The 56241-nt window shown below is 60.9% G+C and carries 54 protein-coding genes and 1 tRNA gene (2 of these 55 running past the window's edge); 19 read left to right on the forward strand and 36 right to left on the reverse strand.

The genetic code is table 11. From position 1 onward, the window contains the following. Positions 1-7, reverse strand: the 5' portion of a protein-coding gene (gene guaB / locus Q8L50_RS00405; protein WP_305346666.1) for an IMP dehydrogenase. Its footprint begins 1463 nt before the window's first position; the window shows 7 of its 1470 coding nt (coding positions 1-7); its start codon is at positions 5-7; the stop codon falls past the left edge of the window. Between the two features lie 145 nt (positions 8-152). Between guaB and Q8L50_RS00410 the strand changes: the two genes are divergently transcribed. Next, the gene (locus Q8L50_RS00410) at positions 153-710 is read left to right on the forward strand and encodes a DUF4124 domain-containing protein (protein WP_305346667.1); all 558 of its coding nucleotides are present in this window, start codon (positions 153-155) and stop codon (positions 708-710) included. Between the two features lie 54 nt (positions 711-764). On the opposite strand, the gene Q8L50_RS00415 is transcribed toward Q8L50_RS00410, so the two are convergent. After that, positions 765-1094 (reverse strand): RnfH family protein, encoded by a 330-nt coding sequence (locus Q8L50_RS00415; protein ID WP_305346668.1) that lies wholly within the window; start codon positions 1092-1094, stop codon positions 765-767. Positions 1095-1107: 13 nt separating this feature from the next. After that, on the reverse strand, positions 1108-1560 hold the full coding sequence (locus Q8L50_RS00420; protein ID WP_305346669.1) for a type II toxin-antitoxin system RatA family toxin: 453 nt from the start codon (positions 1558-1560) through the stop codon (positions 1108-1110). A gap of 56 nt (positions 1561-1616) precedes the next feature. Here Q8L50_RS00420 and smpB point away from each other — a divergent pair, with 56 nt between their 5' ends. Next, entirely contained in the window at positions 1617-2171 is a 555-nt protein-coding gene (smpB, locus tag Q8L50_RS00425; RefSeq protein WP_305346670.1) for an SsrA-binding protein SmpB, read from the forward strand. A 9-nt stretch (positions 2172-2180) separates the two neighbouring features. Here the strand turns inward: smpB and Q8L50_RS00430 are convergent, their stop codons facing one another. The 12 genes from Q8L50_RS00430 to Q8L50_RS00485 all read right to left on the reverse strand — a co-directional run bounded on the left by Q8L50_RS00430 (position 2181) and on the right by Q8L50_RS00485 (position 18500). Further along, the gene (locus tag Q8L50_RS00430; RefSeq protein WP_305346671.1) at positions 2181-3323 is read right to left on the reverse strand and encodes an enoyl-CoA hydratase/isomerase family protein; all 1143 of its coding nucleotides are present in this window, start codon (positions 3321-3323) and stop codon (positions 2181-2183) included. After that, complete coding sequence (locus Q8L50_RS00435) at positions 3320-4198, reverse strand: DMT family transporter (RefSeq protein WP_305346672.1); 879 nt, start codon at positions 4196-4198, stop codon at positions 3320-3322. The genes Q8L50_RS00430 and Q8L50_RS00435 overlap by 4 nt, the downstream gene beginning before the upstream one ends. 153 nt (positions 4199-4351) lie before the next feature. Next, positions 4352-6175 carry a translational GTPase TypA gene (typA, locus tag Q8L50_RS00440; RefSeq protein ID WP_305346673.1) on the reverse strand — a complete coding sequence of 608 codons (1824 nt, stop codon included), beginning with the start codon at positions 6173-6175 and terminating at the stop codon, positions 4352-4354. Between the two features lie 33 nt (positions 6176-6208). Next, on the reverse strand, positions 6209-7231 hold the full coding sequence (gene truB, locus Q8L50_RS00445) for a tRNA pseudouridine(55) synthase TruB (RefSeq protein WP_305346674.1): 1023 nt from the start codon (positions 7229-7231) through the stop codon (positions 6209-6211). Between the two features lie 89 nt (positions 7232-7320). Next, positions 7321-7689, reverse strand: coding sequence for a 30S ribosome-binding factor RbfA (gene rbfA / locus Q8L50_RS00450; protein ID WP_305346675.1), 369 nt, complete (start codon positions 7687-7689; stop codon positions 7321-7323). 59 nt (positions 7690-7748) lie between these two features. After that, positions 7749-10652, reverse strand: a complete 2904-nt coding sequence (gene infB, locus Q8L50_RS00455; RefSeq protein WP_305346676.1) for a translation initiation factor IF-2 — start codon at positions 10650-10652, stop codon at positions 7749-7751. 27 nt (positions 10653-10679) lie between these two features. Further along, a complete protein-coding gene (nusA, locus tag Q8L50_RS00460) occupies positions 10680-12221 on the reverse strand; it encodes a transcription termination factor NusA (protein WP_305346677.1) in 1542 nt (513 codons plus the stop codon). A gap of 23 nt (positions 12222-12244) precedes the next feature. Beyond that, entirely contained in the window at positions 12245-12835 is a 591-nt protein-coding gene (rimP, locus tag Q8L50_RS00465) for a ribosome maturation factor RimP (RefSeq protein ID WP_305346678.1), read from the reverse strand. A 168-nt stretch (positions 12836-13003) separates the two neighbouring features. Continuing rightward, entirely contained in the window at positions 13004-14605 is a 1602-nt protein-coding gene (locus Q8L50_RS00470) for an ABC transporter ATP-binding protein (RefSeq protein ID WP_305346679.1), read from the reverse strand. After that, the gene (locus tag Q8L50_RS00475; RefSeq protein ID WP_305346680.1) at positions 14602-15648 is read right to left on the reverse strand and encodes an ABC transporter permease; all 1047 of its coding nucleotides are present in this window, start codon (positions 15646-15648) and stop codon (positions 14602-14604) included. The genes Q8L50_RS00470 and Q8L50_RS00475 overlap by 4 nt, the downstream gene beginning before the upstream one ends. Before the next feature lie 3 nt (positions 15649-15651). Then, entirely contained in the window at positions 15652-16686 is a 1035-nt protein-coding gene (locus tag Q8L50_RS00480; RefSeq protein ID WP_305346681.1) for a microcin C ABC transporter permease YejB, read from the reverse strand. After that, positions 16686-18500, reverse strand: a complete 1815-nt coding sequence (locus tag Q8L50_RS00485; RefSeq protein WP_305346682.1) for an extracellular solute-binding protein — start codon at positions 18498-18500, stop codon at positions 16686-16688. Before Q8L50_RS00485 ends, Q8L50_RS00480 begins: the two co-directional genes overlap by 1 nt. A 95-nt stretch (positions 18501-18595) precedes the next feature. Here Q8L50_RS00485 and fabI point away from each other — a divergent pair, with 95 nt between their 5' ends. After that, complete coding sequence (gene fabI, locus Q8L50_RS00490) at positions 18596-19411, forward strand: enoyl-ACP reductase FabI (protein ID WP_305346683.1); 816 nt, start codon at positions 18596-18598, stop codon at positions 19409-19411. A gap of 223 nt (positions 19412-19634) precedes the next feature. Here the strand turns inward: fabI and Q8L50_RS00495 are convergent, their stop codons facing one another. Beyond that, positions 19635-20375 carry a GNAT family N-acetyltransferase gene (locus Q8L50_RS00495; RefSeq protein ID WP_305346684.1) on the reverse strand — a complete coding sequence of 247 codons (741 nt, stop codon included), beginning with the start codon at positions 20373-20375 and terminating at the stop codon, positions 19635-19637. 14 nt (positions 20376-20389) lie between these two features. Further along, on the reverse strand, positions 20390-22666 hold the full coding sequence (locus tag Q8L50_RS00500) for an arginine/lysine/ornithine decarboxylase (RefSeq protein ID WP_305346685.1): 2277 nt from the start codon (positions 22664-22666) through the stop codon (positions 20390-20392). A 166-nt stretch (positions 22667-22832) separates the two neighbouring features. On the opposite strand from Q8L50_RS00500, the gene Q8L50_RS00505 reads away from it, so the two are divergent. From Q8L50_RS00505 to Q8L50_RS00520, 4 genes are all read left to right on the forward strand, one after another. Next, a complete protein-coding gene (locus Q8L50_RS00505; RefSeq protein ID WP_305346686.1) occupies positions 22833-23261 on the forward strand; it encodes an NfeD family protein in 429 nt (142 codons plus the stop codon). 63 nt (positions 23262-23324) lie between these two features. Then, positions 23325-24239 carry an SPFH domain-containing protein gene (locus Q8L50_RS00510; protein ID WP_305346687.1) on the forward strand — a complete coding sequence of 305 codons (915 nt, stop codon included), beginning with the start codon at positions 23325-23327 and terminating at the stop codon, positions 24237-24239. 19 nt (positions 24240-24258) lie between these two features. Then, the gene (locus Q8L50_RS00515) at positions 24259-24633 is read left to right on the forward strand and encodes a DUF2237 family protein (protein WP_305346688.1); all 375 of its coding nucleotides are present in this window, start codon (positions 24259-24261) and stop codon (positions 24631-24633) included. Positions 24634-24678: 45 nt separating this feature from the next. Continuing rightward, a tRNA-Ser gene (locus Q8L50_RS00520) sits at positions 24679-24768 on the forward strand. A 342-nt stretch (positions 24769-25110) separates the two neighbouring features. On the opposite strand, the gene Q8L50_RS00525 is transcribed toward Q8L50_RS00520, so the two are convergent. From Q8L50_RS00525 to Q8L50_RS00540, 4 genes are all read right to left on the reverse strand, one after another. Beyond that, entirely contained in the window at positions 25111-26268 is a 1158-nt protein-coding gene (locus Q8L50_RS00525; protein ID WP_370869703.1) for a branched-chain amino acid ABC transporter substrate-binding protein, read from the reverse strand. 240 nt (positions 26269-26508) lie between these two features. Next, the gene (locus Q8L50_RS00530) at positions 26509-26841 is read right to left on the reverse strand and encodes a hypothetical protein (RefSeq protein ID WP_305346690.1); all 333 of its coding nucleotides are present in this window, start codon (positions 26839-26841) and stop codon (positions 26509-26511) included. Then, the gene (locus Q8L50_RS00535; protein WP_305346691.1) at positions 26838-27263 is read right to left on the reverse strand and encodes a DNA polymerase III subunit chi; all 426 of its coding nucleotides are present in this window, start codon (positions 27261-27263) and stop codon (positions 26838-26840) included. The genes Q8L50_RS00530 and Q8L50_RS00535 overlap by 4 nt, the downstream gene beginning before the upstream one ends. Continuing rightward, complete coding sequence (locus Q8L50_RS00540) at positions 27260-28774, reverse strand: leucyl aminopeptidase (RefSeq protein ID WP_305346692.1); 1515 nt, start codon at positions 28772-28774, stop codon at positions 27260-27262. Before Q8L50_RS00540 ends, Q8L50_RS00535 begins: the two co-directional genes overlap by 4 nt. Positions 28775-28857: 83 nt before the next feature. Here Q8L50_RS00540 and lptF point away from each other — a divergent pair, with 83 nt between their 5' ends. The 6 genes from lptF (at position 28858) to Q8L50_RS00570 (ending at position 34361) form a co-directional block, all read left to right on the forward strand. After that, a complete protein-coding gene (gene lptF / locus Q8L50_RS00545; protein ID WP_305346693.1) occupies positions 28858-29985 on the forward strand; it encodes an LPS export ABC transporter permease LptF in 1128 nt (375 codons plus the stop codon). Further along, complete coding sequence (gene lptG, locus Q8L50_RS00550; protein WP_305346694.1) at positions 29982-31142, forward strand: LPS export ABC transporter permease LptG; 1161 nt, start codon at positions 29982-29984, stop codon at positions 31140-31142. Before lptF ends, lptG begins: the two co-directional genes overlap by 4 nt. Positions 31143-31144: 2 nt before the next feature. Further along, entirely contained in the window at positions 31145-31504 is a 360-nt protein-coding gene (locus tag Q8L50_RS00555) for a sirohydrochlorin chelatase (RefSeq protein ID WP_305346695.1), read from the forward strand. A 91-nt stretch (positions 31505-31595) separates the two neighbouring features. Beyond that, entirely contained in the window at positions 31596-32540 is a 945-nt protein-coding gene (locus Q8L50_RS00560; RefSeq protein ID WP_305346696.1) for a CysB family HTH-type transcriptional regulator, read from the forward strand. 5 nt (positions 32541-32545) lie between these two features. Further along, entirely contained in the window at positions 32546-33739 is a 1194-nt protein-coding gene (locus tag Q8L50_RS00565; protein WP_305346697.1) for a pyridoxal phosphate-dependent aminotransferase, read from the forward strand. Positions 33740-33839: 100 nt separating this feature from the next. Continuing rightward, complete coding sequence (locus tag Q8L50_RS00570) at positions 33840-34361, forward strand: DUF1499 domain-containing protein (protein ID WP_305346698.1); 522 nt, start codon at positions 33840-33842, stop codon at positions 34359-34361. A gap of 14 nt (positions 34362-34375) precedes the next feature. Here Q8L50_RS00570 and Q8L50_RS00575 read toward each other — a convergent pair whose 3' ends face one another. After that, positions 34376-35533 carry a PHB depolymerase family esterase gene (locus Q8L50_RS00575; RefSeq protein ID WP_305346699.1) on the reverse strand — a complete coding sequence of 386 codons (1158 nt, stop codon included), beginning with the start codon at positions 35531-35533 and terminating at the stop codon, positions 34376-34378. Between the two features lie 229 nt (positions 35534-35762). On the opposite strand from Q8L50_RS00575, the gene Q8L50_RS00580 reads away from it, so the two are divergent. Both Q8L50_RS00580 and Q8L50_RS00585 read left to right on the forward strand, forming a co-directional pair. Next, on the forward strand, positions 35763-36737 hold the full coding sequence (locus Q8L50_RS00580; protein WP_305346700.1) for a rhodanese-related sulfurtransferase: 975 nt from the start codon (positions 35763-35765) through the stop codon (positions 36735-36737). Beyond that, a complete protein-coding gene (locus Q8L50_RS00585; protein ID WP_305346701.1) occupies positions 36737-37375 on the forward strand; it encodes a glutathione S-transferase in 639 nt (212 codons plus the stop codon). Before Q8L50_RS00580 ends, Q8L50_RS00585 begins: the two co-directional genes overlap by 1 nt. 7 nt (positions 37376-37382) lie before the next feature. On the opposite strand, the gene fdx is transcribed toward Q8L50_RS00585, so the two are convergent. The 8 genes from fdx to uvrB all read right to left on the reverse strand — a co-directional run bounded on the left by fdx (position 37383) and on the right by uvrB (position 45274). Continuing rightward, positions 37383-37721, reverse strand: a complete 339-nt coding sequence (fdx, locus tag Q8L50_RS00590) for an ISC system 2Fe-2S type ferredoxin (RefSeq protein ID WP_305346702.1) — start codon at positions 37719-37721, stop codon at positions 37383-37385. 14 nt (positions 37722-37735) lie between these two features. Further along, positions 37736-39610 carry a Fe-S protein assembly chaperone HscA gene (gene hscA / locus Q8L50_RS00595; protein ID WP_305346703.1) on the reverse strand — a complete coding sequence of 625 codons (1875 nt, stop codon included), beginning with the start codon at positions 39608-39610 and terminating at the stop codon, positions 37736-37738. A 36-nt stretch (positions 39611-39646) separates the two neighbouring features. Continuing rightward, positions 39647-40168 (reverse strand): Fe-S protein assembly co-chaperone HscB, encoded by a 522-nt coding sequence (gene hscB, locus Q8L50_RS00600; protein ID WP_305346704.1) that lies wholly within the window; start codon positions 40166-40168, stop codon positions 39647-39649. Positions 40169-40307: 139 nt separating this feature from the next. Continuing rightward, positions 40308-40631, reverse strand: a complete 324-nt coding sequence (gene iscA / locus Q8L50_RS00605) for an iron-sulfur cluster assembly protein IscA (protein WP_305346705.1) — start codon at positions 40629-40631, stop codon at positions 40308-40310. A 25-nt stretch (positions 40632-40656) separates the two neighbouring features. Then, a complete protein-coding gene (gene iscU, locus Q8L50_RS00610; protein ID WP_293592264.1) occupies positions 40657-41043 on the reverse strand; it encodes a Fe-S cluster assembly scaffold IscU in 387 nt (128 codons plus the stop codon). Between the two features lie 43 nt (positions 41044-41086). After that, complete coding sequence (locus tag Q8L50_RS00615) at positions 41087-42304, reverse strand: IscS subfamily cysteine desulfurase (protein ID WP_305346706.1); 1218 nt, start codon at positions 42302-42304, stop codon at positions 41087-41089. Positions 42305-42395: 91 nt separating this feature from the next. Further along, complete coding sequence (iscR, locus tag Q8L50_RS00620) at positions 42396-42932, reverse strand: Fe-S cluster assembly transcriptional regulator IscR (protein WP_305346707.1); 537 nt, start codon at positions 42930-42932, stop codon at positions 42396-42398. Between the two features lie 239 nt (positions 42933-43171). Next, positions 43172-45274: an excinuclease ABC subunit UvrB gene (uvrB, locus tag Q8L50_RS00625; protein WP_305346708.1), complete on the reverse strand. Its 2103-nt coding sequence runs from the start codon at positions 45272-45274 to the stop codon at positions 43172-43174. A 445-nt stretch (positions 45275-45719) separates the two neighbouring features. Between uvrB and Q8L50_RS00630 the strand changes: the two genes are divergently transcribed. Next, entirely contained in the window at positions 45720-46916 is a 1197-nt protein-coding gene (locus Q8L50_RS00630; protein WP_305346709.1) for an amino acid aminotransferase, read from the forward strand. 8 nt (positions 46917-46924) lie between these two features. Further along, positions 46925-47527, forward strand: coding sequence for a nucleotidyltransferase family protein (locus tag Q8L50_RS00635; protein WP_305346710.1), 603 nt, complete (start codon positions 46925-46927; stop codon positions 47525-47527). A gap of 65 nt (positions 47528-47592) precedes the next feature. Here the strand turns inward: Q8L50_RS00635 and Q8L50_RS00640 are convergent, their stop codons facing one another. Beyond that, on the reverse strand, positions 47593-47961 hold the full coding sequence (locus Q8L50_RS00640) for a nuclear transport factor 2 family protein (RefSeq protein ID WP_305346711.1): 369 nt from the start codon (positions 47959-47961) through the stop codon (positions 47593-47595). Positions 47962-47983: 22 nt separating this feature from the next. Beyond that, positions 47984-48838 carry a 4,5-DOPA dioxygenase extradiol gene (gene ygiD / locus Q8L50_RS00645; RefSeq protein WP_305346712.1) on the reverse strand — a complete coding sequence of 285 codons (855 nt, stop codon included), beginning with the start codon at positions 48836-48838 and terminating at the stop codon, positions 47984-47986. Between the two features lie 126 nt (positions 48839-48964). Between ygiD and Q8L50_RS00650 the strand changes: the two genes are divergently transcribed. Continuing rightward, positions 48965-50347 carry a polyhydroxyalkanoate depolymerase gene (locus tag Q8L50_RS00650; protein WP_305346713.1) on the forward strand — a complete coding sequence of 461 codons (1383 nt, stop codon included), beginning with the start codon at positions 48965-48967 and terminating at the stop codon, positions 50345-50347. Positions 50348-50380: 33 nt separating this feature from the next. Next, on the forward strand, positions 50381-51043 hold the full coding sequence (rsxB, locus tag Q8L50_RS00655; protein WP_305346714.1) for an electron transport complex subunit RsxB: 663 nt from the start codon (positions 50381-50383) through the stop codon (positions 51041-51043). A 19-nt stretch (positions 51044-51062) separates the two neighbouring features. On the opposite strand, the gene Q8L50_RS00660 is transcribed toward rsxB, so the two are convergent. From Q8L50_RS00660 to Q8L50_RS00675, 4 genes are all read right to left on the reverse strand, one after another. Further along, positions 51063-51503, reverse strand: coding sequence for a cyclic nucleotide-binding/CBS domain-containing protein (locus tag Q8L50_RS00660; RefSeq protein ID WP_305346715.1), 441 nt, complete (start codon positions 51501-51503; stop codon positions 51063-51065). 62 nt (positions 51504-51565) lie between these two features. Then, positions 51566-52621: a 2-oxoacid:ferredoxin oxidoreductase subunit beta gene (locus tag Q8L50_RS00665; RefSeq protein WP_305346716.1), complete on the reverse strand. Its 1056-nt coding sequence runs from the start codon at positions 52619-52621 to the stop codon at positions 51566-51568. Beyond that, on the reverse strand, positions 52618-54465 hold the full coding sequence (locus tag Q8L50_RS00670; protein ID WP_305346717.1) for a 2-oxoacid:acceptor oxidoreductase subunit alpha: 1848 nt from the start codon (positions 54463-54465) through the stop codon (positions 52618-52620). Before Q8L50_RS00670 ends, Q8L50_RS00665 begins: the two co-directional genes overlap by 4 nt. Next, positions 54462-56241 carry the 3' portion of an FAD-dependent oxidoreductase gene (locus Q8L50_RS00675; RefSeq protein ID WP_305346718.1) on the reverse strand. It continues 59 nt past the right edge of the window, so the window shows 1780 of its 1839 coding nt (coding positions 60-1839); its start codon lies off the right edge, out of view; the stop codon is at positions 54462-54464. The genes Q8L50_RS00670 and Q8L50_RS00675 overlap by 4 nt, the downstream gene beginning before the upstream one ends.

The raw sequence follows: 56241 nt of genomic DNA on the forward strand, positions 1-56241 counted from the left end.
GGCGCATAGGGATAGCTCCAAAAACACGATTGTACCCGCGCCGCTCGGTACAAACCCTTGCGCCGGCCTGCGTGCTGCCGCGTTACAAAATAGCCGACGGGACCATGTGCCGGACATGATCTTCACCGGCACAGACCGCTACACTTCAATCCATGGACTTGACCCTCACCCCCAAATCGCTGTTGCTCTTGCTTGCGGCCTGGACTTTGTCCCTGTCAGCAGCGGCGCAGTGGCAGTGGATAGACAAGGACGGACGCAAGGTTTTCAGTGATCGCCCGCCGGCTGCCGATATCAAGGAAAAAGACATCCTGAAGCAGCCCGGCGGCAAGGGCCGTGCGGCTGTCGTGGTGGTACCGGCAGAAGCCAACGAGGCGGGCGCAGCAACCAGTGCGGCGGCCAGCGCTGCGACAGCGGCTACAGCGGCGGCAAAAGCCAATGCGCCCAAGCTGTCCGGCAAAGATGCCGAACTGCAAGCAAAAAAGAAAAAACTGGAACAGGAAGAAGCCGACCAAAAGAAGGCTGAAGCGGAAAAAGTGTCCTCCATCAAGGCAGAGAATTGCGAGCGAGCCAAAAAGGGCCTGGCATCCTTTCAATCAGGCGTGCGGGTTTCAACGGTGAATGCCAAAGGCGAGCGCGAGATCATGGACGACAACACCCGCGCGGCTGAAAGCAAACGCCTGCAGGCCATTATTGACAGCGAATGCAAATAGCTTGACGCGCAGGAGCCCGTGCGCGGCAGGATTCGCCCAGCGCCCGTGACAGCGTCAGTACCCGGCCTTGGCCCCCGCCCTTTTTTTGGCAAACAAACCGGACTTTTTGACACCCTGGGTGTTGAAGCGCTCGCGCCGCGCCACCTTGGGGTCCACCCGCAGCGGCCGGTAGATCTCCACACGATCCTGGTCACTGAGCACCTGCCCCAACCCGGCTTTTTTCCCCCATACCCCCAGCGCCAGACGCCTTGCGGCGAGTTCAGGAAATTCCGCCATCACCCCACTGGCGGCCAGCGCCTGCCCAGCGGTGCTGCCGGATGGCAGCTCCAGGGACCATTCGCGCACCTGCCGGGGTGCCGGTGAATAAGCCAGTGTGATCTTCATTCGCCCGCCCGCATCAGGCCTCGGCTTCGCCATACACCTGGGCCGCGCGTTTGACAAAAGCATCCACCAGGCTTCCCGCGATCTTGTCAAACACCGGGCCGACCAAAGCCGCCAGGGCGGGGTTGTCAAAGTCATAACGCAAGGTGAAATTGACCTTGCAGGCGCGCTGGCTGCCATCGCCCAGCGGGGTGAAGTCCCAGTGACCGTCCAGCTTCGAGAAAGGCCCATCGACCAGTTTGAGGGAGACCTTGCGGTCCTTGACGTGGGTGTTGCGGGTGGTAAAACTCTGGCCGATGCCTGCAAACGCGATGCCGACCTTGGCCGTCATGCCCTGGGCGTCTTCAGAGCTGACTTCAGCATGATCGCACCAGGGTAAAAATTGCGGGTAACTGGCTACGTCGGTGACCAGGGCAAACATTTCGGCGGCGCTGTACCAGATGAGAACGGACTTGTGAACGGTTTTCATACAATCATGGGCTGCGCCCGATTGTATTAGCCGGCGCCGCCCCTACCTTTTCCTACATGGCCACCAAAGAAGCATCCTCCAAAAAACCGGCCGCAGCCTCTTCCGGAAAACCAACTGGCAAGCCCGCTGCCAATCTCACGCCCAAGGCCGCCGCTGCGGCGGTGCGGATTGCAGACAACAAAAAGGCCACTTTCAATTACCACATTGAAGAGCGTTTTGAGGCCGGCATGGTGCTGGAAGGCTGGGAGGTGAAGTCGCTGCGCGAGGGCAAGGTGCAGTTGACCGACGGTTATGTGGTGATCCGCAATGGCGAACTTTTCATCATCGGCTGCCAGATCAATCCACTGGGTACCGCCTCGACCCACATCCGGCCGGACTCGGTGCGCACCAAAAAGCTGCTGATGCACAAGGAAGAGATCCGGCGGCTGATTGGCAAGATCGAGCAAAAAGGCTACACGCTGGTGCCACTGAACCTGCACTGGAAAGCCGGCAAGGTCAAATGCGAAGTGGGTCTGGCCAAGGGTAAGGGGGAACACGACAAGCGCGACACCATCAAGGACCGCGAAGGCAAGCGCGAGGTGGAGCGGGCCATGAAGTCCCGCAGCCGCTGAGCTGCAGGCTCAGGTCAGGGCGCGCAGTGGATGCGCATCGGCTGCCCAGGGGCTGGCAAAAAAGGCCTGCACCATCTGCGGCTTGACGTCTTCAATGCGCGCCGGGCTCCACTTGGGCGCATAGTCCTTGTCCACCGCCAGTGCACGTATGCCCTCCACCGTTTCGCTGGCCGCACCCGGCTTGAGGTAAAAGCAGTGGTGCACCATGTCGCGCTCCATGCGCAGGTCGTCCGCCAGGCTCATGGTTCTGGCGCGGCGAATCTGCTCCAGGGTCACATGCAGCATCAGTGGCGAGCGTTTGCGCAGCACGGCAGCGGTCTTTTGCGCCCACTCGTTGTCTGTGGTGGCCTCCAGCGCATCGACCATGTGTTTCACCCGTGCCAGTGAAAAGAAGGCATCCAATTGGCCTGTAGCCCTTTCCGGAATTGCGTGGTCAGCTATTAAATTGGTAGCGACCCATTGCGCAGCATCAGCGCCGCTGGCAAAAGACTGATCCCCCAACTGCTGCCACAGCGAAGGCAGGCTGGCAGCCGGTCGCAGTACATCGGCCAGGCCGTACGCCAGCGCCTCTTCACCGCTGATCACCACGCCGGTCAGCGCCAGGTACTCACCCACGCTGCCCGGGCAGCGGCTCAGGAAGTGGCCGCCACCGACATCTGGAAACAGGCCGATGTTGGTTTCTGGCATGGCCAGCTTGCTGTGTTCGGTCACGATACGCACCCGGGCACCTTGCGACAGGCCCATGCCACCGCCCATGACGACGCCGTCCATGAAGGCGATGTAGGGCTTGGGGTAGTTGTGGATCAGGTGATTGAGGCTGTATTCCTCGGTAAAAAATGCGTCCAGGTCCGCGTCCCCCGCCAACGCGGCCTGGTGGAAGAAGCGGATATCTCCCCCTGCGCAAAATCCGCCGAACAGGCTCTCTGGCGTGCCGGGTCGGCCCACCTTGTTGGTCCCGCGTATGGCTACCGCCAACACCGCCGGGTCACCCTGCCAGGCCGTCAGCGCAGCGCTCAGGTCCCGCACCATCTGCAGCGACAGGGCGTTGAGCGCTTTGGGCCGGTTCAGGGTGATGAAGCCCACCCGCCCGCGCACCTCGGTCAGGACATCGCTGTGGCTGGCGCCGGAATTTGAATCGGTAATAGCGTTCATGCGCGTTGTCTCCATCCCAGCAGTTCATTGGCGACCAGCGCGCCTATCACCAGCGTGCCGCCGGTCAGCACACTGGCAGCGGGCACCTCCCCCGCCCCTACCCAGGCCAGCAGAATGCCAAAAATAATCTCGAGCAGCGCCAGCAGCGATATTTCCGGCGCTTTCAGCACACGCGCACAGATCACCGACAGCACACAGGGGATGGCCAGCTGCACCAGACCGAGCAAGGCCAGTAAACCAAGGTCATGCGCCGTCGCTGCGAATGGAAAAGCCAGCGGCAGCGTCGTCAAGGCAGAAATAAAGGCGCCGACCAGCACGGCGGGTACGAGGTCTATTTTTTCACCGTGCGCCTGACTGCGCTGAACCACCGTCCAGTTGACGGCTGCGGCCAGTGGCACCAGAAACGCCACCAACGTACCTGCCAGCTGGCCCGCTCCGGCGCCCACCTGGCTGCCATGCATCCAGACGATGCCCGCACCAGCCACCGCAATCGCGACCCAGGTACGTACGGGAATGCGATGCCCGATAAATACCCGCGCCAGCAAGGCAGTGATGAAAGGCCCGGCCGCCATGGTGACCAGCACGTTGGCCACGCTGGTCATAGTCATGGCCACCATGAACGCGGTGAACATGATGCTCCAGCAGACGCCGGAGATCCACAGGTAGCGGCCGGCATGGCGAATCTTCGTGAACACGACACGCCCCTGGAACAGCGGAAGGATCACCAGCAGCGACAGCAAGGTGAAAAAACTGCGCCAGAAAGTGACCTCGAAGCTCCTTGCCGACTCAAGATGGCGCGTCACCACGCCCGCGATGGACCACATCAGCGTGATCGCGATCATCAGCAAAACGGCTTTGGAGTGTGTGAGTTTCATGAAGGAAATGTCAGGTTCAAGCGTTCAAGCCTGTCACCGCCCTCCCCGACTTCATTCCAGCAGGGGCCGCGGGACTGGCTTTGCCAGACCGCAGGCGCAGCGGCCCCCTAGTGGGGCGGGGAGCTACACGCAGTGAGTGACCGTGGGGGCCAATTACCTTCCCGCGCGCTTGCGCTCGCTTTCCGTCAGGTGGCGTTTGCGCAGACGCACCGACTTGGGCGTGATTTCAACCAGCTCGTCTTCCTCGATGAATTCCACGCCGTATTCCAGCGTCAGCTCGATGGGCGGCGTGATCTTGATCGCGTCTTCCTTGCCGGACACACGGAAGTTGGTCAGCTGCTTGGTACGCGTGGCGTTGACCACCAGATCGTTGTCGCGGCTGTGGATACCCACAATCATGCCTTCGTACACCGGGTCGTTGGCGCGCACAAACATGCGGCCACGGTCGTCCAGCTTGCCCAGGGCGTAGGTGAATATTTCACCAGCGTCCATGGAGATCAGCACGCCTTGCTTGCGGCCGCCGATGTCACCCTTGTGTGCTTCGTAGCTGTCGAAGATGTTGGAGATCAGGCCGGAACCGCGCGTCAGGTTCAGGAATTCATTGGTGAAACCAATCAGGCCGCGTGCCGGAATGCGGTACTCGAGGCGTACACGCCCACGACCATCAGATTCCATGTTGACCAAATCGCCCTTGCGCTCACCCAGGGCCTGCATGACGCCGCCTTGATGGGTTTCCTCGATGTCGGCAGTGACCAGCTCGATCGGCTCGTGTTTCTCGCCGTTGACTTCCTTCATCACAACCCGCGGCTTGGACACAGCCAGCTCAAAACCTTCGCGGCGCATGTTCTCCAGCAGGATGGTCAGGTGCAGCTCGCCCCGGCCCATGACTTCAAAAATGCCTTCCTCATCGGTTTCCTTGACGCGCAGTGCCACGTTGTGTTGCAGCTCTTTCTGCAGCCGGTCCCAGATCTGGCGGCTGGTGACGTATTTGCCTTCACGGCCGGCCAGCGGGCTGGTGTTGACGCAGAAGTTCATGGTCAGCGTCGGCTCATCGACCTTGAGCATGGGCAGCGGCATCGGAGTGACCGGATCGGTCAGGGTCACGCCAATGCCGATTTCATCAATGCCGTTGATCAGCACAATCTCGCCGGGTCCAGCTTCCGTGGTCTGCACACGCTCCAGGCCCTGGAAAGTCAGCACCTGGTTGATCCGGCCCTTGATGGCCTTGCCGTCCGGGCCTTCCATGACCACGACGTCCATCATGGGTTTGATGGTGCCCTGGCTGATGCGGCCCACGCCGATACGGCCCACGAAGGTCGAAAAGTCGAGCGCAGAAATCTGCAGTTGCAGCGGCGCGGCCGGGTCACCTTCCTGATGTGGCACATGCTGGAGGATGGTATTGAACAGGGCCGACATGTCGGGGCCCCACTGCTCGTTGGGCGGGCCCTCTTCCAGCGAGGACCAGCCGTTGATGCCGGAGGCGTAGACCACCGGGAAATCGAGCTGCTCATCGGTAGCACCGAGCTTGTCAAACAGGTCGAAAGCGGCGTTGACCACATAGTCAGGGCGCGCACCGGGCTTGTCCACCTTGTTGACCACCAGGATAGGCTTGAGGCCCAGGGCCAGCGCCTTCTTGGTCACAAAACGGGTCTGGGGCATGGGGCCTTCCTGCGCGTCGATCAGTAGCACCACACCGTCAACCATGGACAGCGCACGCTCCACCTCGCCGCCGAAGTCGGCGTGGCCGGGTGTGTCGACGATGTTGATGTGAGTACCTTCCCAGGTCACGGCGCAGTTTTTGGCCAGGATGGTGATGCCACGCTCTTTTTCGATGGCGTTGTTGTCCATCACGGTGTCGACCACTTTCTCGTGCTGGGCAAAGGTGCCGGACTGACGCAGCAGCTGATCGACCATGGTGGTTTTGCCGTGGTCAACGTGGGCGATGATGGCGATGTTGCGGATTTGTTTATGACTCATGGTTCGCTTTCTAAAAACTTCAAATCGGTGGTACTAAGCCATAGCGGCGCTGGCCGCTGGGCTGGAGGAAACAGGTGAAACAGGACGGCGGGCGGCCAGCATGTCCTGAATTTCAATCGGGCTGAGCAGGCGGCCCGGAATCAGTTCGTCAGCGGTCACATGGGCTGAGCCGAGGAAAGCCGCAGGATCTGTGCCGAAGACCTGTACCAGCGCGGCATCGGGCCCCCATTGACCGGCATTGCCACGGCGACGCAGACCGCTGAGGAAACGCCCTGCATCATCGGCGCCCAATGTGACAGCCGGATACGCTGCCACCAGTGACTGCACAGGCAACAGGCAAGCCTCGCGTTCGGCCTCGCTCATGGCTTCGAGAGAAGGCAGGCTGACGCATTGGCCGTCGGTGTAGCCACCGGTCTCCAGCCGCCGCAGCGAGCCCAGGTGGGCGCCGCAGCCGATGGCCTCGCCAATGTCTTCGCCCAGGGTGCGGATGTAAGTGCCTTTGCTGCAGGAAACTACTATTTTGATAGCTGCTTGCGCCCGTGGGTCATGGGCTGGAGCCATATTCAACTTGTAAATATTGATGTGGCGGGCTTCCCGTTCGACTTCCTCGCCTTTGCGCGCATATTCGTACAGCGCCTTGCCGTCTTTCTTCAGGGCCGAATACATGGGCGGAACCTGCGCCAGCGGGCCGGTGAAACGACGCGTCATTTCTGCGAGCAGTTCGGGCGTGATAGTTGGCACCGGACGCGTCTCAATCACCTCGCCTTCGGCATCGGCGGTGCTGGTTTTCTGGCCCAGCAGCAGCACCGCTTCATAGGTTTTGTCGGCGTCAAGCTGGAGCTGGCTGAACTTGGTGGCGGCACCAAAACACAACGGCAACACGCCAGTGGCCAGCGGATCCAGCGTACCGGTATGGCCGGCTTTGTCCGCGCGCAGCAACCACTTCGCCTTTTGCAGCGCCTGGTTGCTCGACAGGCCCAACGGCTTGTCGAGCAGCAACACGCCATGCACGGGACGTCGCTGTATCTTTTGGCGATGAGGAGAAGTTTGCGTCATAAATTCCGACAGGCTCAACGCACGGGCAAGCCCGGCGTGGCGTTGGCACCGTTGTCCCTGAACCTGTCATCAAGGGAAACGGCGCGAACTCAGTCGTCCTGGGCGCGGGAGGAAACCGCCTTGGCAATCAGGGCGTTCATGTCGGCCGCGCGCTCGGTCGTGCGGTCAAACTGGAAATGAAGCGTGGGAACCGTGTGAATCATCAGCTTTTTAAACAGGCCGTTGCGCAGAAAACCCGCCGCCTGGTTCAGGGCGGTTTCGCACTCGGTCGGATCGCCGATCAAGACGCTGAAAAACACCTTGGCATGTGCGTAGTCCGGCGTCACCTCGACCGCCTGGATCGTCACCATCCCCACCCGCGGATCTTTCAACTCGCGCGCGATCAGCTCCGTCAGATCGCGCTGGATCTGGTCGGCAACGCGAAAACCGCGGTTCGGGGTGGATGATTTTTTACGCATAACTCAGTGAGCCTGCCGGTTGGCGGGTTGCCCTTTCGGCACAACCGGCCTCGCGGCGATCAGACCTCCAGTGTCCTGGCCACTTCCCGGATTTCAAAGAACTCCAGCATGTCGCCGACCTGGATGTCGTTGTAGCCCTTGACGTTCAAGCCGCACTCGAAACCTTCCTTGACTTCCTTGGCATCGTCCTTGAAACGCTTGAGCGAGTCGAGTTCGCCGGTGAAGATGACCACGTTTTCACGCAGCAGGCGCAAGCGCGCAGAGCGGCGGACCACACCGGCGGTGACCATACAGCCGGCAATCGAGCCGATCTTGCTGACCTTGAACACCTGGCGGATCTCGGCGGTACCAATGACTTCTTCCTTCTTGTCCGGCGTCAGCATGCCAGACATCGCGGCGCGCAGCTCGTCCACAGCGTCATAAATGATGTTGTAGTAACGAAGATCGACGCCGTTGTTTTCTGCCTGCTTGCGGGCCTGGGCATCGGCGCGGGTGTTGAAGCCGATCACCACTGCCTTGGACGCAATCGCCAGGTTGACGTCGGACTCGGAAATACCACCCACACCGGAGTACACCAGTTGCACCTTGACCTCGTCGGTCGAGAGCTTGAGCAGCGACTGGGCCAGCGCTTCCTGCGAACCCTGTACGTCGGCCTTGATGATGATGGGCAACATCTTGACCTCGCCGGCGCCGATGTCGGAGAACATGTTCTCCAGCTTGGACGCCTGCTGCTTGGCCAGCTTGGTGTTGCGGAACTTGCCGGCGCGGTAGGTAGCGATCTCCCGGGCACGGCGTTCGTCGAGCATGACCATGAACTCGTCACCGGCCTGTGGCACTTCCGTCAGGCCCTGGATTTCCACAGGAATCGACGGACCTGCGGTCTTGATCGGCTTGCCGTTTTCGTCCAGCATGGCGCGCACGCGGCCAAAGGTCGAACCGGCCAGTACCACGTCGCCCGCCTTGAGCGTACCGGCCTGCACCAGCACGGTAGCGACAGGACCGCGGCCCTTGTCGAGCCGGGCTTCAATCACCAGACCCTTGGCCAGCGCATCAACCGGCGCCTTGAGCTCCAGCACTTCAGCCTGCAACAGCACCTGCTCGAGCAGGGCGTCGATACCGGCGCCGGTATGGGCCGACACGCCGACAAATGGCACGTCGCCGCCAAACTCTTCGGGGATCACCTCTTCGGTGACCAGTTCGCCCTTGACGCGCTCCATGTTGATTCCGGGCTTGTCGATCTTGTTGATCGCCACCACGATGGGCACACCAGCTGCCTTTGCGTGCTTGATGGCTTCGCGGGTCTGCGGCATCACACCGTCATCAGCTGCCACCACCAGAATCACAATGTCGGTCGCCTGGGCGCCGCGGGCACGCATGGCGGTAAACGCCTCGTGACCCGGTGTATCCAGGAAGGACACCATGCCGCGCGGGGTTTCCACGTGGTAGGCGCCGATGTGCTGGGTGATACCTCCGGCTTCACCGGAGGCCACTTTGGCGGTACGGATGTAGTCGAGCAGCGAGGTCTTGCCGTGGTCGACGTGACCCATGACGGTGACGACCGGCGCGCGCGGCAGCAACTCGGCCTGTGGTCCGGCGTTATCGTCATCGGTAAAGGCTTCCGGATCGTCCAGAGCGGCCGTCACGGCCTTGTGACCCATCTCTTCCACCACAATCATGGCGGTGTCCTGGTCCAGCGGCTGGTTGATGGTGACCATCTGGCCCAGCTTCATCAGGTGTTTGATGACCTCGGACGACTTGACGCTCATCTTGTGGGCCAACTCGGCCACCGTGATGGTCTCTGGCACATGTACTTCAACAACCTTGAACTCGGTGGGCGCCACAAAGTTGGACTCGGAACGCGAATCGCGATCCGGAGTGCGACGGCCACGCGGGCCACCACGGAAGTTGCCGCGTCCCGGCACAACCGGAGCACCACGGGTCTTGATTTCGCCCTTCTTCTTGGCAGCATCGTCTTTCCAGGTCGAAGACAGGTTCTCAGACTTGACTTCCTTCTTGCCCGCGGCGCCGGCAGCGGCCGTGCCGCCCGCTGCAGCGGGTTTGGCAGCACCCGGCACCACAGCCGGCTTGTGCAAAGTGCCCTTGATGACGGCTTTGGGATCGACGTGTGGCACCAGCACGCGCTTGGGTGCATTCATCATCGCGCGAATGCCGGCAGCTTCCGCCTCGGCTTTCTTGCGGCGGTCCTGCAGGTCCTGAGCCTTGACGGCATCAGCCTGGAATTCAGCGGTGGCCTTGGCTTTGGCGGCGAGCTGCGCAGCGCTGACTTCGGCGGCTTTGATGGCTGCCTTTTCGGCGGCGGCCGCATCGTCTACCACCGGCGCCTGCACGGCGGCGGCTTTGGCGGCAGCAGATTTGCCGGTCGCCGGTTTTTTGGTTTCAGCTGCCGCCGCTGAGGCCTGTGCGGCGGCCTGCGCGGCTTGCTCAGCGACAAGCCGCTCCTGCTCACGCTGAGCCTCTTTGGCGTCCTGCTCTTCACGCAAGCGGCGTTTTTCTGTCAGTTCTTCTTCCTGACGGCGCAGAAGCTCCGCATGGCGGCTGGCCTCTTCCTCGCGGCGTACCAGTTCAGCTTCATCGACCTGCGGCGCCTGAGGCGCTTCCGGCATCGCAACGGCATCGTCAGCCGGCTGCTCGGAGCTCTCGTCACGTTTGACGAAGGTGCGCTTCTTGCGCACCTCGACCTGGATGGTGCGGGCACGGCCTGTGGCATCGGCCTGCTTGATTTCACTGGTGGACTTTTTGACCAGCGTGATTTTTTTACGCTCGGCGCTGACCGTGCCGTGGCTGGCCTGCAGAAAGCTCAGCAGCTTCTGTTTGTCGGCCTCGGAGAGACGGTCATCGGCTTGCGCCTTGGCAACGCCGGCACTGGTCAATTGCTCGATCAGTATGGCGGTGGGTTTATTCAGTTCAGCTGCGAATTCAGCGACGGTAGTGGTACTGGACATATGTTTTTTTCCTGCTGGCCTCCATGATCATTGCTCTTTGGACGCGAGGTCTGCACTTGCAGGCTCAGCGGCGTCGGCAGTTTCGGCGGCATCATCGGTGAACCAATGCGCGCGCGCGGTCATGATCAGGGCCTTGGCGTCGTCCTCGGACTGGCCGGTGATATCGGTGAGTTCATCCACGGCCAGATCGGCCAGGTCGTCACGGGTGCCGACGCCGGCCTCCGTGAGTTTGGCAATCAGCTCGGGCGTGAGGCCTTCGACATCGCGCAGGTTCTGCGAGACGCCTTCAGCGTTTTCTTCCTTGGCGATTTCCATGGTCAGCAGCGCATCCTTGGCGCGCGTGCGCAGTTCGGTGACCGTGTCTTCGTCGAAGGATTCGATCTCCAGCATTTCCTGGATAGGCACATAAGCCACTTCTTCCAGGCTGGTGAAGCCTTCGGAGATCAGGATGTCGGCGATTTCCTCGTCCACATCGAGTTTTTCCATGAACAGCTTGCGGCTGGTGTCGGTCTCGGTGGCCTGCTTTTCAGCGGACTCATCGGCCGTCATGATGTTGATCTTCCAGCCCGTCAGCTCGGCGGCCAGGCGCACGTTCTGGCCACCGCGGCCAATGGAGATCGCGAGGTTTTCCTCATCGACCACCACATCCATGGCATGACGCTCTTCATCGACCACGATGGATGACACATTGGCCGGTGCCAGCGCGCCGATCACGAACTGGGCCGGATCTTCGCTCCAGAGCACGATGTCGACACGTTCACCGGCCAGCTCGTTGGTCACACCGTTGACGCGGGTGCCGCGCACGCCGACGCAGGTACCGATGGGGTCAACGCGCTTGTCATGGGACAACACGGCGATCTTGGCGCGCGAACCCGGGTCGCGGGCGCAGGATTTGATCTCCAGCAGGCCTTGTTCGATCTCGGGCACTTCCTGGCGGAACAGTTCGATCATGTACTCCGGCGACGTGCGCGACAGGATGATGGGCGCGCCACGCAGGGTGGTGTCGACTTCCATGATCATGGCGCGGACGCGGTCACCGGAACGCAGATTTTCTTTCGGGATCATGTCGCTGCGGCGCAGGCGGCCTTCGACGCGACCGGATTCGACAATGATGTCGCCCTTGTCCATGCGTTTGACGGTGCCGACAAAAATCTTGTCGCCGCGCGACATGAAGTCGTTGAGCAACATCTCGCGCTCGGCGTCGCGGATTTTTTGCAGGATGACCTGCTTGGCCGCTTGAGCGCCAATGCGGCCTATGGGCAGGCTTTCGACGGGCTTTTCGATGAAGTCGCCTTCTTCGATATCGGCGATCTCGTCGCGGGCATCGCTGACCAACTCTTCGGCTTCAGGGTTTTGCAGGCCGGCTTCGTCTGCCACAACGAGCCAACGGCGGAAAGTTTCGTAGTTGCCACTGTCGCGGTCCACCACGACACGGATATCCGTGCCTTCGGCGTACACCTTTTTGGTGGCCGATGCGAGCGCAAGCTCGACAGCACCAAAAACGACATCGCGTTCCACATTCTTCTCACGCGAGATGGCATCCACCAACATCAACAGTTCGCGATTCATTTCACAAGCCTGCCTTTCCTTTTTTATATCTCTGTTGCGGGCGGGCTTTTCGGCCGGCGCCCCTTGAAGTCAACCACAGGCGCAAGCCGCGCCTGCACAATTTCGTCCAGCGTGAATCCCAGTGCCTGCAGCGGCGCGGGAATCCGTTTCTTGCTTACTTTCTGTCCGGGCTTGTACCCTGGCTTGTCTGCGGGCTCTTCGCTCCAGACCACCTGCCACCCCGAAGCCGCACGCTCCAGCGTGCCGCGAAATTTTTTCCGGCTGGCCGAGATGCCGGTTCCGGCAGACACTGCCGCACCTACCGCCGCCTTCAGCGTGATGTCGACCAGCTCGCCGGCAAAACGCTCAAAATCAGCCTCGCTGCGCAGGGGCCGGTCTATACCCGGCGAGCTCACCTCCAGCCGGGCATACGCCGCCCCTTCAACTTCCAGCACAAACTGCAGCTGGCGCGTGACTTTTTCGCAATCTTCGGCGTTGATAAACCGCTCTTCGCCCCCCTGAACAAAGGGCTGGTCAATCGTGACGCGCAGCAGACCACCGCCGGTGCGTTCAATTTCCACCAGCTGGTAACCCAGTCCTGTGACTGTTTGCTCAATCGTCTCGTGTAATGCCATTCAGGTCCAAAAAAGCGGTGTTTTGCTCACTGCTTCCAAAAACAAACGCCCAAAAAAAATGGGCGGTGAAAACCCGCCCATTTGGTCGTGAAGCCAGTATTGTAACCTGCCGCACACACCGGCGCAAGCAGTTTGCATGCCCGGCCCGCCCAATCCCCCCTGCCGGGGTCAGACCTGCGCAGCGACCAGCACGCGGGTGTAGGGATGTTCAGGGTTTTCCAGTACCTGCTGCACGGTGCCGGCCTCCAGCACCTCACCGTCTTTCATGACGATGACCTGATGCGCCATGGCGCGGATAACGTCCACGTCGTGGGTGATCAACAAGTAGCTCAAGCCACGCTCACGCTGCAGTTTTTGCAGCAAGTGCAGCACCTGCTTCTGGATGGTCACGTCCAGCGCGCTGGTGGGCTCGTCCAGCACCAGCAATTGAGGTTCAATGATCAAGGCCCGGGCAATCGCCAGACGCTGGCGCTGCCCACCCGAAAACTCGTGTGGATAGCGCTGTAACAATCCCGGAAACTGCGCCTCGGTCATGCCGACCTCGGCCAGCGCGCGCAACACCTGCGCCTGCCGCTGCGCAGCCGGCAGACCTGGCTGATGCACCCGTAAGCCTTCGCCAACGATTTCTTCGACGGTCATGCGCGGCGACAAGGAAGAAAACGGGTCCTGAAACACTACCTGGACGGCGCGTCGAATCACTTTGTTGCCTGCCGCGTCACCGCTCCAATGGCCTCCCGCCGCCTGCAGTTGCCCCTGGTGCGGGTGCAAGCCCAGTGCCGCCAGTGCCAAGGTGGATTTTCCCGAGCCCGACTCCCCGATCACGCCCAGCGTCTGCCCCGGCGCAATGCTGAAACTGGCCCCGTGCACCGCGATAAATTCGCCTGATTTGAACCAGCCTTTGATGCCGGGCAGGCGCATCGGGTAGCTCACACGCAACGCACTGGCTTGCATTACGGGCGCGGCGCCTGGCTCCCGCAGACGCTCGGTCACGTCGCGTACCGGGCGGCTGTCGATCAGCTTGCGGGTGTAGGCGTGCTGCGGATTCTGGAAAACCTCTGCCACAGGCCCGGTTTCGACAATGTGACCGTCCTCCATCACCGCAATCCGGTCGGCAAAGCGGCGCACCAGGTTCAGGTCATGGGTGATCAGCAGCACCGCCATGCCGGTCTGCTGCTGCAAGCCCGTCAGCAAGTCCAGAATCTGCGTGCGCAGGGTCACGTCCAGCGCTGTGGTCGGCTCGTCGGCCAACAGCAGTTTGGGGCGGCAGGCCAGCGCCATGGCGATCATGGCGCGCTGACGCTGTCCGCCCGACAGCTGGTGCGGAAAAGCATTGGCGCGCCGTACGGCTTCGGTTATACCGGTATCTGCTAGCAATTTGATAGCGGCTTGCGCAGATTCAGCAGGGGTCAGCGCCTGCTTTATCTGTAAAACTTCGGCAATCTGCTCACCCACCGTGAACAGCGGGTTCAAGGCCGTCATCGGCTCCTGAAAAATCATCGCGATGTCCTGGCCGCGTATGCCGCGAAGCGCGCGCTCGGGCATGGACAACAGGTCTGCCTGGCCATCACGCCCCGCAAACAGCGCTTCGCCAGCTATGTCTGCGTTTTGTACCAGCCTGAGCAAAGCCAGCGCGGTGACCGTCTTGCCGGAGCCGGACTCGCCCACCAACGCCAGTTTTTCGCCCGGCGCAATGGTCAGATCGATGCCATGCACCACCTCTTTGCCCTGAAATGCGACGCACAGATTCTTGACATTCAGGAGGGCTGTCATTTGTCGACCTTCCGGGGATCCAGCGCATCACGCAAGGCATCGCCCATGAAGGTCAGCAGCAGCAGCGTCAGCACCAGCACGGCGAAGGTGGACAGCGAAATCCACCAGGCGTCGATGTTCGCCTTGCCCTGGCTCAGCAGCTCGCCCAGCGAGGGCGTGCCGGGCGGCACACCGAGGCCCAAAAAATCCAGTGAGGTCAGGGCGAGGATGGCCGCGCTCATGCGAAACGGTAAAAACGTGACCACAGGGGTCAGACTGTTCGGCAGGATGTGGCGCCACATGATCTGCAGGTTGCCCACCCCCAGCGCCCGGGCTGCGCGCACGTAGTCCATCTGGCGGTTGCGCAAAAATTCGGCGCGCACGTAGTCGGACAGCCCCATCCAGCCAAACAGGCTGAGCAGCAACAGCAGCAAGGCCACGCTGGGCGCAAACACCGCACTGAAGATGATGAGCAGGTAAAGCTCGGGCATGGAGCCCCAGATCTCGATAAAACGCTGGAAAGCCAGGTCGGTTTTGCCGCCCGCATAACCCTGCACCGCCCCGGTAAGGATGCCGACCACCACGCCGATCAGCGTCAGCGCGAGCGCAAACAACACGCTGAGCCGGAAACCGTAAATCAGCTGCGCCAGCAGGTCTCGGCCACGGTCATCGGTGCCGAACAGGTTGTCGCGCGAAGGTGCCGAGGGGTTGGGCGCTTTTGCAAAATAATTGATGGTGCGCGGCCCATACGGATTAAGCGGATAAATCGACCAGTTGCTGCCCTCTTTGAGTTTGTCGCGAACAAAGGGATCGAGGTAGTCAGTGGGCGTATCGAAATCGCCGCCGAAGGTTTTTTCAGAATAGTCCTTGATCAGCGGAAAGTAAAACTCGCCCTGATACCGCACCAGCAGCGGTTTGTCGTTGGACAGTACCTCGGCAAAGAGGCTGAGCACCACCAGCACGCAGAAAATCAGCAGGCTGCGGTAACCGAGCTTGTTGCGGCGAAAACGCTGCCAGGCGCGCCTGGAAGGGGATGCAGAAAGAGGCAAGGTACCGGTCGTCATGACTCAATCAAACTTCACGCGGGGATCAACCCAGACATAACAAAGGTCCGAAATCAGCTTGGTCACCAGACCGATCAGCGTGAACAAATACAGCGTGCCCAGCACCACCGGGTAGTCGCGCCGGATCACGCTTTCGTAGCTGAGCAGGCCCAGGCCGTCGAGCGAAAACAGGGTTTCGATCAGCAGCGAGCCGGTAAAAAAAGCACCAATAAACGCCGAAGGGAAACCGGTGATGATGGGAATCAACGCATTGCGAAACACATGCTTCCACAGAACCTGCCGCTCGGACAGGCCTTTGGCGCGTGCCGTGAGCACATACTGCTTGCGGATTTCTTCCAGAAACGAGTTTTTGGTCAGCACCGCCGTGACCGCAAAACTCCCCAGCACCATGGCCGTCACCGGCAAGGTGATGTGCCACAGGTAATCCGTGATGCGCGCACCCCAGCTCAATGTCTCCCAGTTCGCAGACGTGAGGCCGCGCAACGGAAACCACTGCAACTGCCCGCCAAAAACCACCAGCAACGCCACACCCAGCACAAAGCCGGGAATCGCGTAACCAACCAGCACAATCAAGGTGGTGACAAAGTCAAACCGGGTACCCGCCCGCACCGCCTTGGCGACTCCCAGCGGCACGGCTATCAGGTAGCTGATAAAAAACGTCCACAGGCCCAGGCTGATGGAGACCGGCAACTTCTCTTTGACCAATTGCCAGACGTCCTTGTGCTGGTAAAAACTTTTGCCCAGGTCAAAGCGCGCAAACTGGCCGAGCATCTGGAAGAAGCGCTCATGCACCGGTTTGTCAAAGCCGTACAGCGCCCTGATTTCCTCGATGCGCTGCGCATCCAGCCCCTGGCGGCCACGATAGCCGGAACCGGTAGAGGCCGCGCGCTCGCCGCCGGAGTCCCGCCCCTGCAACTGCGCCACCATCTGCTCAACCGGCCCGCCAGGCACAAACTGCACCATCGCAAAGGTCAGCAGCAGCACCCCCAGCAAGGTGGGAATCATCAGCAGCAGGCGTTTGAGGATGTAGCTGGCCATTATTTGTTGATCGCAGAAGCCCACCAGGTGCTCATGGCCCAGGTGTCGGCCTGGTAATACGGCGGAATCACGGGGGGAAGAACAAAAGGCGCAGGCCGGTAACCGATCAGGAAGGCATCGCCATAGTACTGTGGCACCGAGTAATGGCCATGCGTCAGTACCCGGTCAAGCGCACGCATCGCAGCACTCAGATCAGGCCGGGTTTTCGCAGCCACGATCTTTTGCAGCAAGGCATCCACCGCTGGATCGGCAATGCCCCAGACGTTGGACGAGCCCGGGGTCTTGGCCGCCTCGGAGCCAAAACGCTCCAGCAATTCGCTGCCTGGCGCGGTGGAACCCGGCAAACGCAAAGTGGTGACCTCGAAGTCAAACGCGTCCATTTTCTGTTTGCTCAGTGAAAAATCAACCACCCGGTAAGTCATGGTGATGCCTAGTTTTTCGAGTGCTTTCTGGAAGGGGCCGACGATGCGCACGAGCGATGGCTGGTCGTTGAGAAACTCCATCGTGAAGGCCTCCCCCTTGGCATTGCGCAGGGCACCGTCCCGGTAGGTCCAGCCGGCCTCCTTCAGCAAGGCCTGGGCCTGCCGCAGGTTTTGCCGCAAGCTACCTGGCGGCGTGGTGCTGGGGGACAACGGCACCGGACCAAACACCTCGGGTTTGAGCTTGCTGCGCAGGGGCTCCAGCAGCGCCAGTTCATCCGGCATGGGCAGGCCCTCTGCATGGAACTCACTGTTCGGAAAATAACCGTTGACCCGTTTGTAGATACCGTAGAACAACTGACGGTTCATCCACTCAAAGTCCATGGCCAATGCGATGGCCTGGCGCACCCGAACGTCCTTGAACTTCTCCTTGCGCAGGTTGAATACATAACCCTGGAAGTCGCCGGGATTGCGGTTTTCGAAAGCGCGTTTGACCAGTTCACCCGACGTGAACTGCTTGCCGGTGTACTGGCGCGCCCAGTTGCGCGAAATGAACTCGCGCATGAAGTCGTATTCGCCGGCCTTGAGTCCCTCGAAACGCGAGGTTTCGTCCAGGTAAATCTTGAAGGTGATGCGATCGAAGTTGAACTGGCCCTTGCGGCTGGGTAAATCCGCACCCCAATAGGCAGGGTCGCGCACATAGGTGATGTCGCGGCCCATCGCGGCGCTAGCCGGCTTGTACGGTCCAGAGCCTATCGGCAATTCAGACACAATTTTGTCAAACGGCTTGCCACCGCCCCATGCGCGACTGAACACCGGCATGCCGCCCACCACCAGCGGCAGTTCGGGATTGGGCACTGCAAAGTCAAAACGTACCAGCCGCTCCGACAACACCCGGACCCCCTTGACTTCGGCATAAATGCTGCGGTACTGCGGCGCGGCCAGCTTGCCGGTCAACTGTGTGAAGGAATGCAGCACATCGGCGGCCAGCACAGGCGAGCCGTCCTGAAAGCGTGCCTTGGGGTGAATGCGAAAGGTCGCCCCAAGCCGATCAGGCGCCACCTCGACGTCCTCGGCCAACAAACCGTAAGCGGTGGTGGGTTCCTCGGAGTTGCCGGTCAGCAGGCTCTCGATCATCAAGATGCCGATACCGTAGGGGGCCGTGCCGCGCAAGGTGAAGGGGTTGAACTTGTCGAAGTTGGTCGGCCGGGTTGGCGGCACCATGCGGATCTCGCCTCCCTTGGGCGCCGCAGGGTTGACATAGGCGAAATGGGTGAAACCGGTCGGGTACTTGATGTCGCCAAACTGCGCATAGGCGTGGGCGGCCCAAGTCACCGGCGCAAAGCATGCCAGCCAGGCCAGCGTCAGGGCCCGAAAAAAAGACAAATCCCGCATGCGACAATTCTGCACTAATTGAACCGGCGCAGGATCACCAGGCATGCATGACTTGGTGCGCAAGCCGGGTCTTTCGCACACACTGGAGCACAAGCATGGGCACAAACGCAGGATTTCTCACAGGCAAAAAATTGCTGATCACGGGCGTGTTGTCGAACCGCTCCATCGCCTATGGCATTGCCAAAGCCTGCCACGCCCAGGGCGCCGAGCTGGCTTTCAGCTACGTGGGCGAGCGTTTCAAGGAGCGCATCACCGAGTTTGCCGCCGACTTTGGCTCCAGCCTGATCTTTGACTGTGACGTCGCGGACGACGCGCAGATCGACAAGCTGTTTACCGACCTGTCCGCCACCTGGCCGACCTTTGACGGCTTTGTGCACAGCATTGGGTTTGCACCGCGCGAGGCTATTGCTGGTGATTTTCTGGACGGCCTGTCGCGCGAGAGCTTCCGGATTGCGCACGACATCAGCGCCTACAGTTTTCCAGCCATGGCCAAGGCAGCCCTGCCCTTCCTCAACCCAAAATCGGCCCTGCTGACTCTGACCTACCTGGGCGGAGTGCGCACCGTGCCCCACTACAACACCATGGGTCTGGCCAAGGCCAGCCTGGAGTCGTCGGTGCGCTATCTGGCCGAGTCGGTAGGCAAAAAAGGCACGGGCCTGCGGGTCAATGGCATCAGCGCCGGCCCCATCAAAACCCTGGCCGCCAGCGGCATCAAGGATTTCGGCAAGATTTTGCGCGGCGTTGCCGAGGCATCGCCGATACGCCGCAACGTGACGATCGAAGACGTAGGCAATGTGGCTGCGTTCCTGCTCAGCGATATGGCGGCGGGGGTCAGCGCAGAGATCATGTATGTGGATGGCGGCTTCAGCCACGTGGTGGGCGGGCTCGGTGAGTCAGCCGAAGCCGCTTGAGCCTTGCCGGCGCCCGGCGTGTCGCCGATTCGCTATGCTTTTGGTAGCTACTCAGGCTCGCCCCTGTTGGGCCAGGGGTTGATAGGGCTTGTAAAAATGGGGCATCAAGCTGCTGTACAGCTCTGGCAGCTGCGCGCTAACAGTCAAATCAGTCTCTGGCCCTTGGTTGACAGGCGCAAGCAGCTATCAAAAACGTAGCGACTTCCACTGTGTCACTGACACCTCAGGCGGGACGCCAGTACTCATAACACCAGGCCGTCGTAAAACCCGCCCGCTGATACAGCGCAAGTGCCGCCACGTTGCTGGCCTCCACCTGCAAAAAACTGCGCTCAAAGCCGCGCGACAAGGCTGCTTCGGCCAGCCCGGCCAGCACCCTGCCGGCCATCCCCCTGCCCCGGAAGGCTGGCGCCGTACGCATACCGTGCACGCTGGCCCAGCCGTGCGAAAAGGCAGCAGCACCTGCGGCCACGGTAGCTTCGGCCTCACGCACGCTGGCATACAGCGAGCCGTGCGCGCTGCCGAGTTTTGCCACGCGGCTGGCGCCATCCACCGGGTCAAACCCCTCGCCCAGAAACAGTGCCGCCCAGGCGGCATCGGGCGATGTGGCGATCTCGGCCGGTGGCTGGGTAAAAGTCGCACGCATGGCACTGACCGACCCCAGTTGCACCAGGGTGGGACGTTCGGCGCTGTAGCCGCGCAGCGCCAGTTCGCGCCGCACGCCGTCAAAACACGCGAGCAGGGGCAAGCGAAATATCGGTGCAAGGTCGTGCGCGGCATAGCGCGCCGCTATCTTGCCGACCACGCTTTCGTCACATGCGGTGTGTTGCAGTGGCGCAGCACTTTTGGCGCGGCCTACGGTACCGCTGTCGAAAGCCAGCAACCAGCCGTCCAGCTCTTCCACAGCTTCCGGCGAAACGGCCAGGACGGTGGCCCGCTCCACCCCAGCCACGTCGTGGGACCACATGCGCGACTGCCTGTTTACGCCTTGACGCAATCGGCGTAGTAATGCTTTTTGCCGCCCTCGTCTTCCACTTCAACCAGACCGTGTATGTCAGTCTCAAAGCCCGGACACTGCGCATTGAACTCGCGCGAGAACTTCAGGTAGTCAACAATTTTTCTGTTGAAAACTTCGCCCGGAATCAGCAGCGGAATGCCGGGCGGATACGGCGTCACCAGCCCGACGGTGATGCGACCTTCCAGATTGTCAATTTCAACCCGCTCGGTCTTGCGCAGCGCGATATGGGCGTAGGCATCGCTGGGCTTCATGGCTGGCGTCAGGTCGCTCAGGTACATGTCGGTGGTCAAACGCGCAATATCGTATTTGGCGTAGAGCTGGTGGATGTGCTGGCAGAGGTCCGCCAAACCCATTTTTTCGTAACGCGGGTACTTCTGGCAGAACTCGGGCAGGATGCGCCACATCGGCTGGTTCTTGGCGTAGTCATCCTTGAACTGCTGCAAGGCGGTCAGCATGCTGTTCCAGCGGCCCTTGGTGATACCGATGGTGAACATGATGAAAAAGCTGTAGAGGCCGGTTTTCTCGACCACCACGCCGTGTTCAGCCAGAAATTTGGTCACGATGCTGGCCGGAATGCCGGTTTTGGCAAACTTGCCGTTCAGGTCCATGCCGGGTGTGACCACGGTCGATTTGATCGGGTCCAGAATGTTGAAGCCGGTGGCCTTCTTGCCGAAGCCGTGCCAGTTGACCCCAGCCTTGGCGTTTTTGCTTTCGCCTTTGATGATCCAGTCTTCCGAGCGGCCAATGCCTTCGTCCACCAGCTTGTCCGGCCCCCAGACCTTGAACCACCAGTCGTCGCCGTATTCTTCGGCCACCTTGCGCATGGCGCGGCGGAAGTCCAGCGCTTCCAGAATACTTTCCTCGACCAGCGCGGTGCCACCGGGTGGCTCCATCATGGCCGCCGCGACATCACAACTTGCAATGATGCTGTACTGCGGGCTGGTGCTGGTGTGCATCAGATACGCCTCGTTGAACAGGTGACGGTCCAGTTTGACCGTCTGCGAGTCCTGCACCAGCACCTGGCTCGCCTGGCTGATGCCGGCCAACAGTTTGTGGATGGACTGCGTGGCATACACCATGGCCTGCTTGGGGCGCACCCGTTTCTTGCCCATGGAGTGGTAGCTGCCGTAGAACGGGTGGAAGGCAGCGTGCGGCAGCCATGCCTCGTCAAAATGCAGGTTCTCGACATACCCGTCGAGCATGCCCTTGATGGTCTCGGTGTTGTAGAGCACGCCGTCATAAGTTGATTGCGTGATGGTGAGCACACGCGGCTTGACCTTCCTGGCGTCCACGCCCTTGAGCAGGGGGTTGGCCTTGATCTTGGCCTGGATGGAGGCCTGCTCGAACTCCTCTTTCGGAATCGGGCCGATGATGCCGAAATGGTTGCGCGTGGGTTTCAGGAACACCGGAATGGCCCCGGTCATGATGATGGCGTGCAAAATGGACTTGTGACAGTTGCGGTCTACCACTACGACGTCGCCCGGCGCAACTGTGTGGTGCCAGACCATCTTGTTGCTGGTACTGGTGCCGTTGGTGACAAAAAAGCAGTGATCGGCATTGAAGATACGCGCCGCATTACGCTCGGACGCCCCCACCGGGCCGTCATGGTCCAGCAACTGGCCCAACTCTTCCACCGCGTTGCACACGTCGGCGCGCAGCATGTTTTCGCCAAAAAACTGGTGGAACATCTGCCCGACCGGACTTTTCAGGAAGGCCACACCGCCCGAGTGCCCCGGGCAGTGCCAGGAGTAAGAGCCGTCTTCGGCGTAATCGAGCAAGGCCTTGAAAAACGGCGGCTGCACACCTTCGAGGTAACTCTTGGCCTCGCGGATGATGTGACGCGCCACAAACTCCGGCGTATCTTCAAACATGTGGATGAAACCGTGCAGTTCACGCAGGATGTCGTTGGGAATGTGGCGCGAGGTCTTGGTTTCACCGTAGACATAAATCGGCACATCCAGGTTTTTGCGCCGCACTTCCTCAATGAAGTGGCGCAGATTCAGCACGGCGGGATCCAGATCCGGACCGGGCGTGAATTCTTCGTCGTCAATCGACAGAATGAAGGCGCTGGCGCGGCTTTGCTGCTGTGCAAATTGCGACAGGTCGCCGTAACTGGTCACGCCCAGAATCTCGAAGCCTTCCGTCTCTATGGCCTGCGCCAGCGCACGGATGCCCAGCCCGGAGGTGTTTTCGGAGCGGAAGTCTTCATCAATGATGACGATGGGAAAGCGGAATTTCATCAAAAGGCCTTTGCCTGGAACTGCCAAAAAAATCGAATCAGGGGCGAAGTGTAAGGATATTTCATGAACCCCGAGCCGGCCTGGCCTTGCCGGGGTGGGGTTAAGCTTGCCAATTCACGCTTCTGGCCCAAAATGTGGCTTTTACGAAACGCAGGAGAGACTGGACATGAGTGAATCGACCATCTGGTGGCTACTGGCAGGCGGCGCCGTCGCGCTGGAGCTGGTTACCGGCACCTTTTACCTGCTGATGCTGGCCGTGGGCATGATTGCCGGCGCCCTGGCCGCCCATCTTGGCGCCTCTGTCATTGTGCAGATCGTGGCGGCGGCAGTGGTCGGCGGCGGTGCGGTGGTGGCCTGGCACTGGAAACGCAGCAAGAGCCCAAAGCCGGCGCAGGCCAACGCCAACCGCGACGTACAAATGGATATCGGTGAAACCGTGCATGTCCAGCAGTGGAACGACGATGCCACGGCCAGTGTCAAGTACCGCGGGGCCCAATGGACCGTGGAACTCGCCGACCGGGACGCAGCGCCCGAGCCAGGGCTTTTCAAGGTCAGAAAACTCAATGGCAACCGCCTGGTCGTCGGAAAACTGTGAGACAGTGGGCAGTCTGATGCAGCGCGGCTGAAGCCGACACTTTTTTATTCAACGGAGAACTTCATGGAAATTGCACTCGTCATCCTGGTGATTGCCGTCATTTTTATTGCGCGCAGCATCAAGGTTGTGCCCCAGCAAAACTCCTGGGTCGTGGAGCGCCTGGGCAAATACAACGCAAGCCTGACACCGGGCCTGAACTTCCTGATTCCTTTTATCGACCGGGTCGCCTACAAACACTCGCTCAAGGAAATTCCGCTCGACGTGCCCAGCCAGGTCTGTATCACGCGTGACAACACGCAGTTGCAGGTCGATGGCATTCTGTATTTCCAGGTCACCGACCCAATGCGGGCCAGCTACGGATCGTCCAACTACATCGTGGCTGTGACCCAGCTGGCGCAAACCTCGCTGCGCAGCGTGATCGGCAAGCTGGAGCTCGACAAGACCTTTGAAGAGCGCGACATCATCAACGCCCAGGTGGTCGCCGCGATTGACGAGGCCGCGCTGAACTGGGGCGTGAAGGTGCTGCGTTATGAAATCAAGGACTTGACACCGCCCAAGGAAATTTTGCACGCCATGCAGTCGCAGATCACCGCCGAGCGTGAAAAGCGCGCCTTGATCGCGGCCTCGGAAGGCCGTCGCCAGGAGCAGATCAACATCGCCACCGGCGAACGCGAGGCGTTTATCGCCCGCTCGGAAGGCGAAAAACTCGCGGCCATCAACAATGCGCAGGGTGAAGCCGCCGCCATCACTGCAGTGGCCGAAGCCAATGCACGCGCCATCGAAGTTGTCGCTTCGGCCATCCGCCAGCCCGGTGGCGAAATGGCCGTACAGCTCAAGGTGGCGGAAAAGGCCATGGAGGCTTATTCCCGCGTTGCAGCCGACGCCAAGACCACGCTGATTGTTCCCAGCAACATGACCGAAGTGTCTGCCCTGATCACCTCGGCCATGACCATGGTGCAGTCCACCAAACCCGCCTGATCAGCGAAAGACGACAGGCATGACCGCCAGGAATGTGCTGGGCACCGATCTGGTCCCCTGCTCCTACGATCCGCTGACAGGCTACTTCCGGGATGGTTGCTGCAACACCGACGAATCCGACCTTGGGTCGCACCTGATCTGCGTGCGGGTGACCATCGCGTTCCTGGCATTTTCCACGGCGCGCGGCAATGACCTGGTCTCGCCCCGCCCAGAATATCGCTTTGCTGGCCTGAAACCCGGCGACCGCTGGTGCCTGTGCGCCAACCGCTGGCGTGAGGCGCTGGAGGCAGGTTGCGCACCCCCCGTGGTGCTGGAATCCACCCATGCGCAGGCGCTGGCCTTCGTGACCCGGGGCCAGCTCGAAAGACACCAGTTTCGCAGCGCCCTCCAGTAGCAGGCGCGCTACCCACGTTCGCACTGCTACAATCTGAGGCTTCGCGGAAGGGTGGATGAGCGGTTTAAGTCACACGCCTGGAAAGCGTGCGTGGGGTTATACCCACCGCGGGTTCGAATCCCGCCTCTTCCGCCAAATAGTACAGTTGCCGTGAGTTCCGACACGGTGGCGAAAACTCCTGAAAGCCCAGCCTGCCTGGGCTTTTTTGTGTCGGGCTTTCGGCGCGGGTATTGCGGTCGTAGCCCGGGATTGACTCCCATGCACCCAAACTCGAAGTACGGTACGCCCTGCAGCGCATCACCTTGCAAGTCCTGATCCTGCAGGAACTCAGATCTGCTCCAGCGCCGCGGGCACGCTGGCCCGCTGGCGTTGATGCGCCCCTTGGGCGCGGCCTTAAAGCAATTTTGCCGAACACCCTCTCATGAGGGGCAAAAAAAAGCCACCTCGCGGTGGCTTTTTTTCTGACGCTGGGGCGATTTACTCCAGAGCGACTTTCTTGCCGTCTTTGTAGTTGTACAAAGTGATGGACGGGTTCTTCAACTCGCCGCTAGGCAGGAACTCGATGGTGGTGGTCACGCCCTTGAAGCTGGTCTTGATCAGCTCGGGGATGTAAACCTTCGGATCGCTCGAGTTGGCGCGTTTCATGGCGTCGACCAAAACGAAAGTAGCGTCATAGGTGTACGGGCTGTAAACCTGGAACTGGCCAGGATACTTCTCGTCGTAACGCTTCTTCCACTCGGCGCCGCCTGGCATTTTGGCCAGCGAAGCGCCACCTTCGGCACAAATCACGTTTTCAAGGGTCTTGGCGCCGCCAGCGAGTTTGGCGATCTCTGAAGTGCAGATGCCGTCACCGCCGAAGTACTTGACCTTGGTCATGCCGAGTTGCTCCATCTGGCGCAGCATCGGGCCGGCTTGTGGGTCCATGCCGCCGTAGAAAACAGCGTCAGGGCCTTTGGCCTTGATGGCGGTCAGGATGGCCATGAAGTCGGTGGCTTTGTCTGTCGTGAACTGCTCGTCCACCACGGTCATGCCTTTTTCCTTGGCTGTCTTCTTGAAAATGTCGGCAACACCCTGGCCGTAAGCCGAGCGGTCGTCAATGACGGCCACTTTCTTCAGCTTCAGCGTATCAGCGGCGTAAAACGCCAGGCCAGCGCCCAGTGCCAGGTCATTGGCAATGATGCGGTAGGTGGTCTTGTAGCCAGGCTTGGTCAGGTCGGGGTTGGTAGCAGCACCCGTGACGTGTGGAATACCGCAGTCGTTGTACACCTTGGACGCAGGAATGGTGGTGCCCGAGTTGAGGTGCCCAACCACGCCAGCGACTTTGGAGTCGCACAGTTTTTGTGCAGCAGCCGTGCCCTGTTTTGGATCGGCAGCATCATCTTCAGCCACGATTTCGAAGGTGGCCTTCTTGCCACCAATCATGACGCCTTGCTTGTTCAGGTCTTCAATGGCCATGCGGACGCCATTTTCATTGTCCTTGCCGTAGTGGGCCTGTGCACCGGAAGTCGGGGCAACGTGACCAATTTTGACGACGAGCGTATCACCGGCAGCAGCAGGCGCTGCAGCGACCGGGGCAGCAGGTGCAGTGGCGGCTGGCTTGGCTTCTTCTTTTTTGCCGCAGGCAACAACCAACATGGCGGCCAAAGCGACCGCAGTCCATTTCATTTGCATAAATACACTCCAATTAGGAAATTACCGTTAAAGGTTGAGAACCGTTTTTTTTGCTCAACGGCACAGAACATACCGCAATTTTCGCGCCCACACCATAGCAAGCAGCCCTAGGGTGTTGCCAGCACGACGACGAAAGAACGGAAAGTATTGAGATATTAGCGGTGCTAATAAAACGCGCGGGTTGGACACCTTTTTGTAGTACTTTCAGGGCCGGTCCAGCAACTGGCTGGCGAGTTCCTGCTCAAAAGCCTGATTCACCGACTGACGCACCACCATTTCAATTTCGTCCCGCAGGCTGGGGGCCAGTGCCTGGGTGTGCTCCAGTACCAGGCGCCCTACGGTCTCGCGCAACAGCCGCTCCAGCGTCAAATCCACACGCTGCATCACGCGGTGCACCATTTGCTCCTGCAGGCGCAAAAGATCATGCGCTGGCCGCTCCGGCGCTTCACTCGCCACTTCCCCGGCAGGCGTCTGCGCAGGCCTGACCACCTCGGTCAGGGTGGGCACAAAACGCGGCGGCGGCGAAGATCGGGTCATGCGCTGGCCAGGTCGTGCCGCTTCATGGCATAACCACGGTCGGTATAGTGTTTCCAACGACTGCGAGCTGCGGCCCGGTCAGCGTCGGCGACGGTGACCAGTTCGATAAACCGCTCAAACCGTTCAAAACCCGGCGGTACGCCCTGCCCCAGGTTAACCAGCACCTCGTGGTGCGGGCAGTCCGCCAGCGTGGAGGCCAGCAGTACCGGGCTTGCCGCCAGCGTGGCGACCGGCGCACTCTGGCGACAATGCGGTACAAACTCAAGCGCAGAAAAGGTCCAGAGCATGAGGTCCAGGCGCTCCAGGGTATCCGGCTCGGCGGTGACTATCACCCGCGCCCCGCTTCCCCAGGCCTTGCGCAGCAGCCGGCAACCGTAGGCCAGTTTGTCCGGCACATTGAAATGGAAAGCGACTTCGGTCATGCGCGTGATCTGGGCTTCGCTTTGGCACTGCGGGATGCGGTTGACGCTTTGCGGACGGCCTTGACCGGCTGTACCTGAGCCAGCAGAAAGTCCACCAGCAAGGGCACCGGGCGACCGGTAGCGCCCTTGGCCGCGCCGCTTTTCCAGGCCGTGCCGGCAATATCCAGGTGCGCCCAGGCGAACTTGCCGGCAAAACGCTGCAGAAACTTGGCGGCCGTGATAGCGCCGCCGGCACGGCCGGCCACATTGGCAACGTCGGCAAAATGGGTCTTCAGGCCGTCGGCGTATTCGTCGTCAAGTGGCATGCGCCAGCACAAATCCAGCGAGCTGTCGCCCGCCGCTGCCAGCGACTGGGCCAGCGCATCATTACTGGAAAACAGGCCGCTGCGCACACCACCCAGCGCGATCACGCAGGCGCCAGTCAGGGTGGCAATGTCCACCACGGCCCGCGGCTTGAAACGCTCCGCATAAGTCAACGCATCGCACAGCACCAGCCTGCCCTCGGCGTCGGTGTTGAGGATTTCGATGGTTTGCCCGCTCATGCTGGTCACCACGTCACCGGGCTTGATGGCCCGGCCGTCGGGCATGTTCTCGCAGGCGGGAATCAAGCCCACCACATTAAGCGCCGGCTGCAGTTCGGCCAGCGCCCGGAAGGTGCCGAGCACGCTGGCCGCTCCCCCCATGTCGTATTTCATTTCGTCCATTTCCGCAGCAGGCTTGATCGAGATGCCGCCGGTGTCAAAAGTGATGCCTTTGCCGATCAGCACAACCGGCGCCTCTGCCTTGGCGCCACCGTCATAACGCAGCACGATAAAGCGCAACGGCTGCTCCGACCCCTGCGCCACGGCCATGAACGAGCCCATGCCAAGTTTGGCGACCTCTTTGGGGCCGAGCACTTCCACCCGGAGCCGGGGCAGCTTGCCAAGTTCTTTTGCGGCCTGCGCCAGCAGGGTGGGCGTCGCGTGGTTGGCCGGGCGATTCGCCCACTCGCGGGTCAGGGCCAGCCCTTTGCACAGCCCCACCGCCTTGTCAAAACCGGGTTTGCTGGCCGCAAGCGCCGAAACCCCCACAACCACCCGTTGCAGTTTTTGTTCTGCCGGCTTCGACTTGGTGGTGCTGTAGGTATAACCGGCATCCGCGCAGGCCACGACGGCAGCGCGAACGATTTGCGGGCCCGGCGTGGGCAAGGCCAGCAGGCTGAGCAGCACACGCCGCACATTGGTGGTTTTCAGGGCTGCCATGGCTGCCTGGACGGCGGTACGGACACTCTTTTGGCTGCCGTCCCCAGCACCGGCCAGAAGCACCCGGGTGGCCGTGATGCCCGGCGCCCGGTAGGCACTGAGAAGCTTGCCGGCCTTGCTTTCAAAATCGCCCGCCTTGATAGCCATCGCAGCCATCACGGAGACCGGGTCGCTGCCGGTAACCGCGTCACCAGCTACCAGAACGATCAGGGCATCGCATTTTTCGGCACATAAACGGGCGGGGGTCAGGGGTTTGAGTTCAAAGTCCATAATCAGGGGTTGGGTGTTTCAAGCGATGTTGCAGGCGCGGTAGTACGGTCAGTTGTCAGGCCAAGAAGGCAAAGTTTCAGCCAATGTTATTCCAATCTTCGATCCGCAAAGAGCTGGCCCGCAGTTTCGGGGCGACCCTAGTGGTTTTGCTGACCATTGTGATCACCATCATCCTGATCCGCACACTCGGGCAGGCATCGCGCGGCAGCGTCAACCCGCAGGACGTGATGATGGTCATGGGTTACTCGGCCCTCGGGCGCCTGCCCATCATCCTGACGCTATCGCTGTTTGTGGCCATGGTCAGCACCTTGTCGCGCATGTACCGCGACAGCGAAATGGTGGTCTGGTTTGTCAGTGGTCGTGGCATCGGATTTTTTCTGGTGCCCATGTTCCGGTTTGCCTGGCCGGTGCTGCTGGTCATCACGCTGATGTCGCTTTTTGTCTGGCCCTGGTCCAACCAGCAGGCCCAGGAGATGAAAGACCGCTACGAACAGCGGGGCGACCTGGACCGTATTGCCCCCGGCCAGTTTCAGGAGTCATCCAGCGGCAACCGGGTGTTCTTCATTGACCGCGACACCACCGGCGGAAAAGCCAGCAACAATGTGTTTATTGCCTCCACCGAAAAAGGCAAAAATTCGGTGACCACCGCCAGTTCGGGGCGCATCGAAAATGTCGGGAATTCCCAGTTGCTGCTGCTGGACAACGGCCAGCGGCTCGAAAGCGAGATCGGCAAGTCGGCACTGAAGATCACCGAGTTCGGGGAATACGGCAGCAGGGCCGGAGACAGTACCCTCCTGACCGGGGCCTACGTTCCGGAACGGTCGAAATCGACGCGCGAGTTGCTGCGCCAACCCACCCGGGGCAACCAGGGTGAATTGGCCTGGCGCCTTGGCATGGCACTGGCGGCCATCAACTTTGTGGTGATTGCGCTGGCACTGGCCAGCGTCAACCCGCGCGCAGGACGCAGCGGCAACCTGATATTTGTGTTGTTTACTTTTGTGGTTTATCACAACCTGCTGAATCTGGGCCAGAGCTGGATCAGGGTGGGCGCAGCCAACCTGGGTGGCTTTCTGGTGGCGCTACATGGTGGCGCCCTGCTGGTGGCAGTGATCTGGCTGTCCAAGCGACACCTGAACTGGACGCTCAAGTCAGCCCTGAGTCGCCAACGCCGGGTGCAGAGCGCGCACGGGCTCGCCGGGACAGGCGCATGAAAACCATTCGGCGTCTGATTTACGGTGAGGTACTCGCATCCATCGCCTTTGTAGCGGTTGGTTTTCTGGCACTGTTTTTCTTTTTTGACCTGGTCGATGAGCTGCAATACCTCGGGAAAAACGCTGCCGGGGCGGTCAGCGATGACGCCAACACCTATCAGATCAGGCATGCGTTGGCGTATGTGGCGCTGCTGATTCCCAGCCATCTGTACGAGTTGGTGCCGATTTCGGTACTGATCGGGACTATTTTCGTGATGGCCCGGCTGGCACAAAGTTCCGAATACACCATTTTGCGTACGAGCGGACTGGAACCCTGGGGCGCCCTGCGGCTGCTCCTGACCTTGGGCGCATTTTTTGTGGTGCTGTGTTTTGCGGTGGGCGACTACCTGGCCCCGGCTGCCGACCGTACCGCACAGCTGCTCAAGGCACGGTACCAGGGCCGCATCACCATCGGGCAGACGGGCGCCTGGCTCAAGGAAAAGCAGGCTTACAACAGCTATGTTGTCAACGTGCGAGCCCTTTCATCTGACAACGAGATGCAGGGCGTTCGCGTATTTGAGTTCGACAACAAGGGCCTGTTGACGTCCATCACCCAATCCCCGCTGGCCCGGTTCGGGAAAGACGACTCCTGGCAACTGCAGGGCGGCACCCGCACCGACTTCGCCGTGCGCTCGGCGCCCGCCAGCGCCAACGCAGCCGACGCAGGCCGCGACTCGGCCAAAATCAGCATCAACCCGATCACCAGCTTTCGCTGGCCCACTGAAATCAGCGCGGAAATGGTATCTGTAGCGGTACTCAAACCGGAGCGCATGGGCACCCTGGACCTGTTCAATTACGTGCGCCACCTCAATGCCAACGGGCAAAGCGCCCAGCGGTATGAAATTGAGTTCTGGAAAAAGGTGTTTTACCCGCTGAGCTGCCTGGTGATGGTGGTGTTGGCCCTGCCCTTTGCCTACCTGCACTTTCGCAGTGGCGGCATCGCCGGCTATGTATTTGGCGGCGTGATGATCGGCATCAGTTTTTTCCTGCTGAACAATGTGTTTGGCTATATCGGCAATTTGCAGAGCTGGCAGCCTTGGCTGGCGGCGGCGGCGCCTGGCCTGCTGTACATGGCCATCTCTCTGGGCGCCTTCGGCTGGCTGGTGCTGCGGCGTTGACGATGCAACAAGGCGTCATTCTTTTTGCCCACGGCTCGCGCGATCCCCAGTGGCGCCTGCCCATAGAAGCGGTCGCCGCAGCCATTCGCGCGCGCGACGCCGACGCCCTGGTCAACTGCGCCTACCTGGAGTTGTGCACCCCTGACCTGTCCCAGGCCGCTACCGAATTGATAGCTGCTGGCGCTGGTCGGATAAAGATATTTCCGCTTTTTCTCGGTGTTGGCAAACACGCACGAGAAGATCTGCCTGTGCTGGTGGCAGAACTGCGCGCGCTGCACCCGGCGCTGGTGGTCGAACTGCTGCCGACCGCAGGTGAGCACCCCGACATGACCGCCCTCATGGCCGACATCGCCCTGTCCTGACGGGCCGGTGCTGGGCACATTGGGGCGCTGTTGAATGGATCTCTATAGTTCCAGCAGGCATAATGAAGCGAATAATTAGCCTGAATTACGCATGAATCTCCATCAATTCCGCTTTGTTCAGGAGGCGGTACGGCGCAACCTGAACCTGACCGAAACCGCGCGCGCGCTGCACACCTCCCAGCCGGGTGTTTCCAAAGCCATCATTGAGCTGGAAGAAGAACTGGGCGTGGAAATTTTTGCGCGCCACGGCAAGCGTCTCAAGCGCGTGACCGAGCCGGGCGAACATGTGCTCAAAAGCATAGACCTGATCATGCGTGAAGTCGGCAACCTGCGACGCATCGGCGAGCAATTCTCGGCTCAGGACAGCGGCACACTGTCCATCGCCACCACGCACACGCAGGCCAGGTATGTACTGCCGCAACCGGTGGCCAGGCTGCGCGAGGCCTTTCCCAAGGTCAATGTCAGCCTGCACCAGGGCTCACCCGACCAGGTCGCCCGCATGCTGATCGACGAGGTGGCCGAAATCGGCATCGCCACGGAATCACTGGCGCGCTACGAAGAACTCGTCACCCTGCCCTGTTATGAGTGGCAACACATGCTGGTCTTGCCGCTGGACCACCCGCTGGCGAAACAGGACAACATCACGCTGGAGGATCTTGCTGAACAGCCGCTGATCACCTACCACCCGTCGTTTACCGGCCGCACCAAGGTCGACCTGGCCTTTGCCGCCAAACACCTGCATCCGCGCATCGCCCTGGAGGCCATTGACTCCGATGTGATCAAGACCTATGTGCGCCTGGGCCTCGGGGTGGGCATCGTGGCGGAAATGGCGCTCAGGGACGACGGCACCAACGCAGACTTGATTGCCCTGCCGGCCGGTCACCTGTTTGGCGTGAATGTAGCGCGCGTGGCCTTCAAGCGCAGCGCCTATCTGCGCAACTTCGTGTACAAATTTGCCGAGCTGCTCAACGACAAACTCAGCCGCAGCCAGATCACCCGCGCCATGAGCAGCCGCCATGGCGATTTTGAACTGTGACCAACATGACCACCGAGACACCTGCTGCGCCTGTCAGCGCGCGAACCCCCACACTTCAGACCAAGTTGCCAGCGGTCGGGACCACCATCTTTACCGTGATGTCGGCCCTGGCTGCAGAACACAATGCGGTCAACCTGGGCCAGGGGTTTCCGGACTTCGAGTGCGACCCCGCGCTGGTAGCCGCTGTGACCGATGCCATGACCCGCGGCCTGAACCAATACCCACCCATGACCGGTGTTCCGGTGCTGCGCCAGGCGGTGGCCGACAAGTTGCTCAAGCTGCACGGCCGCAGCTACGACGCCAACTCCGAGATCACCATCACCGCCGGGGCCACCCAGGCCATCATCACTGCGATTCTGGCGGTGGTGCACGCCGGCGATGAGGTCATCGTGCTGGAGCCCTGCTACGACAGTTATGTACCGAATATCGAGCTGGCCGGCGGCGTGGCAGTGCGTGTACCTTTGACGCCCGGCAGTTTCAGGCCCGACTTCGATCTGATTGCCGGTGCCATCACCGCAAAAACCCGCGCCATCATCATCAATTCGCCGCACAACCCGAGCGCCACCGCCTGGACCCACTCGGACATGCTGCGCCTGCAGGAAATTCTGGCACCCACCGATGTACTGCTGGTCAGCGACGAGGTTTACGAGCACATGGTGTTTGATGCTGAGCAGGGCCGCCAGCACGAAAGCGCCGCGCGGTTCCCGGGCCTGGCGGCGCGCGCTTTCATCGTCAGCAGCTTTGGCAAGACTTACCACGTTACCGGCTGGAAAGTCGGCTATGTTGCCGCGCCCGCCGCCCTGACGGCCGAATTCCGCAAGGTGCACCAGTTCAACGTCTTCACGGTCAACACACCGGTGCAGCACGGCCTGGCCGCCTATATGGCCGATGCCAGCCCCTACCTCGGCCTGCCGGCTTTCTACCAGCGCAAGCGCGACCTGTTCCGCGCCGGCCTGGCCGGCACCCGCTTCAAACTGATGCCCAGCGAAGGCAGTTATTTCCAGTGCGTCGATATCTCCGGGGTCAGCGACTTGAACGAAGCCGACTTCTGCAAATGGCTAACCACCGAGATCGGTGTTGCCGCGATCCCGCTATCGGCGTTTTATGGACATGGCTTTGACCAGCGTGTGGTGCGCTTTTGTTTTGCAAAGAAGGACGAGACGCTGAATCTCGCGCTGGAGCGTCTGTCCCGGCTGTAGTTGCTATAAAATCAGTAGCTAATTGTGCACAACCCACAAGGGCTGCAGGCGGATTTAACGCACGCCCATCCACATGTGCCGATGGCTTCATCAAGGATGCATGATGAAAATCCTGGGGGTTTCGGCTTTGTTGGCGCTGGTGGCGGCCCTCTTTGTCTTTTTGGCCGGACAGATGGGCCTGCTCAGCGGGACGCCACCTCAAGATCTGGGCGTTCACAAGGGGCGCCTCAAGCCACCGGCCCTGACGCCCAACAGCGTCTCCAGCCAGGCCGCGCTGTATCCCGACCACCCGCAACGCGCTTATGCCGATGTCCGGCCCATCGCCTACACCGGTGATCCCCGGCAGGCCATGACCCGGCTGATCGCCTTGCTGGAGAAAACGCCGGGCTGCGTGCTGGTGACTCGCGAACCCGCTTACCTTTACACCCAGTGCAGCACCCGCCGGCTGAAATTCACCGACGATGTGGAGTTCCTGCTCGACCCGGCGGCCAGCGTGATTCACGTCCGGTCGGCCAGCCGGCTCGGATCCGGCGACATGGGTTTCAACCGCTCACGCGTGGAGGACCTGCGCGCCCGTTTCGTACTGCGGGTGGCGGCCTCCGCCGCCAAACAGGATCAATAGCTGTCCCCAAGCCTTTATGGGCTTGGCGCTGCATCCGGCATGGCGTCTGGCAGTTGCGTCGCCCGCGGTCTGTGGTGCCGGGCAAAAAACGTCCACAGCATCAATGAAGCATCAGGCCCCTCGGGTGCGCTGAAAGCCAGTTGGCCAGCGCCGCCGCTCCAGGCATGGCCCAGCCCGGCAATCTCGCAGCAGACCAGCTGCGGCTTGCGGCCTGCATAAACGCTGGCGCTGGTGTAGGCATGGCGCGGGCGCCGGCCACCGCTGCGGCCCGGGTAGCTGCGCAGCACCGGCAGGGCACTGCCAAGCAGTGGCGCATTCAGGACTTTGAGCTGGTCAAACAGCTGCGCCGCATTGATGCGCCTGACCACCGCGTCGCGGTCGCCATGCAAAATAATCGCCGGCATGCCGGGAAACTGCGGCTGCGAATGGGCCACCGCGTGGGCCGCAGCGATGTGCGCCAGCCGGGTGCCGTGCTGCATGGCGCGGTATGCACTGACAGGCGAATCGGCGGTACCAAAGACCGGCGCCGAATGAATGCCCAGCGCTGCAATATGTTCCGGATGATGCAGGGCCACCAGGGTGGCCAGCGCAGCACCCGCCGACAGGCCCGCAATGTAGCTGCGGCTGCGGTCCAGCGCGTGTTTGCGCTGCACATGGGCAATCAGCCCGGCCACCCGCTGCACATCCCCGCCGCCCTGTTGCGTCTGACGCTTGTACCAGTGCCAGCAGCGGTGCGAATCGGCGTCGCCCGATTGCTGCGGGTACAGCACCGCGAAACCTTTGCGCTCGGCCAGCTGGTTCATGCGGGTGGACGCCGCAAAATCGGTAGGGCTCTGCTGACAGCCGTGCAGCATGACCACCAGCGGCAGTGGCGACTGGCCTGCACTGGCGGGCAGGTACAGCCAGTAGGCCATGCGCGCCGGCGCGAGCTCTCCGGCGTCGGACGCTGAAAACCAGGCTTTTTGCCAGCTGCCCGGCACCTCGGGCAGCGCGCGCGGCTTGCGCACGCTTGTTGCCACTTTGGATGACTTGATGCGCCTGGCGACTTGCGCCGCCGGTGCGCGCACGGGTTTGGGCACCAGGCTTTGCAGCAGCCTGCGGCCTTGTGCCTGCTGGGCCCGGCCCATGCGGCGAACACTTTTGAGCCAGAGGCTGCTCAGGCTTTTGGCCATAAGGACTCGGCAGGGTCAGAGAAGCCCGAATTAATAAGCATGCATCCATTTTGCTGCATTGCAGCAAAAGCGCCAACGGCCACGACGCAAATGCTTGTGGGCTTTTGCGCCGCGTGTTTGTCAGGGCCTTGACGAAGCTCAGGCTGGGCTGGCGGGCGCCTTGATACGATGGGCGTATTGATGCCGCCTGCGGCCTTGTTTTTGAGCGCTATTCCACAATCTCCCTGCCATGCCAGACTTTTTGACCGCCGCCCTCTACAAGTTTGTCGACCTGCCCGACTTTGCAGCGTTGCGGGCACCCCTACAGGCTTATTGCGAGTCCAAAGATGTACGCGGCACCTTGCTGCTGGCTGAAGAAGGCATCAACGGCACCATCGCCGGCCCCGCCGAAGGAGTACACGCCGTGTTGGCCCATTTGCGCAGCGACCCGCGGCTGGCCGCGCTGACGCACAAAGAGTCCTGGTCGCAAAAGTTGCCGTTTTACCGCATGAAGGTGCGCCTCAAGCGCGAGATCGTCACGCTGGGCGTGCCCGGCATCAACCCCAACCAGATGGCCGGCCAGTACGTGAAACCGCAGGACTGGAATACGCTGATTGCCGACCCCGAGGTGGTGCTGGTGGACACGCGCAACGCGTATGAAGTCGGTATCGGCACCTTTGCAGGCGCGGTGGACCCGCACACCAGCAGCTTCTCGGAGTTACCGGCATGGGTCCAAGCGCAGTCGGCCCCGGGTGGCCTGCTGGCCGAAAAAGACGGCAAAAAACCCAGGGTGGCGATGTTTTGCACGGGAGGCATACGCTGCGAGAAGTCCACCGCCTTCATGCGCACCCAAGGTTTTGAGGAGGTCTACCACCTGGAGGGCGGCATTCTCAAATACCTGGAAACCGTGCCCGAATCCGAAAGCCGCTGGCAGGGTGAGTGTTTTGTGTTTGATGAGCGTGTGTCGGTGGTGCATGGCCTGGCCACCGGCCACTACGATCTGTGCCGCGCCTGCCGTGATCCAATCAGCGCCGCAGACAAGACGTCCCCCCTGTACGTGGCGGGCGTGAGTTGCCCAGGCTGCCATGACAAGAAAACCGAAGAGCAAAAGCGCGGCTTCATCGAACGCCAGCGCCAGGTGGACTACGCCAATCGGCGCCGCCAGCCGCACATAGGCGCAAAACTACCGTCGTCGGCCAGCGCCGGTGCAGAAGAAAACGATTGATGGGCACCCTGCCCGTCCTGTATTCGTTTCGCCGATGCCCCTACGCCATGCGTGCGCGGCTGGCGCTGGCCGTCAGCGGGCAGGCCCACGAGTTGCGCGAAGTGGTTTTGAAGAACAAGCCCGCCGCCTTGCTGGTAGCTTCACCCAAGGGTACGGTCCCGGTGATGGTATTACCGGGCGGCAAGGTGTTGGACGAAAGCCTGGAAATCATGCACTGGGCCCTGGCCCGGCACGACCCGGCCCAGTGGCTGACGCCGCCGGGCGGCTCGCGTGAAGAAATCGATGCGCTCATCGCCGCCAACGATGGTGCCTTCAAGCAGCAGCTGGACCGCTACAAATACCCGAATCGCTATCCGCAGGAGCCCAGGGGCGACCCGATTGGCTGTGCGCTGAAGCAGAGGGACGACGCATCATCCTGGCTGATGCAGCTCGATGCGCGCCTGGATCATGGGTGGCTACTGGGCGCCAACGCCAGCCTGGCCGACATGGCCCTGCTGCCTTTTGTGCGGCAATTCGCACATACCGACCCGGTCTGGTTTGCCGCGCAGCCCTGGCCCCGTCTACAGCGCTGGCTGGCGACATTCGAAGCGAGTGCGCTGTATGAGGGTGTCATGCACAAACAGGCGCCATGGCAATGACAAGCCCTCAGTGAACCTCTTTGGCGTGGTTGATCGAGTACTTGGGAATCTCGACGGTCACATCGCTTTGGGCGAGAAAAGCCTGGCAGCTCAGCCGTGAATTGGGCTCCAGGCCCCAGGCCCGGTCCAGCAGGTCTTCTTCGTTTTCATCAATCTCATTGAGCGACTGCAGCCCCTGGCGCACGATGACGTGGCAGGTGGTGCAGGCGCAGCTCATGTCGCAGGCGTGCTCGATGTTGATGTTGTTGTCGAGCAGCGCCTCACAGATCGATGTACCGGCAGGCGCGCTGACTTCGGCGCCCTCCGGGCAGTATTCTGGATGAGGCAGTATCTTGATGATGGGCATGGGGTTGCGGTGCTTCAGACCGTCGCTATGTTTTTGCCGGCCAGGGCCTGGCGGATACCGCGGTTCATGCGCTGCGCGGCGAAGTTTTCTGTTCCATCGGCCAGGGTTTTGATGGCGGCCTCAATGTCTGCCGCAGCACCCTGCTGCAAGGTCTGCTGCAACACGGCCATGAGATCGTGCACCTGCGCCTGCTCCTGCACGGTCAGCAAGTCGGCATCGGCCGCCAATGCGTTGCTCGTGGCCAGCAACATGCGGTCGGCATCCACCCGGGCCTCAGCCAGTGCGCGCGCCTGCATGTCCTGCTGCGCGGTTGAAAAACTTTCCTGCAGCATGCGGGCGATGTCTTCATCGGACAAACCGTACGAAGGCTTCACATCGATGCTGGCTTCTACCCCGCTGCCCTGCTCTTTGGCGCTGACGCTGAGCAGCCCGTCGGCATCGACGGTGAAGGTCACACGGATGCGCGCCGCGCCTGCCACCATGGCGGGAATGCCGCGCAGCTCAAACCGCGCCAGACTGCGGCAATCGGCCACCAGATCACGCTCGCCCTGCACCACGTGCAGGGCGAGCGCGGTCTGGCCGTCCTGGTAGGTGGTGAAGTCCTGCGCCATGGCGGTCGGAATGGTCTGGTTGCGCGGAACGATACGCTCGACCAGACCGCCCATGGTTTCAATCCCCAGCGACAGCGGTATCACGTCCAGCAACAGCAGATCGTTGCCTGTGCTGTTGCCGGCCAGCTGGTGAGCAGAGATGGCCGCGCCCAGCGCCACCACTTCATCGGGGTTCAGATTGGTCAGCGGCTCCCGGCCAAACAGGCCCGCCACCGCCCTGCGCACCTGCGGCATACGGGTGGATCCGCCTACCAGTACCACGCCCTGCACGTCGCCCTTGCCAAGTTTTGCATCGCGCAAGGCTTTCCGTACAGCCGTCAGCGTGCGCTGGGTCAAACCGGCGGTGGCGGCCTCAAAATCTGCCGCCTTCATGTCAAATTGAATGTTGGCCCTTGCCAGCCGTGCGGAAAATGCTACTGAATCAATAGCAGAAAGTGCCTCCTTGCAGGCCCTGGCGGCTTGCAGCAGCGCCGCCCGGTCTCCGGCAGTCAGGGTGTCGGCCGCCAGCCCGGCTTTGGCCAGTACCCAATCGGCCAGCGCATGGTCGTAATCATCGCCGCCGAGGGCGGAGTCTCCGCCGGTTGCCACCACTTCGAACACACCCTGGCTCAATCGCAGTATGGAAATATCAAAGGTGCCGCCACCCAGGTCATAAATGGCATAAACGCCTTCGCTGGCATTGTCCAGGCCGTAGGCAATCGCCGCCGCTGTGGGTTCGTTGATCAGGCGAAGCACATTGATCCCGGCCAGTTGGGCCGCGTCCTTGGTGGCCTGGCGCTGGGCATCGTCAAAATACGCGGGCACTGTGATGACCGCACCGAAGATGTCATCGTCAAACGTGTCTTCTGCCCGGTAACGCAAGGTGGCAAGAATCTCGGCACTGACCTCGACCGGGCTTTTTTCACCTGCAACGGTCTGAAGCGTCACCATGCCGGGCTTGTCGATCAACTCGTAAGGCAACCGCGCGCGGTTGCCAATGTCTTCGATGTTGCGGCCCATCAGTCGTTTGACAGAAGCAATGGTGTTTTTCGGGTCTTGTACCTGTGCGGACAGCGCATCAAAGCCGATTTGCCGGCCATCGGTCCCCTTGTCGTCAAGCCTGTAACGAACCACGCTGGGAAGCAACACGCGACCTTGCGCGTCTGGCAGGCATTCGGCGATGCCGTTGCGCACACTGGCCACCAGCGAGTGTGTGGTGCCCAGGTCAATGCCCACGGCGATCCGCCGCTGGTGCGGATCGGGTGTTTGACCGGGCTCGGATATTTGCAGTAAAGCCATGGATGTTGGAAATTTCGACTGAATTTTTCTGAATACTTATTGTCCCAGCGAGTCGATACGCGCATCGACCTCGCTGCCAAAACGCTCGATGAACATAAGGGCTCTCACCTGGTTCGCTGCCGCCGCAAAGTCCTTCGCACCATCCACCAGTTGCTCTATTTTTGATAGCTGCTCACATTTACTGGACAAGGCCTGTGCCGCTATTTCTTCCATGTCTTCAAGGCTGACGGCATCTTCCAGCGCTTCGCGCCACTGCATCTGCTGAATCAGGAAATCTGCGGGCATGGCCGTATTGCTTTCGGCCTCAATCGGCGCGCCGTGCATATCGCACAGATACACGGCACGCTTGAGCGGATTTTTCAGGCGCTGGTAAGCCTCGTTGATACGCACCGACCACTGCATGGCCAGCCGCTGCGCGGCGGCACCCTGGGCCGCAAACTTGTCGGGGTGTGCCTCGCGCTGCAATTCTTTCCAGCGCGCATCGAGCACAACGCTGTCCTGTGCAAACTGCACAGGCACGTCAAACAGTTCGAAGTCGTTGGATTGGAGACTTGGCACGGGAAACTGGTTTTCGGGATGGGAAGCGTAGCGAGCGGGCGTCAGCGAGGAGTGGCCAGCGCGGAGCAACCGGAACGTACTGTGGGTACGTGAGGATTGCGAGCACTGCCCGCGCCTCGATCACGCCCGTGCAGTAGCTTCACACCCGAAAAGACTCGCCGCACCCACAACGGTCGCGCTCATTCGGATTGATGAACCTGAAGCCTTCGTTCAGCCCCTCGCGCACAAAGTCCAGCTGCGTACCGTCGATATAGGCCATGCTTTTCGGGTCGACCAGCACTTTCACACCGTTGTCTTCGAACACCACATCTTCAGGCGCAATCTCATCCGCGTATTCAAGCTTGTAAGCCAGGCCGGAGCAACCGGTGGTTTTGACGCCCAGACGCACACCCACGCCCTTGCCGCGCTTGGTCATGTAGCGGGTGACGTGCCGTGCTGCGGCGTCGGTGAGGGTAACGGACATGATTTTCCGGGTCGCTTGAAAAAGTTTAGTGGGCGTGCTTGAGCTTGTAGTCGCTGACGGCGGCCTTGATCGCGTCTTCCGCCAGGATGGAGCAGTGAATCTTCACGGGCGGCAGAGCCAACTCTTCGGCAATCGCGCTGTTCTTGATGCTGGCCGCCTCGTCAAGCGTCTTGCCCTTGACCCATTCGGTCACAAGTGAACTGGACGCAATTGCCGAGCCGCAGCCATAGGTCTTGAAACGTGCGTCTTCAATCACACCGGTCAGCGGATTGACCTTGATCTGCAGCTTCATCACATCGCCGCAAGCAGGCGCGCCGACCATGCCGGTACCTACCGTGTCATCGCCTTTTTCAAACGAGCCGACGTTGCGGGGGTTTTCGTAGTGGTCTACCACTTTTTCGCTGTATGCCATTTTGTTTACCTCTTCAAAGCTGTCTGATGGTTTCGGGTCGGGCTCAATGAGCGGCCCATTGAATGGTGGACAGATCGACACCATCCTTGAACATTTCCCACAGTGGCGACAGGTCACGCAGCTTGGCCACGTTTTCCTTGATCGTCGCCACCGCGTAATCGATTTCTTCTTCGGTACTCCAGCGGCCAATCGTCATGCGCAAGCTGCTGTGCGCCAGTTCGTCGCTGCGGCCCAGCGCGCGCAGCACATAGCTGGGCTCGAGACTGGCCGAGGTGCAGGCCGACCCGCTGGAGACCGCCAGACCCTTGATGCCCATGATGAGCGACTCACCCTCAACATAATTGAAGCTCATGTTCAGGTTGTGCGGCACACGTTTGTCGGCATGGCCGTTTAAAAAAACCTCTTCCACGTCTTTCAGGCCAGCCAGCATGCGCTCATGCAGGGCACGGATGCGCTTGTTTTCTTCGTGCATCTCCAGCTTGGCAATGCGGTAGGCCTCACCCATGCCGACACACTGGTGTGTTGGCAGGGTGCCGGAGCGCATGCCGCGTTCATGCCCGCCACCGTGCATTTGTGCCTCCAGGCGCACGCGAGGCTTGCGGCGCACGTACAGGGCACCTATGCCTTTGGGGCCGTAGGTCTTGTGCGAGGTCAGGCTCATCAAATCGACTGGCAAGGTCGCCAGATCAATGTCCACCCGCCCGGTCGCCTGCGCCGCATCCACATGGAAGATCACGCCCTTTTCGCGGCACAGCGCGCCTATGGCCGCGATATCCTGGATAACGCCGATTTCATTGTTGACGTACATCACGCTCACAAGGATCGTGTCGGGGCGAAGGGCCGCTTTCAGCACCTCGATGTCCAGCAAGCCATCGTCCTGTACGTCAAGGTAAGTCACTTCAAAACCCTGGCGCTCCAGTTCGCGGCAAGTGTCGAGCACGGCCTTGTGCTCGGTCTTCACCGTGATCAGGTGCTTGCCGCGCGTTCTGTAAAAATGCGCCGCGCCCTTGATGGCGAGGTTGTTCGATTCGGTGGCACCGCTGGTCCAGACAATTTCGCGCGGGTCCGCGCCTATCAGTTCGGCCACCTGTTCACGCGCCTTTTCGACGGCGGCTTCCGCCTCCCAGCCCCAGGCGTGGCTGCGCGAAGCAGGGTTGCCGAAATGCTCGCGCAACCAGGGGATCATGGCATCCACCACCCGCGGATCGCAGGGATTCGTGGCGCTGTAGTCCATGTAAATGGGAAAGTGTGGAGTTTCCATGTAGCTGGCTTTTTAGTTCACGGCTGGCTTGCAGCATCAAAAAATGGGCGTCAGCCTCCGGCAGTCATGCCCGACAAGGCGCCCTCAACAATCAGGATTTGGAGAACGCGTTGCCCAAGGCAAAAACCGAATTGGGCGCATTGACGCGCATCGGTTTTGGCAGCGGCGCAGTGAAGATAGCCTTCTTTACCATGGGCGTATTCTCAACCACCACCCCCTTGGCTAGTTGGTCGTCGACCAGCTTTTGCAGGGTCACGGAATCAAGAAACTCCACCATGCGGCTGTTCAGCGATGCCCACAGCTCATGTGTCATGCAGCGGCCACCGTCACCGAGGCAGTTTTCCTTCCCACCACACTGGGTGGAATCAATCGGCTCGTCCACCGACACAATGATATCGGCCACGGTGATTTCGGCGGCCTTGCGGCCCAACGTGTAACCGCCGCCCGGGCCACGGGTCGATTCGACCAGCTCATGGCGACGCAGCTTGCCGAACAATTGCTCGAGATAAGACAGGGAGATCTGCTGGCGCTGACTGATCGCAGCCAGCGTAACGGGGCCGTTGTTCTGGCGCAGGGCCAGGTCAATCATCGCGGTGACCGCAAAGCGGCCTTTGGTCGTGAGGCGCATTTTCAAGCTCCTTCAAAGTTGGCTTGACTGTCGTTTGGCTCACCCTGACAAGCTTATGGCCCGCCAAGGAACTCTTTCTCCACCCGCCCCGGCCTGCCGGCCTTATCGGTTTCAGGGCTTTGTTGTTTTGCTTTGTTCCCGACTATTTTCGTCAAGTATAGCACAAATGCCCGACCGATTCAGTCGCCATTATAACGCAGACGTCCACTTTTGTCCTGGACAAACACTTTAACGAGCATTCAATCCGGAGCCAGCAGCAGGTTGTCCGTACCCGGGGCGCCAAATGCCTGTGCCTTCAGCACATGCAGCTGGTCACGCACTTTGGCTGCTTTTTCGAATTCCAGGTTTTTGGCATGTTCGATCATCAGTTTTTCGAGGCGCTTGATCTCGCGGGCGATGTCTTTTTCGCTCATGTCCTCGACCAGCGCCTTCTGGATCTCCAGCTTTTCAGCCTCCTTGCCTGATTTTTCGCTGTAGACCCCGTCGATCAGGTCCTTGATACGCTTGACGATGCTGCGCGGCGTGATGCCATGCTCCATGTTGAAAGCAATCTGCTTGTTGCGGCGGCGTTCGGTTTCGTCCATCGCCTTTTTCATGGAATCGGTGATGCGGTCGGCATACAGGATGGCGCGGCCATTGAGATTGCGGGCAGCCCGGCCTATGGTCTGGATCAGACTGCGTTCGGCGCGCAAAAAACCTTCCTTGTCGGCATCAAGAATTGCCACCAGGCTGACCTCGGGAATGTCCAGGCCTTCACGCAGCAGGTTGATGCCGACCAGCACGTCGAACGCGCCCAGCCGCAGATCGCGCAGGATTTCCACGCGTTCGACCGTGTCCACATCGCTGTGCAGGTAACGCACCTTGACGCCGTTGTCGGTCAGGTAGTCGGTCAGCTGCTCGGCCATGCGTTTGGTCAGGGTGGTGATCAACACGCGTTCGTTCTTGTCGACACGGATGCGGATTTCCTGCAGCACATCATCGACCTGGTGGGTGGCTGGCCGCACTTCGACCTCGGGATCAACCAGCCCGGTCGGGCGCACCACCTGCTCGACCACCTTGCCCGCGTGCTGCTGCTCGAAGGCGGCGGGCGTGGCCGAGACAAAAATCGCTTGCCGCATCTTGGACTCGAACTCCTCAAACTTCAGCGGCCGGTTGTCCAGCGCGCTCGGCAGGCGAAAGCCGTACTCGACCAGCGTGGTTTTGCGCGAGCGGTCGCCGTTGTACATGGCGTTGAGCTGGCCAATCATGACGTGGCTCTCGTCGAGGAACATCACAGCGTCTTTGGGCAGGTAATCGCACAACGTGGACGGCGGCGAGCCCGGCGGCGCGCCGCTCAGGTGGCGGGTGTAGTTCTCGATGCCCTTGCAATGGCCGATCTCGCTGAGCATTTCCAGGTCAAAGCGCGTGCGCTGCTCGATCCGCTGGGCTTCGACCAGCTTGCCATCGCCGACAAATTGTTTGACTCGCTCGGACAACTCCAGCTTGATGGTCTCGACCGCCGCCATGACCTTGTCGCGCGGCGTCACGTAATGGCTTTTCGGGTACACCACAAAACGCGGCACTTTCTGGCGGACACGGCCAGTCAGCGGGTCGAACAGCGACAGCGTTTCGATCTCGTCGTCGAACAGTTCGATGCGGATCGCCAGTTCAGAATGTTCGGCCGGGAACACGTCGATCACATCGCCGCGTACGCGGAAGGTGCCGCGCGCAAAGTCCTGGTCGTTGCGGGCGTACTGCATGCGGATCAGGCGCGAGATCACGTCGCGCTGGTTCATCTTGTCGCCGGTGCGAGCGATGAACCGCATCTGTGTGTAGTCTTCAGGCGCACCAATGCCGTAAATCGCACTGACGGTGGCCACGATGATGGTGTCGCGCCGCTCCAGCACGCTTTTGGTCGCCGACAGGCGCATCTGCTCGATGTGTTCGTTGATTGCCGAGTCTTTTTCAATGAACAGGTCGCGCTGGGGCACATAGGCCTCAGGCTGGTAGTAGTCGTAATAACTGACGAAATACTCAACCGCGTTTTTCGGGAAAAACTCGCGGAACTCGCTGTACAGCTGCGCCGCCAGCGTTTTATTGGGCGCAAACACAATCGCCGGCCGTCCCAGCCGCGCGATCACATTGGCCATGGTGAAGGTTTTGCCCGAGCCGGTCACGCCCAGCAGGGTCTGGAACACCTCGCCATCGTTGATGCCCTCGACCAGTTGCTCAATAGCCACCGGCTGGTCCCCGGCTGGCGGGTAGGGCATGAACAACTCGAAGGGCGAGTCTGCAAAACGCACAAATTCGCCGGCAGCGGGCGCTGCAGCGGCTTCGGGAATAACTTCAATCACTTCTTGCATAAATATCGGAACTTGTCCGTCAATAATTGGGGGTCGCGTTGGGGCGCAATCGGGATGAGTTGTCTGCCAACATTCCGCAGCATGGGCTGGATGCCCATGCAAGGAATTTGGTGGGCAAATCGCCCGGTTTCGCCCCAACCCGAAGGGCAAACGGATTTTCGGGCGGTCTGCAGCGTTGCAAAATCAGGCAAGGCCACCAGCCTTGTCTTGGATTTTGCGCCTTGCATCCCATCCCGAATATCCATTTGCGCGGCCCCAAATTATTGACGGACAAGTTCCTAATCCTGGCCCGCTAAAATCCGGGGCAACCAAACAGAATACGACATTTGGACGATGGGCGGAGCCGTGAAGCCGCCGATTCGCCGACTGTCTGCGTAACGCCCGGTAAACCAGATGGCGTACCGAACCGTTTAAAAAACACAAACCACCCTTCCAGAGGATTTTCATGTCGCTTTTCACCGCCGTCGAAATGGCCCCCCGTGATCCCATATTGGGCCTGAACGAGCAATTCAATGCCGATACCAACCCGAACAAGGTCAACCTCGGCGTGGGCGTGTATTACGACGACAAGGGCAAGTTGCCGCTGCTGCAGTGCGTGCAGATCGCTGAAAAAGCCATGATGGAAGCGCCCAAGCCGCGCGGCTACCTGCCCATGGACGGGGTTGCCGCCTATGACGCGGCCGTCAAAACCCTGGTCTTCGGCGCTGACAGCGAGCCGGTTAAAAGTGGCCGCGTCGCGACCGCCCAGGGCATTGGCGGCACCGGTGGCCTGAAAATCGGCGCCGACTTCCTGAAAAAGCTCAGCCCGAATGCCAAGGTGCTGATCAGCGACCCGAGCTGGGAAAACCATCGCGCGCTATTCACCCAGGCCGGGTTCGTGGTGGAAAGTTACCCGTATTACGACGTGGCCAAACGCGGCGTCAACTTTGACGGCATGCTGGCTGCGCTCAATGCAGCCGCCGAAGGCACCATCGTCGTGCTGCACGCCTGCTGTCACAACCCGACCGGTTATGACATCACCAGCGCCCAGTGGGACCAGGTCATTGCCACGGTCAAGGCGCGCAAGCTCACCGCCTTTCTGGACATGGCCTACCAGGGCTTTGGCCACGGCATTCTTGAAGACGGCGCGGTCATCGGCAAGTTCGTCGCCGCCGGCCTGAACTTTTTTGTCTCGACCTCGTTTTCCAAAAGCTTCAGCCTGTACGGCGAACGTGTCGGCGCCCTGTCGGTGCTGTGCGAAAGCAAGGAAGAAGCCGAACGCGTGCTGTCGCAGATGAAAGTCGTGATCCGCACCAACTACAGCAACCCACAGATCCACGGCGCGACGGTGGTCGCCAATGTGCTGAACAACCCCGAGCTGCGCGCGCTGTGGGAAAAAGAGCTGGCCGAAATGCGTGTACGCATCAAGGCCATGCGCCAGGCGTTGGTGGACGGCCTGAAAGCCGCTGGCGTGAAGGAAGACATGAGCTTCATCACCACGCAAATTGGCATGTTCAGCTACTCGGGCCTGACCAAGGACCAGATGGTGCGTCTGCGCAACGAATTCGGCGTCTACGGCACCGACACCGGCCGCATGTGTGTGGCCGCGCTGAACAACCAGAACATCGCCCACGTCTGCGCGTCTATTGCCAAGGTTCTCTAACTCGACTGATGGACGATCTGGCGCAGCGTTTTTCGCAGGACGCCCTGCGCAACCGCTGCAACAGGGTGCTGCTGGAGCGACTGCCCGAACTGGATTTGCCGGATGCCTGGCTGGTCGGAGGCTGCCTGTTCCAGACGGTGTGGAACCTACGGAGCGGCCAGTCGCCAAAGGCCGGTATCCGCGACTACGACATCTTCTACTTTGATGCCGGCGACCCGTCTGAAGCCGCAGAAGCCGCCATCAACCAGCGCGCCCGAAACGCCTTCAGCGATCTGGGTGTGGAACTCGAGGTCAAAAACCAGGCACGCGTACACACCTGGTACCCGGCGTATTTCGGCCGGCCCTGCCCGCCGCTGAAAAATGCCTGCGAGGGTGTGGACCGGTTTCTGGTCGGCAGCACCAGCGTGGGCCTGCGGCAGGCACAGGGGCAGACAAGGGTGTATGCGCCCTACGGGCTGGCTGACCTGTACGCGGGAATACTGCGCGCCAACCCGCGTGTTGACCACGGCAAGCTGTACCAACAAAAAGCCCGCGACTACCAGGCGCGCTGGCCATGGCTGCGTCTGCCGGATGTTGCCGTCGACAGCCCGCAGGACGGGGATCAGGCATAAATAATGGCCTCAGCCCTTATCTGACGGGCGCAAGAAGCTATCGAAATGATAGCAACAATCGGCCACTACTCTGCCAGCGTCGCGATGGGGTCGTAAAAAAAGCGCTCTTCCATGATTTTTTCGCCCTCCCAGCGCTGGTGCGCCAGTTCGTCGATGCGCATGGTTTTGCCCGACAGGCGTGTGAACTCAAACACCCAGTGGATCACGACAAAGTCGCCATCGACAAGAAATGACTCGACCGGCAGCGTACGCATGGCGCTACAGGCGGCCATGACCGCACGCTCATACGCCACCAGCGTATCGCGGCCCCGGCGCGCCGGCTGGCTGTTTTCCTGCATGCTGGCGTCGGGTGCATAAAACTGCTCGATCGCTTCAATGTACTCACCCCGCTCCACCGTGGCGATAAAGTTCTGGACGGTTTGGCGAGTTGGCATGGTGTGTTCTGGATGTGGATCTTCAGCCCCAGACGACGGAGCGCATGGAGATAGCGCCGAGCTGGAAGCTGGTGTTGAAAAACTGCGGCTGCTCGCTGGCATCCACCGCCGCCGCCGCATACAGCAGCGGCAGGTAATGCTCGTAGGTCGGATGCGCCATTTGCGCCAGCTGGCCGAGCTTCTGGAAGTTCTGCAGCGCGTCCAGATTGCCCTGCTGCAGGTAGCCGCCAGTTGTCTGGTCAAACTCCAGCGCCCAGTCGTAGGCCTGGTTGCCGGCTGCGCCACGTTGCGCCTGGCGCAGGTTGTGCACGATGTTGCCGCTGCCGACAATCAGCACGCCGCGCTCGCGCAAGCCCTTGAGCTGCCTGGCCAGGGCGTAGTGTTCGGACGGCGGGCGGCTGTAGTCCATGCTCAGTTGCACCACCGGAATGTCGGCAGCTGGAAACATGGGCTTGAGGACGGCCCAGGTGCCGTGGTCCAGCCCCCAAGTGTCCAGATCCAGGCCCAGCGGCGCCGAGCCTCGTTGCCGGACAAAACGGCTGATCTCGCGCGCAGCAGCGGGTGCGCCGGGTGCCGGGTATTGCTGATCAAACAATTCCTGCGGAAAGCCGCCAAAATCATGGATGGTTTTGGGCGCGTTCATGCCGGTCAGCCACCAGCCTTCGGTCAGCCAGTGTGCAGAAATGCACAGAATCAGTTGCGGCGGCGGATATTTGGAGCCAAATCCTGTGCCCAGCGCCTCCCAGCTGCGGCGGTATTCGTTGTCGCCAATGGCGTTCATCGGGCTGCCGTGGCCAACAAACAGCACCGGCATGCGGTCGCTGGGCGTCAGGCTGTTCAGCAGTTCTTGCGGCGCGGCGCTGGTGTTGTCGCTCATAGGTCGTCCATTATGCGAGGCAAAAACAAAGCCCTCCGGCATTGGTGTTTGCCCTCCAGAAATTTATAAGTACACCTGTTATTATTTGCTGCACTGCAACATGTCGTTGTGCAAAGGTTTTAAAACATGCTTTACCAAGTTTATGAAGCCCAGCGCTCCCTGATGGAGCCGTTTGTTGACTTTGCCCAAGCCGCTGCCAAGCTTTACAACAACCCGCTGTCGCCGTTCAGCCAGAACCCGTTGGCCCAGCGTGCAGCGGCCGGCTACAGCCTGATCTACCGCCTGGGCAAGGACTATGAAAAACCCGTATTTGGCCTGACCACGGTCGATGTGGACGGTACCGGGGTCGCCGTGCACGAACGCGTCGAGCTGGACAAACCCTTTTGCGAGCTGCGCCGTTTCAAGCGGTTTACCGACGACACCGCCACCCTGACCAAACTCAAGGGCCAGCCCGCCGTGCTGATCGTGGCGCCGCTGTCCGGTCACTACGCCACCTTGCTGCGCGACACCGTCAAGACCATGCTCAAGGACCACAAGGTCTATATCACCGACTGGAAGAACGCCCGCACCGTGCCGCTGTCCGATGGCACCTTCAACCTCGACGACTACATCAACTATGTGCAGGAATTCATCACCCATGTGCAGGGCATTTACGGCAATTGCCATGTGATCAGTGTCTGCCAGCCCACGGTGCCGGTGCTGGCCGCGGTATCGCTGATGGCCAGCCGGGGCGAAACCACGCCGCTGTCCATGACCATGATGGGCGGGCCGATTGATGCGCGCAAATCACCGACGGCGGTGAACAACCTGGCGATGAACAAAAGCTTTGAATGGTTTGAGAACAACGTCATTTACCGCGTGCCCAGCAACTTTGCGGGTGCAGGGCGGCGCGTCTACCCGGGCTTTTTGCAGCACACCGGTTTTGTAGCCATGAACCCCGACCGCCACGCCAGCAACCACTTTGACTATTTCAAGAACCTGCTCAAAGGTGATGACGCCAGCACCGAGGCACACACCAAGTTTTATGACGAGTACAACGCGGTGCTGGACATGGACGCCGACTACTACCTGGACACCATCAAGATCGTGTTCCAGGAGTTCAGCCTGGTCAACGGCACCTGGGATGTGAAGTCAAAAGACGGCAAGCTGGAGCGCGTGCGCCCGCAGGACATCACCACCACCGCCCACTTCACGGTCGAAGGTGAGCTGGACGACATCTCCGGCTCTGGCCAGACCGAAGCCGCCCACGGCCTTTGCTACAACGTGCCCAAGTCGCGCCAGAAGCACCTGGAAGTCAAGGGCGCGGGCCACTACGGGATTTTCAGCGGCCGCCGCTGGCGCGAGGTGGTTTATCCGCAGGTGAAAGCCTTTATTCTTGAGCACAACAAGGGTCCGGCCCTTTCTGGCAAAGCGCAAACAGCTCCTAAAAAGGTAGCGAAATCCGCTCCTGCCAAAGTCGCCGCAGCCAAGCCCCGCGTGGTCGCCAAAAAGGCAGTGGCCAGGAAATAAGCCGCCGGCTGTCGCCCAGGAAACGGTAGCGCCGTGAACCCGCTCGCCGACCGGATCAACGCCGCGCTGCCGCAAACGCAGTGCACCCGTTGTGGCTACCCCGATTGCGCCAGCTACGCCCTGGCCATTGCCGGGGGAGACGCCGACATCAACCAGTGCCCGCCCGGCGGCGCAGACGGCATCGCGCGCCTGGCAGCCATCACCGGCAAGCCGGTCAAGGCACTGAACCCGGTTCATGGCCAGGAAGGCCCGCGCCAGCTGGCGGTGATCGACGAAAACTGGTGCATAGGCTGCACCCTCTGTCTGGACGCCTGTCCGACCGACGCCATCGTCGGCAGCAACAAACTCATGCACACCGTGATGGAGCCCTATTGCACCGGCTGCGAATTGTGTATTCCGGTTTGCCCCGTGGATTGCATCAGCCTGGAAAACGTCACAGCCGGGCGGACCGGCTGGGCCGCCTGGTCAGTGGCCGACGCAGCCCTGGCCCGCAGCCGCTATGAGTTTCATAGCGTTCGGCGCACGCGGGACAAGGGCGAACACCAGAAAAGGCTTGAAGAAAAAGCACAAGCCGCACTGACCGACCTGCCAGGGCACTCTCAGCACACCGACCCCGTCATCCTGGACCAGAAACGCGCCATCATTGAAGCAGCTCTGGCACGCTCACGCGCCAGACGCGAAGCGGGCAAGGGCTAGGTTCTGGGGGCCTGCCCCCTCAACCCAGCGCGTCGTTGACCGAGTCACGAAACTCGGCCAGGCTCACGGCGCTGTCAATCTCGCGTGGCAAGGCGTCGCGGATCGAAAACACACCCAGGATCTTGCCGGCCGCCGAGACAATCGGCAGGTGCCGGAAGCCGCGTTCCAGCAAAATCAGCACCGCGTCGGACACGGTCGTTTCGGGCAACACACACCGGGGATGGGGTGTCATCACCTCCGACACCGGCGTGGTCGCGGCGTTCAAATCCCTGGCCAGCACCCGGGTCATCAAGTCGCGCTCGGTCAGAATGCCCAGCATCACTCCCGCGGCGTCGATAACCAGCACGCTGCCGCAGCTGGCCTTGGTCATGACGCGGGCTGCTTCACGCACGCTGGCCTGTGGCGGCAGGCTCACTACATGCCGGTGAGGGATGGATTGAAAAACGGTACGTTCAGACATGATTGCCCTCCGGTCCTGTAAAAAGAGCCCCCGAGGCCCGGAGGCATTCACGCATTAACCCATCAACGCAGCGCCGTATTGATCTTGTCCAGCAGCTTGGCCCCCGGGCACAACTGTGCCGCGTCCAACTGGTTCAACGGCGTCTCGCTGGTATTCAGGGCCACATGCAGATCGGTGACCAAAGGATCAACATACAGCAGCCCTGTCACCACCTCGCCCCGCGCCTGGTGCGCATTCATGTAACTGAGCGCCGCATATCGGTCGGTCGGGTCGTAGTCAGACTGCAGCTTGCGAAAGCGCAAGCTGCTGCCATCGTGCTGCTGAACCTCAATCACCTCGCCCGGCGCATAACTGGTGGTGATCTCATCGCGCGGGCTGATGAAATCAATGCGGCTGACCGATTCGTTGTGCTCGCGCACATAGTCATAACTCTTGGTGCTGCCCGCATGGTTGTTGAAAGCCACACAGGGGCTGACAATGTCGATGAAGGACGCACCCCCGTGCCCTATGGCACCCTTGATCAGTGGTACCAACTGTGCCTTGTCACCAGAAAAACTGCGCGCCACATAAGTGGCACCCAGTTGCAGCGCAAGCGCCACCAGATCGACCGGGCTGTCACTGTTGACCACGCCCTTCTTGCTTTTGGAGCCCTGATCCGCAGTGGCCGAAAACTGTCCCTTGGTCAGGCCGTACACACCGTTGTTTTCGACGATGTACACCATGTTGACCCCGCGCCGCATCGCATGCGCAAACTGGCCCAGACCAATGGAGGCAGAGTCACCGTCGCCCGAAACACCGAGGTAGAGCAGATCCCGGTTGGCCAGGTTGGCGCCGGTCAGCACCGACGGCATGCGACCATGCACGGTGTTGAAGCCATGCGAGGCGCCCAGAAAATAGTCCGGCGTTTTGGAACTGCAGCCTATGCCCGACAGTTTGGCGACGCGGTGCGGCTGGATGTCAAGTTCCCAGCAGGCCTGAATGATCGCCGCCGAGATCGAGTCGTGCCCGCAACCGGCGCACAGGGTGGAAATTTTTCCTTCGTAGTCGCGCCGGGTGTAGCCAACCTTGTTGACAGTCAGCGACGGGTGGTGCAGCTTGGGTTTGGCCAGATAGGTCATGACAGGGCCCTGGTTTTTGGTGCTGGCACGGCGGCCTCAGCCTGCATTTTTTGCCGGATCGCCTCGGTGATGAAGCGCGCGGTGATCGGTGTCCCGTCAAAATGCAGCACACGCACCAGGCGGGCCGGGTCCACATCGAGTTCGTTGACCAGCAGACAGTGCATTTGCGCATCACGGTTTTGCTCGACCACAAAGACCTTGTCGTGGTCGGCAATGAACTCCGCCACGCTGGCCGCAAACGGAAAAGCCCGCAACCGCATGGCGTCCAGGTCCAAACCGGCCTCGGTCAACACGTCCAGGGCCTCGTGCATCGCGGGGCTGGTAGAGCCAAAATAAATCACGCCAAACGCCGCCTTGCGGGCCGCAGGCCGCAACACCGGCTGCGGCACCAGGGTGGCGGCCGTGGCAAATTTCTTGAGCAGGCGCTCAACGTTGTAGATATAGTCAGGCCCGCGTTCGGAATATTGGGCATAGGGGTTGCGCGTGGTGCCGCGGGTGAAATAGCTGCCTTTGCTCGGGTGGGTACCCGGCAGGGTGCGCCACGGAATACCATCGCCATCCACATCCTTGTAGCGGCCAAAGTCCTTGCCTGCTTCCAGCTCTTCTGCGCTCATCACCTTGCCCCGGTCGTAGCTGCGGCTGTCGTCCCAGACAAAGGGCTCGCACAGGCGCTGGTTCATGCCGATATCCAGATCGGTCATGACAAACACCGGGGTCTGCAGCCTGTCCGCCAGGTCCAGCGCCGCGGCGGCATGCTCAAAACATTCATGCGGGTCTTGCGGCAGCAGCAACACATGTTTGGTGTCGCCATGGGAGGCATAGGCGCAAGAGATCAGGTCAGCCTGCTGGGTGCGTGTGGGCATGCCGGTTGACGGCCCGCCGCGCTGCACATTGATGATGGTGATGGGTATCTCGGCAAAATAGGCCAGCCCTAAAAATTCTGTCATCAGCGACACGCCGGGGCCAGAGGTGGCGGTGAAAGCGCGCGCGCCGTTCCAGCCCGCGCCCACCACCATGCCAATGGAAGCGATTTCGTCTTCCGCCTGCACAATGGCGTAGTTGTGCCTGCCGGTTTCCGGGTCCACCCGGTATTTGGCACAGTAGGACTGAAAGGCCTCGGCCACCGAGGACGAAGGTGTGATCGGGTACCAGGCCGCCACCGTGGCACCGCCGTACACGCAGCCCAGCGCGGCCGCGCTGTTACCGTCCACAAAAATCCGCTTGCCTACCTTGTCGGCACGCTGCACCCGTATGCCCAGTGGCACCTGCAGGTGTTCCGTGGCGAAATCACGCCCCAGATGCAAGGCCTGCACATTGGACGCCAGCAGTTTTTCCTTGCCCTTGTATTGCTCGGCAAACAGTTTCTCAAGCACTTGCGGCTCGATCTCCAGCAGCGCCGACAGCGCACCCACATACACAATGTTCTTGAACAGCTGGCGCTGGCGCGGATCGCTGTACACCGCATTGCAGATCTCGGTCAGCGGCATGCCGATGACGTGGATGTCGTCCCTGAACTTGTCGGGCGGCAGGGGCCGGGTGCTGTCGTAAAACAGGTAGCCCCCGGGCTCCAGTTCGGCCACATCGGCGTCCCAGGTCTGCGGGTTCATGGCCACCATCATGTCGATGCCGCCGCGCCGGCCCTGGTAACCCCTGTCGCAAACCCGGGCCTCGTACCAGGTGGGCAGACCCTGGATGTTGCTGGGAAAAATATTGCGTGGACTGACCGGCACACCCATGCGCAAAATGGCTTTGGCAAACAGCTCATTGGCCGAGGCAGAGCCCGAGCCGTTGACATTGGCGAACTTGATGACAAAGTTGTTGACGGCTTCTATTCTTTTTTTCATGCTGGCACGCCCCCTGCACGAGCAGCAGTTTTACTACCATCCCGGCACGATGGCCCCGCCTGGGTCGTTGTCAGCAAAAACTTCTGCATGTCCCAGGCACCGGTCGGGCAGCGCTCGGCGCACAGGCCACAGTGCAGGCAGACGTCTTCGTCCTTGACCATCACGCGACCGGTTTTGAGCTCGCCCGACACATACAAGTCCTGGGTCAGATTGAGTGCCGGGGCTTTCAGGTGGGTGCGTAAAACCGTCTCATCGTCATTGGCCGTGAAGCTGATGCAGTCCATGGGGCAGATGTCCACACAGGCATCACACTCGATGCAGGCCGGCTCTGCAAACACGGTCTGCACATCGCAGTTCAGGCAGCGCCCGGCCTCCTTGAAAGCCGTCGCGGCGTCAAAGCCCAGTTCGACTTCCACCCGGATATTGGCCAGTGCCACCTCGGCTTTGGCCCAGGGCACCTTGAAGCGGGCATCGTTCGAGGTGTCGTTGTCGTAACTCCACTCATGAATGCCCATCTTGGTGGACATCAGGTTGGTCATGGGGTCGGGCCGGCGGGTGACGTCTTCACCATTGAGAAAGCGGTCAATCGACACCGCCGCCTCATGCCCATGGGCCACTGCCGTGATGATGTTTTTGGGTCCGAAGGCCGAGTCGCCGCCAAAAAACACGTTGGGCAGGCTGGACTGGAAGGTCTGCTTGTCCAGTACGGGCAGGCCCCACTCATCAAAGTGAATGCCGCTGTCCCGCTCAATCCACGGAAAGGCGTTCTCCTGCCCCACCGCGATCAGCACCGCATCACATTCAACCAGCACGTCGGCCTCGCCGGTGGCGACCAGGCTGCGTTTGCCTTTGGCGTCATACACCGCCTTGACCACTTCAAAGGTCATGCCGGTAAGCTTGCCGCCGCTGTGCTCAAACGACTTGGGCACATGAAAGTTGAGGATGGGAATGCCCTCATGCTGCGCATCTTCCTTCTCCCAGGGCGAGGCCTTCATTTCATCAAAGCCGCTGCGCACAATCACCTTCACATCGGTGCCGCCCAGACGCCGCGCCGAGCGGCAACAGTCCATCGCGGTGTTGCCACCGCCCAGCACAATCACGCGTTTTCCAATGGTGGTGATGTGGCCGAAAGACACCGAAGCCAGCCAGTCGATGCCGATGTGTATGTTGTTGCTGATCTCCTGGCGGCCAGGCAGTTGCAGGTCGCGGCCACGCGGAGCGCCACAGCCGACAAACACTGCGTCGTAATCCTCTGCCAGCAAGCCTTGCATGGATTCGATGCGCTGGCCGCTTTTGAACTGCACCCCAAGATCCAGGATGTAACCGGTTTCCTCATCAATCACCGACTCGGGCAGGCGAAAGCGCGGGATCTGCGTGCGGATAAAACCGCCCGCCTTGGCTTCGCCGTCAAACACCGTGACCTCATAACCGAGCGGCGCCAGGTCGCGTGCCACGGCCAGCGAAGCCGGGCCCGCGCCTACGCAGGCAATACGTTTGCCGTTTTGGGGTGCGACCTTGGGCATGCGCAGGCTGACATCGTTTTTCATGTCGGCCGCCACACGCTTGAGACGGCAGATGGCAACAGGTTCTGGCAACTCGCCGTTGTTCTCTTCTACCCGGCTGCGGCGACAGGCCGGCTCGCAAGGGCGGTCGCAGGTTCGGCCCAAAATACCCGGAAAAACATTCGACACCCAGTTGACCATGTAGGCGTCGGTGTAACGCCCCTGGCCAATCAGGCGTATGTATTCAGGAACGGGGGTGTGGGCCGGACAAGCC

The organism is Polaromonas sp., assembly GCF_030680935.1.
Lineage (GTDB): Bacteria > Pseudomonadota > Gammaproteobacteria > Burkholderiales > Burkholderiaceae_C > Polaromonas.

Coding starts and splice junctions, on each gene's coding strand:
- Q8L50_RS00660 (WP_305346715.1), bottom strand. CDS start 51,503: ATGTCTGAACGTACCGTTTTTCAATCCATCCCTCACCGGCATGTAGTG.
- rbfA (WP_305346675.1), bottom strand. CDS start 7,689: ATGCGTAAAAAATCATCCACCCCGAACCGCGGTTTTCGCGTTGCCGAC.
- Q8L50_RS00575 (WP_305346699.1), bottom strand. CDS start 35,533: ATGGCCAAAAGCCTGAGCAGCCTCTGGCTCAAAAGTGTTCGCCGCATG.
- uvrB (WP_305346708.1), bottom strand. CDS start 45,274: ATGCAAGAAGTGATTGAAGTTATTCCCGAAGCCGCTGCAGCGCCCGCT.
- Q8L50_RS00615 (WP_305346706.1), bottom strand. CDS start 42,304: ATGGAAACTCCACACTTTCCCATTTACATGGACTACAGCGCCACGAAT.
- Q8L50_RS00480 (WP_305346681.1), bottom strand. CDS start 16,686: ATGGCCAGCTACATCCTCAAACGCCTGCTGCTGATGATTCCCACCTTG.
- nusA (WP_305346677.1), bottom strand. CDS start 12,221: ATGAATCGCGAACTGTTGATGTTGGTGGATGCCATCTCGCGTGAGAAG.
- lptF (WP_305346693.1), top strand. CDS start 28,858: ATGTTATTCCAATCTTCGATCCGCAAAGAGCTGGCCCGCAGTTTCGGG.
- fdx (WP_305346702.1), bottom strand. CDS start 37,721: ATGCCCATCATCAAGATACTGCCTCATCCAGAATACTGCCCGGAGGGC.
- Q8L50_RS00470 (WP_305346679.1), bottom strand. CDS start 14,605: ATGACAGCCCTCCTGAATGTCAAGAATCTGTGCGTCGCATTTCAGGGC.
- Q8L50_RS00515 (WP_305346688.1), top strand. CDS start 24,259: ATGACCGCCAGGAATGTGCTGGGCACCGATCTGGTCCCCTGCTCCTAC.
- iscA (WP_305346705.1), bottom strand. CDS start 40,631: ATGTCCGTTACCCTCACCGACGCCGCAGCACGGCACGTCACCCGCTAC.
- Q8L50_RS00555 (WP_305346695.1), top strand. CDS start 31,145: ATGCAACAAGGCGTCATTCTTTTTGCCCACGGCTCGCGCGATCCCCAG.
- Q8L50_RS00580 (WP_305346700.1), top strand. CDS start 35,763: ATGCCAGACTTTTTGACCGCCGCCCTCTACAAGTTTGTCGACCTGCCC.
- Q8L50_RS00560 (WP_305346696.1), top strand. CDS start 31,596: ATGAATCTCCATCAATTCCGCTTTGTTCAGGAGGCGGTACGGCGCAAC.
- iscR (WP_305346707.1), bottom strand. CDS start 42,932: ATGCGCCTCACGACCAAAGGCCGCTTTGCGGTCACCGCGATGATTGAC.
- Q8L50_RS00435 (WP_305346672.1), bottom strand. CDS start 4,198: ATGAAACTCACACACTCCAAAGCCGTTTTGCTGATGATCGCGATCACG.
- Q8L50_RS00530 (WP_305346690.1), bottom strand. CDS start 26,841: ATGACCCGATCTTCGCCGCCGCCGCGTTTTGTGCCCACCCTGACCGAG.
- Q8L50_RS00485 (WP_305346682.1), bottom strand. CDS start 18,500: ATGCGGGATTTGTCTTTTTTTCGGGCCCTGACGCTGGCCTGGCTGGCA.
- Q8L50_RS00570 (WP_305346698.1), top strand. CDS start 33,840: ATGATGAAAATCCTGGGGGTTTCGGCTTTGTTGGCGCTGGTGGCGGCC.
- Q8L50_RS00430 (WP_305346671.1), bottom strand. CDS start 3,323: ATGAACGCTATTACCGATTCAAATTCCGGCGCCAGCCACAGCGATGTC.
- truB (WP_305346674.1), bottom strand. CDS start 7,231: ATGACGCAAACTTCTCCTCATCGCCAAAAGATACAGCGACGTCCCGTG.
- Q8L50_RS00525 (WP_370869703.1), bottom strand. CDS start 26,268: ATGTTGGTTGTTGCCTGCGGCAAAAAAGAAGAAGCCAAGCCAGCCGCC.
- Q8L50_RS00495 (WP_305346684.1), bottom strand. CDS start 20,375: ATGTGGTCCCACGACGTGGCTGGGGTGGAGCGGGCCACCGTCCTGGCC.
- Q8L50_RS00650 (WP_305346713.1), top strand. CDS start 48,965: ATGCTTTACCAAGTTTATGAAGCCCAGCGCTCCCTGATGGAGCCGTTT.
- infB (WP_305346676.1), bottom strand. CDS start 10,652: ATGTCCAGTACCACTACCGTCGCTGAATTCGCAGCTGAACTGAATAAA.
- rimP (WP_305346678.1), bottom strand. CDS start 12,835: ATGGCATTACACGAGACGATTGAGCAAACAGTCACAGGACTGGGTTAC.
- Q8L50_RS00670 (WP_305346717.1), bottom strand. CDS start 54,465: ATGAAAAAAAGAATAGAAGCCGTCAACAACTTTGTCATCAAGTTCGCC.
- lptG (WP_305346694.1), top strand. CDS start 29,982: ATGAAAACCATTCGGCGTCTGATTTACGGTGAGGTACTCGCATCCATC.
- Q8L50_RS00410 (WP_305346667.1), top strand. CDS start 153: ATGGACTTGACCCTCACCCCCAAATCGCTGTTGCTCTTGCTTGCGGCC.
- Q8L50_RS00500 (WP_305346685.1), bottom strand. CDS start 22,666: ATGAAATTCCGCTTTCCCATCGTCATCATTGATGAAGACTTCCGCTCC.
- ygiD (WP_305346712.1), bottom strand. CDS start 48,838: ATGAGCGACAACACCAGCGCCGCGCCGCAAGAACTGCTGAACAGCCTG.
- Q8L50_RS00475 (WP_305346680.1), bottom strand. CDS start 15,648: ATGACGACCGGTACCTTGCCTCTTTCTGCATCCCCTTCCAGGCGCGCC.
- iscU (WP_293592264.1), bottom strand. CDS start 41,043: ATGGCATACAGCGAAAAAGTGGTAGACCACTACGAAAACCCCCGCAAC.
- hscA (WP_305346703.1), bottom strand. CDS start 39,610: ATGGCTTTACTGCAAATATCCGAGCCCGGTCAAACACCCGATCCGCAC.
- Q8L50_RS00665 (WP_305346716.1), bottom strand. CDS start 52,621: ATGACCTATCTGGCCAAACCCAAGCTGCACCACCCGTCGCTGACTGTC.
- Q8L50_RS00420 (WP_305346669.1), bottom strand. CDS start 1,560: ATGAAAACCGTTCACAAGTCCGTTCTCATCTGGTACAGCGCCGCCGAA.
- Q8L50_RS00510 (WP_305346687.1), top strand. CDS start 23,325: ATGGAAATTGCACTCGTCATCCTGGTGATTGCCGTCATTTTTATTGCG.
- smpB (WP_305346670.1), top strand. CDS start 1,617: ATGGCCACCAAAGAAGCATCCTCCAAAAAACCGGCCGCAGCCTCTTCC.
- Q8L50_RS00505 (WP_305346686.1), top strand. CDS start 22,833: ATGAGTGAATCGACCATCTGGTGGCTACTGGCAGGCGGCGCCGTCGCG.
- Q8L50_RS00630 (WP_305346709.1), top strand. CDS start 45,720: ATGTCGCTTTTCACCGCCGTCGAAATGGCCCCCCGTGATCCCATATTG.
- Q8L50_RS00540 (WP_305346692.1), bottom strand. CDS start 28,774: ATGGACTTTGAACTCAAACCCCTGACCCCCGCCCGTTTATGTGCCGAA.
- fabI (WP_305346683.1), top strand. CDS start 18,596: ATGGGCACAAACGCAGGATTTCTCACAGGCAAAAAATTGCTGATCACG.
- Q8L50_RS00415 (WP_305346668.1), bottom strand. CDS start 1,094: ATGAAGATCACACTGGCTTATTCACCGGCACCCCGGCAGGTGCGCGAA.
- Q8L50_RS00635 (WP_305346710.1), top strand. CDS start 46,925: ATGGACGATCTGGCGCAGCGTTTTTCGCAGGACGCCCTGCGCAACCGC.
- Q8L50_RS00565 (WP_305346697.1), top strand. CDS start 32,546: ATGACCACCGAGACACCTGCTGCGCCTGTCAGCGCGCGAACCCCCACA.
- Q8L50_RS00585 (WP_305346701.1), top strand. CDS start 36,737: ATGGGCACCCTGCCCGTCCTGTATTCGTTTCGCCGATGCCCCTACGCC.
- Q8L50_RS00535 (WP_305346691.1), bottom strand. CDS start 27,263: ATGACCGAAGTCGCTTTCCATTTCAATGTGCCGGACAAACTGGCCTAC.
- Q8L50_RS00640 (WP_305346711.1), bottom strand. CDS start 47,961: ATGCCAACTCGCCAAACCGTCCAGAACTTTATCGCCACGGTGGAGCGG.
- typA (WP_305346673.1), bottom strand. CDS start 6,175: ATGAGTCATAAACAAATCCGCAACATCGCCATCATCGCCCACGTTGAC.